Here is a 57671-nt window from a genome sequence, read left to right as displayed (position 1 = left end):
GCAGCCGCTCCAGCCAAGGGTCGACCCGGGTCATCCTGCAGTTCGACCTCGACCGCGACATCAACGGCGCGGCGCGGGAAGTGCAGGCGGCGATCAACGCCTCGCGCAACCTGCTGCCCAGCGGCATGCGCAGCATGCCGACCTACAAGAAGGTCAACCCGTCCCAGGCGCCGATCATGGTGCTGTCGCTGACCTCCGACGTGCTGGAGAAGGGGCAGCTCTACGACCTGGCCTCGACCATCCTGTCCCAGAGCCTGTCCCAGGTGCAGGGCGTGGGCGAGGTGCAGATCGGCGGCAGTTCCCTGCCGGCGGTGCGCGTCGAGCTGGAGCCCCAGGCCCTGAACCAGTACGGCGTGTCCCTGGACGACGTGCGCAAGACCATCGACGGGGCCAACGTGCGCCGGCCCAAGGGCTCGGTCGAAGACGGCCAGCGCCTGTGGCAGATCCAGGCCAACGATCAGTTGGAGAAGGCCAAGGACTACGAGTCGCTGATCATCCACTACGCCGACGGCGCGGCCCTGCGCCTCAAGGACGTGGCCAAGGTCAGCGACGGCGTCGAGGACCGCTACAACAGCGGGTTCTTCAACGATGACGCGGCGGTGCTGCTGGTGATCAACCGCCAGGCCGGGGCCAACATCATCGAGACGGTCAACGAGATCAAGGCCCAACTGCCGGCGTTGCAGGCGGTGCTGCCGGCCAGCGTCAAACTCAACCTGGCGATGGACCGCTCGCCGGTGATCAAGGCGACCCTGCACGAGGCCGAGATGACCCTGCTGATCGCCGTGGCGCTGGTGATCCTGGTGGTGTTCCTGTTCCTGGGCAATTTCCGCGCCTCGCTGATCCCGACCCTGGCAGTCCCGGTGTCGCTGGTGGGCACCTTCGCGGTGATGTACCTGTACGGCTTCTCGCTGAACAACCTGTCGCTGATGGCGCTGATCCTCGCCACCGGGCTGGTGGTGGACGATGCCATCGTGGTGCTGGAGAACATTTCCCGGCACATCGACGAAGGCATCAAGCCGATGCGGGCGGCGTACCTGGGGGCCAAGGAAGTCGGCTTCACCCTGCTGTCGATGAACGTGTCGCTGGTCGCGGTGTTCCTGTCGATCCTGTTCATGGGCGGGATCATCGAAAGCCTGTTCCGTGAGTTCTCCATCACGTTGGCGGCGGCCATCGTCGTTTCCCTGGTGGTGTCCCTGACCCTCACGCCGATGCTCTGCGCCCGCTGGCTCAAGCCCCATGTGCCGGGGCAGGAGAACCGCCTGCAGCGCTGGAGCCGGCGCACCAACGACTGGATGGTCGGCAAGTACGCCACCAGCCTCGACTGGGTGCTGCGCCACCGGCGCCTGACGCTGTTGAGCCTGATCGTCACCGTCGGCGTCAACGTCGCGCTGTACGTGGTGGTGCCCAAGACCTTCATGCCGCAGCAGGACACCGGCCAACTGATCGGTTTCGTGCGCGGCGACGACGGCCTGTCGTTCAGCGTGATGCAGCCCAAGATGGAGATCTTCCGTCGGGCGGTGCTCAAGGACGAGGCGGTGGAGAGCGTCGCCGGCTTCATCGGCGGCAGCAACGGCACCAACAACGCGTTCATGCTCGTGCGCCTGAAGCCGATCAAGGAGCGCAACCTGTCGGCGCAGAAGGTCATCGAGCGCCTGCGCAAGGAAATGCCCAAGGTCGCCGGTGCGCAACTGATGCTGATGGCCGACCAGGACCTGCAGTTCGGCGGCGGCCGCGAACAGACCACCTCGCAGTATTCCTACATCCTGCAGAGCGGCGATCTGGGTGCGCTGCGCGAGTGGTATCCGAAAGTGGTCACGGCGCTGCGGGCCTTGCCGGAACTGACCGCCATCGACGCCCGCGAGGGCCGCGGGGCGCAGCAGGTGACGCTGATCGTCGACCGCGACCAGGCCAAGCGCCTGGGCATCGACATGGACATGGTCACCGCCGTGCTCAACAACGCCTACAGCCAGCGGCAGATCTCCACCATCTACGACAGCCTCAACCAGTACCGGGTGGTGATGGAAGTCAATCCGAAGTACGCCCAGGATCCGGTGACGCTCAACCAGGTGCAGGTCATCACCGCCGACGGCGCACGGGTGCCGCTGTCGACCATCGCCCACTACGAAAGCAGCCTGGAAGACGACCGGGTCAGTCATGAAGGCCAGTTCGCCTCCGAAAGCATTTCCTTCGACATGGCCGAAGGCGTGACGGTGGAGCAGGGCACCGCCGCCATCGAGCGGGCCATCGCCAAGGTCGGCCTGCCGGAAGACGTGATCGTGAAGGTGGCCGGCACTGCCGACGCCTTTGCCGCCACCCAGAAGAGCCAGCCGTTCATGATCCTCGGTGCGCTGCTGGCGGTGTACCTGGTGCTGGGCGTGCTGTACGAAAGCTACATCCACCCGCTGACCATCCTGTCCACGCTGCCGTCGGCCGGGGTCGGCGCGTTGCTGTCGATCTACGCGCTGGGCGGCGAGTTCAGCCTGATTTCGCTGCTCGGGCTGTTCCTGCTGATCGGCGTGGTGAAGAAGAACGCGATCCTGATGATCGACCTGGCGCTGCAACTGGAGCGCCATGACGGCCTGTCGCCGCTGGAATCGATCCGCAGCGCCTGCCTGCAACGCCTGCGGCCGATCCTGATGACCACGCTGGCGGCGATCCTCGGCGCCTTGCCGCTGCTGCTCAGCCGGGCCGAAGGCGCCGAAATGCGCCAGCCGCTGGGCCTGACGATCATCGGCGGGCTGGTCTTCAGCCAGGTGCTGACCCTTTACACCACCCCGGTGGTCTACCTCTATCTCGACAAGCTGCGCCACCGCTTCAATAAATGGCGTGGCGTGCGCACCGATGCCGCTCTGGAAACTCCGCTATGACTGACCGTTCGCTTATCCAACTGGCCACCGTCCGCGGCTCGCGTCTGCTGAGCCTGTCGCTGTGCGTGGCGATGCTCAGCGCCTGCGCCGTCGGCCCGGACTACCAGCGCCCGCAGACCGCCGAGATCGCCCAGTACAAGGAAGCCGAGGGCTGGCGCCAGGCCAGCCCCAGCGACTCGCTGGCCCGCGGCGCCTGGTGGGAGCTGTACGGCGACCGCCAGCTCAACGAACTGATCGAGAAGCTCAACAGCGCCAACCAGACCGTCGCCCAGTCCGAAGCCCAGTACCGCCAGGCCCAGGCCCTGGTGCGTGACGCGCGCGGCGCGTTCTACCCGAGCATCGACCTCAGCGCCGGCAAGACCCGCTCCAGCCAAGGCACCGGGAGCAGCAGTTCAAGCCTGAGCAGTTCCTCCAGCGGCATCCGCGATACCTACAACACCCAATTGGGCGTGAGCTGGGAGGCCGACATCTGGGGCAAGCTGCGCCGTGGGCTGGAGGCCGACGAGGCCAGCGCCCAAGCCAGCTTTGCGGACCTTGCGGCGATGCGCCTGAGCCAGCAGTCGGAACTGGTGCAGAACTACCTGCAACTGCGGGTGATCGATCAGCAGAAGCGTTTGCTGGAGTCGACCGTGGCGGCCTACGAGCGCTCGCTCAAGATGACCATGAACCAGTACAACGCCGGCGTCTCCGGGCGTGACGCGGTGGCCCAGGCCCAGACGCAGCTGAAGACCACCCAGGCCGATCTGGTGGATCTGATCTGGCAGCGGGCGCAGTTCGAGAACGCCATCGCGGTGCTGACCGGCCAGCCGCCGGCGCAGTTTAAGCTGGCCGAGACCCAGGACATCCCGAAACTGCCGCAGATTCCGTTGAGCCTGCCGTCGCAACTGCTGGAGCGGCGCCCGGACATCGCCTCGGCCGAACGCTCGGTGATGGCCGCCAACGCCAACATCGGCGTGGCGAAGGCCGCCTATTACCCGGACCTGACCCTGAGCCTGAGCGGCGGCTACAGCAGCAGTACGTCCAGGGACCTGATCAGCCTGCCGAACCGCTTCTGGTCGGTGGGCCCCAAGCTCAACCTGCCGCTCTTCGACGGCGGCCGCCGCTCGGCGGAGGTCGACCGCACTGAGGCCGTATACGACCAGACTGTGGCCAAGTACCGGCAGACGGTGCTGGACGCCTTCCGCGAGGTGGAGAACTACCTGGTGCAGCTCAAGGTGTACGAGAACGAGGCGGGCGTGCGCCAGGAAGCCCTCGACGCGGCGCGGGACTCCCTGCGCCTGACCGAGAACCAGTACAAGGCCGGCCTCATCGCCTACATCGACGTGGTGGTGGTCCAGGCCACCGCGCTGAGCAACGAGCGCAGCGTGCTGAACGTGCTGCAGAGCCGCCTGATCGCCAGCGTGCAACTGATCGCGGCGCTCGGGGGCGGTTGGGACGGTCAATTGGAGATGAGCGACAGCCGCTGAGGGCGCTTGTGGATCGCCAAGGCGTTCACAGACTTTCGGGGGCTGCTGCGGGAGCAAACTGCCTCGCCGCGGTCAGCCCCCAAACGTCGTTCCAGAGCCGTTCACACTCATCAAACAAGCGTTTCATCGGCTTGATGGCCAATTGATTACTTAGTCAGTGCGTTCTTCCGCGCAATCAGTACAATCGGCGCATTTGCCCCGCCCCTAATGGACTGACCGCGGCGGGGTGGCCACGAGAATCGTCATGCTCATCGGTAGCTATTCCTTCACCCTGGTTTTCATTTCGCTGTGTGTCGCGATCCTGGCGTCCTACACCGCCCTCGACCTCACCGGGCGCATCGCCACCGCCAAGGGGCGGGCCGTGCATCTGTGGACCGCAGGCGGTGCGTTCGCCATGGGCATCGGCGTCTGGTCGATGCATTTCATCGGCATGCTCGCCTTCAAGCTGCCGATCAGCCTGGGCTACGACATTGCGATCACGGCGCTGTCGCTGCTGATCGCGGTGCTGTCCAGCGGCTTTGCCCTGTGGCTGGTCAGCCAGCCGAAGCTCCCGGCCTGGCAGTTGGGCGTCGGCGCCTTGGTCATGGGCGCCGGCATCAGCGCCATGCACTACACCGGCATGGCGGCCATGCGCATGACGCCGGGGATCGACTACGACCCGACGCTGTTCGGCGCCTCCCTGATGATCGCCGTCGGCGCCTCGGCGGCGGCGCTGTGGATCGCCTTCCGCCTGCGCCAGCATTCGCCCTACGTGCGGCTGTTCCGCGCCGGGGCGGCGATCATCATGGGCATCGCGATCGTCGGCATGCACTACACCGGCATGGCGGCGGCGCGGTTTCCCGAAGGCAGCTTCTGCGGCGCCGCGCTCGACGGCCTGAACGGCAACGGCCTGGACAACCTGGTGCTGATCACCACCCTGGCGGTGCTGGCCATCGCCTTGCTGACCTCGATCCTCGACGCCCGCCTTGAGGCGCGCACCGCCGACCTGGCCCATTCCCTGACCGTGGCCAACCGCGAACTCACCCAACTGGCCCTGCACGACACCCTGACCGGCCTGCCTAACCGCATGCTGCTGGACGACCGGATCAATCAGGCCATGAAAAAAGTGCAGGAGCAGGGCGCCTGCTTCGCCCTGATGTTCATTGACCTGGACGGCTTCAAGCCGGTCAACGACGCCTTCGGCCACCACATGGGCGACCAGTTGCTGCGCGAAGTGGCCGCGCGCCTGCGCCAGGACCTGCGCAGCATGGACACCCTGGCGCGCATCGGCGGCGACGAATTCGTCCTGCTGGTGCGCCTGAACGAGCCCGACGATGCCTTGGGCCTGGCGGCCCGTCAGGTGGGGCTGATCGCGCAGTCGTTCCGGGTGGCCGACCACGAGCTGCAGATTTCCGCCAGCGTCGGCATCGCCCTGTACCCAGGCAACGGCCAGAGCGCCCAGGAACTGCTGATGAACGCCGACGCGGCGATGTATCACGCCAAGGGCGGCGGCAAGAACGGCTACAGCTTCTTTGACGCCTCGATGAACAGCAACGCCCGCAAGCAATTGCAGCTGTTGCAGGATCTGCGCGCGGCCCTGGAGCACCACCAGTTCAGCCTGCATTACCAGCCCAAGTTCGACGCCGCCGACGGCCGCCCGGTCGGCGCCGAGGCGCTGTTGCGTTGGCAGCACCCCACCGACGGCATGCTGATGCCGGACAAGTTCATCGACCTGGCCGAGAAGACCGGTCTGATCATTCCCATCGGCGAGTGGGTGCTCAACGAAGCCTGCCGGCAGATGCGCGAATGGTATGTGCTGGGCTACACCGACTGGCGGATCGCGGTGAATCTCTCGGCGCTGCAGTTCTGCCACTCGGGCCTGGTGCAGAGCGTGGCCAAGGCTCTGGCCACCCATCATCTGCCGGCCAACAGCCTGACCCTGGAAATCACCGAGACCACGGCCATGAACGATGCCGACGCCAGCATGACGGTGCTGCAGGAGCTGTCGGACATGGGCGTCGACCTGTCCATCGACGACTTCGGCACCGGCTATTCGAGCCTGATGTACCTCAAGCGCCTGCCGGCCAACGAGCTGAAGATCGATCGCGGTTTCGTGCGTGACCTGGAGCACGACAGCGATGACGCCGCCATCGTCTCGGCGATCGTCGCGCTGGGGCAGGCGCTGGGGCTGCGGATCGTCGCCGAAGGGGTCGAGACCGGTGTGCAGCAGGACTTCCTCACCCAACTGGGTTGCGATTCGCTGCAGGGCTACCTGCTGGGGCACCCGATGCCGGCGGAGCACTTCCTGCAAGGCGTGCACCAGCGCAGCGAGCGTCAAGCGACGGGCTGACCCGGCGCGAGCAAGCGCCGTCGCCACGGCGATCGCCCGTGGGGCAATGTGCAGCCATGCAAAACCCGCCGATGACGGTTATTCTTGCCTCGACTGTCACGTGTGCATCGGGGGATAGCCAGCATGGATAAAGTCATTGTGATCACCGGCGGGGGGCGCGGGATCGGAGCCGCCACGGCGCTGTTGGCCGCCGCGCAGGGCTACCGGATCTGCATCAACTACCAGGCCGACGAGCAGGCTGCCCACCAGGTGCTCGACCAGGTGCGGGCCATGGGGGCGCAGGCCATCGCGGTGCGGGCCGATGTCAGCATCGAGGACGAAGTGGTCGCCCTGTTCCACCGGGTCGACACGGAGCTGGGCCGGGTCACGGCGCTGGTGAACAATGCCGGCACGGTCGGCCACAAGTCGCGGGTCGACGAAATGTCCGAGTTCCGCATCCTCAAGATCATGAAAACCAACGTGCTGGCGCCGATCCTCTGCGCCAAGCACGCGATCCTGCGCATGTCGCCCAAGCACGGCGGGCAGGGCGGCAGCATCGTCAACGTCTCGTCGGTGGCCGCCCGCCTGGGCTCGCCCAACGAATACGTCGACTACGCGGCCTCCAAGGGCGCGCTGGACACCTTCACCATCGGTCTGTCCAAGGAAGTGGCGGGCGAGGGCATCCGGGTCAACGCGGTGCGGCCGGGCTACATCTACACCGATTTTCATGCCCTGAGCGGCGATCCGGACCGGGTCAGCAAGTTGGAGTCGGCGATTCCGATGGCGCGGGGCGGGCGGCCGGACGAGGTGGCGGAGGCGATTGTCTGGCTGCTGTCGGACAAGGCGTCCTACGCCACCGGTACCTTTGTCGATTTGGGCGGCGGGCGCTAGGTTCACCGACGCTTGACCGGCGGCCTTGCTGGCGAAGAGGCCGGCAACGGCACCCCGTGCGGCCGGTCGTGCAGATTCTCGATCAGCCGTGAAAGGTGTAGCGGTCCTTCCCGGTGTGCTTGGATTCGTACAGCGCTTCGTCGGCCTTGATCAGCGCCTGGTTCAGGGTGTCGCCGTCCTCCACCCGGGTGACGCCGATGCTGATGGTCACCGGGTGCCGGGTCGGCCGTTCGCGCACGGTGCGGCACAGTTCGCCGGCCAGCGCCTCGACGTCTGCGTGGCGCACCCCGGCCAGGTAGATCGCGAACTCCTCGCCGCCCAGGCGCGCATATTCATACGGCGCCATGACCGACTTGATGTCCGCCGCGATTCCCTTGAGCACTTCGTCGCCGATGTCGTGGCCGTACACGTCGTTCACTTTCTTGAAGTTGTCGATGTCGATCATCGCCAGGAAGTGGTCCTGTTCGCGGGGGACGGCCATCAGGCGTTTTTCGGCGCGGGCCATGAACGAACGGCGGTTGGGGATTTCCGTGAGGGTGTCGTTGTAGGCCTGGTCCAGCAGCAGCCGGGACATGATGTAGTTGTACAGCTTGGCCTCGCGCAGCTTGAGGAAGGTGTATATGGTCAGTCCGCAGAGGAACACGCTGTAGCACGCCGTCAGCACGCCCCGCAGCTCGAACAGCCCGATGTCGGTGAACAGGAAGGGATTGAGCACCAGCCAGATCGTCGCCTGCGCGGCATAGAACGACCAGCGGCTGATCGGCAGCACCGACGTGCTGTAGAGGATGCTGGAGGCGCCGAGCACCAGCCACGCCGGCTGGAAGCTGGACGGCAGACCGTCGATCAGCAGGCGCACGCCGAGGGTCATGGTCAGCACGAACAGCAGGTTGAGCACGTCGAAGTGCCGGGCCCGGCGGGTGAACAGCAGGATCACCGTCAGCACCGCAAACACCGCCAGGAACGCCATCGAGCGCCAGGTGAGGCCCTGGCCGCCGAGAAAGCTCACGATCAGGTCGAAGATGACCCACACGCTGATGCTGGCGACGAAGATCAGCAGGCAGAACGAGCGCAGGCGCTCGAACTCATGCTGGATGAACTCGGCCCACAGCTCGGCGGGCGCGGTTCGCTTCAGGACTTCATCTTCAATGGTTTTGTACATCGCGCTCCTGATGTTCGCGCTGGTTGTCGAGGATCACCCGGCCCCACGGCCGATACCGCAGGGAAAACACTGCGTCCGGGTGACAGCCGGCGGCGCTGGCGTCCGGCGCGGCGGGGTCGGCGCGGAACGGCTGGCCTTCGGCGCTGGTCTGGCGGAACGCCTCGCGCACGATGCCCACGGAGCAGGGCAGGGCCTGGGCGTAACCGTTGCGCACCAGCGGCGGCAAGCGTGCGGTGCCGGCGCCGTCCTGCCACCACACCTGAATGCCCGCCGCGCTCATCTCGCCCAACCATTGGCCGTTGACCGCCGGCGCCAGCTTGCCGGCGCTGAACGCGCTGACATGCAGCGGCGCATCCAGCTGGCCGGCGAAGTCCTTGAGCTGGCGTTGCAGGGTCGCCCGCCGGTCCGCCGCCAGGAAGTGCAGGTCGTCCAGCTCCAGCGGCAGATACCAGCCGGCGACCGGCAGTTGCCAGTCCTGGCGCAACGTCCGTTGCTGGGCCAGCGAGCGTCCCAGCTGCGCTTGCCAGTAGGTGCCGAGGCCGGCGCTGTCCAGCTCGTCGATGCGCCGGTAGTAGGCCGGATCCATCGCCAGCCCGAGCACCAGTTCCAGGCCCTGGCGCTGCGCCAGCCGGAGGCTTCGGGCCAGCCAGCCGTCGGCGCCGCCGAAGTCCGAATCGCCATAACTCGTCCACTGCACGATCAGCGTGCGGGTGCCCTGGCGGGCGGTGTCCTGCCAGATCTTTTGCCATTGCGCCTGGGTCAGCCGCGCATCGACATTCAGCGGCTGATAGAACACCCGGGCGTCGGCCTGAGCCACTGTCGCGCCCAGCACCAGGCAGAAAAACACTAACCATCGCGCCATCAGAAATTCCACTCCACACCCAGCAGCACACCGTTGCCGCCTTCATACAGATTGCCGCCCAGCGATTGCTGGTATTCGGTGCGCACCGTCAGTTTCGAGCGGTAGGCGTTGTAGCGGTCATCGTCGTACCACCATTGCCAGCGCAAGCCGACGCCGGTGCGCAGGTCCTGGCGCCAGTCGTTGCCGGGATCCTGGCTGGCGAACTCAAGGAAGCCGTACGGCATGAGGGTCTGGGCGCCGTTGAACGGCAGTTTCCAGGCATGGCCCTGCTGGAAGCGCGACAGCCACTGGTGGTCGCCGGCCTTGGTCCACCACGCGGCGTCCAAGTAGAGGAAACGTTCGTCCCAGTCGCTCTCGTCGACGCGCCAGTCGTTGCGGTACCGGCCTTGATCGAGGAACGACGCCGTGGCGCGCAGCAGGTAGTCGGTGCTGGTGTGGCCGTCCTGACGGTGGTCGCCGATCTGGTCCAGCAGCTTTTCCGGCACCAGCATCTGGCCCAGGTTCAGGCTGTGGCTGTCATCGTCGTCGAACTGGCTCTGTTTGTAGATCTCGCCGTAGAAGTTGATGTTCTGCGTGCCCCACGGCTTGTAGCGCAGGCCGACGCCGGCGGCGAGGGATTCGGCGTAGCGCGAGCGGCCCTGGCCGCCGAGCAGCACCCGGCCATACACCGACAGCGTGCTGCCGGCGCGGCTCGGCTCTTCGCCCAACGCATGGTCCCACATCGCCAGTTGCACGTTCTGCGAGTCGGCGCGGCGGTTCGTGCCTTTGCTGTCGTCGGGGCGCACGAAGTCGTTGGTCGACACCCCGGCCGGCGACCAGGTGCTGGCCAGCGTTCGGCTGTCGCGGCGCGACAGGGTTTCGTGGGCGCGGCGCTGGCGGTAGCGGCGGGCTTCCATGCTGCCGTCCTCGTCGTCGGCGGCCACCGGGTTCTGCTCCAGGTCGATCACCCGGCGCAGTTCCCGGCGGGCCGACGCACTGTCCTCGGCCTCGTCGTAGCGCCAGGCGAGGGTCTCGCCGAGGCGATAGTCCTCGGGAAAATCGCGGGTGGCCTGTTGCAGGTACGGGATGGCGGCGGCGCGCTCTTCGCGGGTTTGGGCACCGGCCAGACGCATGCCGTAGTCGGCGCGGTAGCGCGGATTGGTCGGGTCGCGGCGCACGGCTTCGGCCAGCCAGGCGGTGCTTTGCGGCAGGTCGCCGGCCTTCTGCGCCGTGACCGAGGCGGCGTAGAAGTGCCCGGCGTCCGGTTGCTGCCGCAAGGCCTGGCGCTGGCGCTCCAGGGCCTGGGTACGGTCGCTCCGAGCGTCGGCGATCGCCGCGCCGAGGGCCCATTCGTTGGCGCCGCGTGTGGTGCTTTGTTGCCAATAGTGTTCGGCGGTCTGGCTGTCGCCCACGTTGAGCGCGCTGCGGCTGGCGGTGAGGCGGGCGTTGTCGCTCAGTTCAGAGGCCGGCAGGCTGCGCCACAGGGCCAGGGCCCCGGCGGAATCTCCGGCTGCCTCCAGCGCATAGGCCAACGGCAGGCGGCTGCCGCGGTCGCCGAGCTTCTCGGCCTGCCGGTAATACACCACGGCTTCCCCCGGTCGGTCCGGCATCGCGCAACGGCCGAGGGCCCGGAAGTCGCCGGCGGCCAGCGGCTGGCTGCCGATGGCTTGCCGCACGACGTCGCACTGGCCGCTTTCCGCCAGTTGCGCCAGCAGTTGGCCCCGGGTGGCAGCGTCGACGCGGCCCAGCAGCGATGCCATGCGCCGTCGCTGGGCCGGCGTCGTGCTGGGCGACGAAGCGTAGAGCCCGGCCAGCCGCTGCAACGCCGTGGCGGACAAGCGGCCGCCATGTCGGTCATACGCGTCTTCCAGCAGCGTCTGCGCGCGCTCGCGCTGCCCGGCGTTCAAGGCGATGTAGCTGGCCTGATCCAGCGACGCGAGGTTGCCGGTCTGCCGGTAATGGCGTTCCCACAGCCCGGCGGCTTCCTGGCTGCGACCCTGTTTCTGCAACAGCTCGGCCCGGCGCTTGATCACCTCGGCGGTCTGCGGCTGCGCGGCGAGCCAGGCCATGACCTTGTCGCTTTGGCCCTCGGCCTGCCAGACATCGAGCAGTTGCGCCTGCCGGCGGCTGTCCCAGGGCTGGGGCAGGCGGGTGGACTGCAACAGGTCGGTGGCTTGCAGGCGCTGGGCGAGCACCAGCCAGGCCTGCGGATCGTCCGTGGGGTTGCAGCGGCGCAATTGGGCGCTGGCGGCCTCCGGGTCATGGCGGGACAGCCACTCGACGGTCTCCAGGCACGGGCGCTGCAAGTCGTTGCTCAGGCGCTGGACACTGGCGCTGTCGCCGGTCTGCCGGGCCAGTTCCCACAGGCGCTGGCGCTGGGCCGGGTCGGCCAGGTCGCTGGCCGGCAACGACTGCATCCAGCGTTCGGCCTGCTGCTCGTGGCCCATGGCGATGGCGCGGTCGACCATCGCCAGACGGATCTTGCGCGCCGCTTCGGGGCTGGGCGCCTGCTGCAACAGGTCTTGCAGCGGCTTTTCGTCCAGCCGCTGCACGTAGGCGTTGGCCAGGCGTTGCCAGCCCTCGGCGTCGAGCTGCTTGCGCGCGGCCAGCGGCGCCAGTTGTTCAATGGTGCCGTTCCAGTCGCGCAGTTGCTCGGACCAGTTGGCCCGGGCCAGGCGCAGGATGTTGTCGTCGCCCTTGGGCGCCAGTTGCGCCAGCCAGTCGTGGGCCCGCGCCGCGCCGCCGAACTTGGCCAGGCTCAGGCTGTAGGCCTGCCACAGGCGGACGCGGTCGTTCAGGCTGCTGTTGGCCATCCAGTTTTCCACCTGGGTGCTGGTCGGCGGATCCTGCTCGATCCAGGTCAGGCGCAGGTCGAGCAGACCGTCGCTGTCGTTGCCCAGCACCTGCAAGGCGTCCTTGTAGCGGCGCTGCTTGGCCAGGGCTTCCACCAGCAGGGCGCGGGCCTCGTCGTTTTTCGGCACTTTTTCCAGCAGGTGGCGCATCAGCCGTTCGACTTCCTTCCAGTTGCCTTTCTTGGCTTCCCGGTAGCTGCGGTCCATGTAGGGGTAACTGCGGAACTGCTCGAAATCGCTCAGCGGCGCCGCCAGCGACGGCTGTGCGCTCAGGCCGAGCAACAGGCTGCCCATCAGCAGGGTGCGGCGGTTGACCACAGGCTTCATGCGACCTCCCGGACGATGCGGTAGGCGGCTTGCTGTTCGCTGGCCTGGTCGGCCAGAGCCTGCTCAAGGATCTCCTGGGTGATCATGCCCCGAGAGATAAGGTGTTCGCCGAGGGACATCTGTTCGGCGTCGAAGTCGATCAGGGCCTGATTGAACAGGGTCGGCGGCACCATGCCGCGCACCTGCAGCAGGTTGCCCAGCAGCACCTGGTGATGGCTGACCCGCTCAAGCAGGGCTTCGTCGTCCTGATGACGTTCCAGCACTTGCAGCATATGACGCACTTCTTCGGTCTGGCGGGGGCTGGCGTACCAGTAACGGATCCCCAGGGTGACGCGGCCCTGGGGCGCCAGGCGGCAGCGCACCGGGCGTTTGAGTTGGCGGCCGATCGCGCCGAGCGAGACCTGGCTGACCGGGCCTTCGGAGGCCAGCACCAGGGTGTCGCCGTCCTCGGCCACCGGCAGCACGCCGTAGTGGGAGGCTACGCGGCGCGGCACGGCGTCGATCAGGCGTTTGTCCAGCTTGAACGGATTGAGCGGCGCCCATTCCAGGTCCAGCTGTTCGGCCAGGGTCTGCACCAATTGCGTGCTGTCGATGTGTTCGCGCAGCAGCAGTTCGCGGCCGAGCCGGCGGCGCACGGGGCTGGTGATCGCGGCTTCGAGCTGTTCTTCGCTGAGCAGGCCTTTCTCCACCAGCCGGTGGCCGAGCGGGGTGCGCTGGGCCTTGGTCAGGGCAGGGAATTCGTGGGTGGTCTTGTCCCACGCCACGCGCCGCGAATCGCCCATTTCCATGACCTGGCGCAGGGCGCGCAGGTTGGCGAAGAAGTTGACGAAGTTGCTCCACATCATGCGCGGCGCCGACAGCAGGCCTTCGACGATGCCGTAGTAGCGGGTGACGAACCAGCCGCGCTGGAACAGGCGGTTGAGCAGCATCAGGCCGTTGAGCCACAGCAGCGCCGAGAGCAGCGCGCTGTCGGCCAGGATCGACGGATAGCGCCAGGCCTCCGGGGCGATCACGGTGATCAGCCACATCGCCAGCAGCACCAGGAACAGCAGGTTGACCATGAAGCTCAGCAGGTAGGCGATCAGCCCGCGCCGGTCGCGCCACAGGAAATAGTTGAGCAGGCCCTTGCGGCTCCAGCCCAGGTTCTTGGTGCCCTGGAACACGATGCCGACGATCCAGCGCGACTTCTGCCGGATGGCGTGCTGCAAGTCACGGGGGAAATGCTCGCGTACGCAGATCACCTGGGCGAACTCGCGGTTCATGCCGAACACCCAAGGCTGTTCCAGCGCCAGTTTCGGATCGGTCACCGAGTAGCGGGCGAAGATGCACTTCATGCCTTTCTGCTTGAGGCGGAAACCGATGTCGTAGTCCTCGGTCAGGCTCTGCACGTCGAAGGCGATGCCGTCGCCGTCCTCTAGCAGCGCGCTGATCGCCTTGCGGCTGAAGCAGGTGCCGACCCCGGCGCTCGGCACCTGACCGGTCAGGGCCTCGCGCACGATGACGTCCTTGCCGTGGTTCTCGGCGAACTCGTCCACGTAATGGCCGGCGGTGAAGCCTTTCCATTCCGGCGCGTAGGGGTAGACCGGGATCTGGATCAGATCCTTGTTCGGCAGCAGGTAGTTGTAGAGGCGCAGCTCCATCGGCGAGATCACGTCTTCGGCGTCGTGGAGGATGAAGCCGGCGAACTGGATCTTCGCTTCGCTCTCGAACCGGAAGATCGCGTCGATGATGTTGTTCAGGCAGTCGGCCTTGCTGGTCGGCCCAGGTCGCGCGCACACCACTTTGTGCACGTTGGGGTAGTGCAGGCAGACCGCGTCGACGTCGGCCTGGGTCTCGGCGTCGTTGGGGTAGGTGCCGACGAAGATCTGGTAGTTCTCGTAATCGAGGGTCGAGGCGGCCAGGCGCGCCATCTCCCCGACCACGCCGACCTCGTTCCAGGCCGGCACCATGATCGCCAGCGGCTTTTCCGGAATGGCGTACAGGCGCTCCTCGTCGGCGCGCTTGAATTTCTCGTAGATGCGCCAGCGCCGTATGAGCTTGCGGCCCCAGTACACCAGGTCGATGAACAGATCGTCGAGGCCGAGGATGAACATCAGCAGGGCGAGAAGGATCGCCACATACTTAAGACCGAACAGCACATACGCAAAGAAATCGATCCAACCCAGGCTCATACCCCGTTACCCGCCGCCGAGCGTGCGCTCAGCCAGGCGTGGAGGCGGGTGGCGATCAGTTCGCTGGCGTGGCCGTCGCCGTAGGGGAAGTGCACGCGGCTCATGCGGGTGTAGGTCGCTTCGTCGTCGAGCAACTGGCTGGCCTCCTGGACGATGCGCGCCTTGTCGGTGCCCACCAGCACCATGGTGCCGCTTTCCAGCACGGACGGCCGCTCGGTCACGTCGCGCAGCACCAGCAACGGTTTGCCGATGGCGGGCGCTTCCTCCTGCACGCCGCCGGAGTCGGTGAGGATGAAATGCGCGCGGCCCATGAGCCAGACGAAGTGGGGGTAGTCCTGCGGGGCGATCAGGTAGAGGTTGGGCTTGCCCGCCAGCATGCCGTACACCACTTGCTGCACCTGGGGGTTGAGATGCACCGGGTAGACGAACTGCACGTCCGGGTAGCGTTCGGCCAGTTCCGCCAGCGCCTCGCAGATGTTGTTGAACCCGCCGCCGAGGTTTTCCCGGCGGTGGCTGGTGATCAGCACCATCCGGCGGCTGTCGTCGAGCGCCGCCAGGGGCGAGTCGGCGGCCGGGTGCCAGCCGGTCTCGCGCTGGTGCTCGCGCATCCACAGCAAGGCGTCGATCACAGTGTTGCCGGTGATTTCCAGGTTGTCCTGGGGCACGCCTTCGCGCAGCAGGTTGGCGGCGGACTTGGAGGTCGGCGGGAAGTGCAGGTCGGCGATCACGCCGGTCAGGCGCCGGTTGGCTTCTTCCGGCCACGGCGCGCGCAGGTTGCCGGTGCGCAGCCCGGCCTCGACATGGCCGATGGGCAGTTGTCGGTTGAATGCGGCGAGGGCGGCGATGAAGCTGGTGGTGGTGTCGCCGTGCACCAGGACGATGTCCGGTTTGACCCGGTCGTAGGCCTGGTCGAGTTGTGTGAGCAGATGTTGCGAGAGGCCGTTCAGGGTCTGGCCCTGGGTCATCACTTGCAGGTCTTCATCGACGGTGAGTTCGAAGGCGTCGAGCACCTGGTTGAGCATTTCCCGGTGCTGGCCGGTGGAGCAGATGTTCAGTCGGATGTCGGGCCACTGACGCAGAACCCGGGCCAATGGGGCCATTTTGATGGCCTCCGGTCGGGTGCCGAAAACCATCATGACGTTAAAGGACATGGACCCCTCCTGGGACGTGAGCGCGCTGACGGCCGTGGGCCGGCGCGCTGAATCTCGTTTTGAGAAATGAAAGAAAAGCAGCCGGATCGGAGCTTGTCCAATCCGGCCCGGAGCGCGATTGATGTCTATCAGTTGGAACGAAAGTACCAGTGATGATGGCTCTTAGGTGGCACTTTCAGGAAAAGTTCCGTCGGCGTGCATCGGGGATGGTGCGCAGGGTGCGCAAGGTGACGTGGAGCCAGGTCAGGTCATGGCGGCACTGGTGCCGACGGTGCCGGGCGGGCGGCTTGACCCGGCCGATGTGCAGCGCGAAGTCTTGCCTGAGGGTGTCCTCGGTGCCGATGCCCTTGAGTTTCTTCATCAGCTTGCCGTCCCGGTAAAACAGCACCGTCGGCGTCCCGGTGACGTTCGGGTGCCGGGGCGCTTCGCGGGTGTTGAGCATGTAGATGTCCGCGCGCAGTCGATAGGGCTCGGCGACATGCCGGAAGATCGGCCCGGCCATTTCGCAGGCGGGGCAGTGTTCGTTGGTGAAATAGAGGATCACCGGACGCCAGGTCTTCAGGGCTTTGCGGTAGGTGGGGGGCAGCGTTTCAAGAGGTAGGATCGCCTTCATCAGAGACTCCTCCAGACGACCGTTAAAGGTTTCCTGACGTTAAGGCAGGGAAGGAGGCGGGTCTACTGTCAGAAATTACAGGTGGGCTCGGAAAACGCGCACTTTTCCCACACAAATGCAGGAGCGCCCCGACATTCGATGCCGAAACGCACACCGGCTGACCGTGATACTGTTTTTTGCATCAGATTTGAGCGTGTGAAAGGGATTCCCGATGGACAGCATCATTTTTCCGCAAGCGGTTTCAGAGACAAAAGGGTTGAGGTCAGATGTGTCCTGGAGTGCTATTTTTGGCGCTTCAAAGAGCACCCTAGGGAGTCCCTTCATGACACACATCGTGCTTTCACAAGTCGTAGCGAGCATCTCCGAGCTGAAAAAGAACCCGATGGGCACTGTCGCCGCAGGCGGCGGTGAACCCGTTGCGATCCTCAACCGCAATGAGCCGGCGTTCTACTGCGTGCCAGCCAAAGCGTACGAAGCAATGATTGAGCGCCTTGAGGATCTGGAACTGATTGAACTGTGCAAGGAGCGGGAAAACGATCCGACCATAAAGGTCTCGATCGATGACCTATGAGCTGGAGTTCTCGGAGAAGGCTTGGAAAGAGTGGAACAGACTGGGAGGCAATCTGAAGGAGCAGTTTGCACGCAAGCTTCGAGAACGGCTCAGTAATCCGCCTGTTCCGGCGGATCGGCTGAGAGGCCTTGGACTGGCCTACAAGATCAAGCTTAGAAGCGCCGGCTATCGTTTGGTTTATCGCGTCATCGATGAAGTGCTGGTCGTTACCGTCATCGCGGTGGGGAAACGTGACGGAGCAGATGTGTACAACGCAGCAGCGCAGCGCTGACTTCCCAGTCTTTTTCAGCGCCTGACGAATTTCTTCCTGATCCCCCTGTTATTGCCTCGCACAATCCCGCTCCATCTGCACTCATTGAGTACCTGTTACCCGTCCCCTGTGGCCATTGGTAGCGCTCCACGCCATCGGGGTGAATTGCGCCACTTTCCCTCGTTCGACGTATCTCATTGATTCCCTGAAATTTTCAATCCGGTACAGATTCCCCCCGAATCCTGTGGCACACTTTCTGCTGTCTATTCCGTTGTTACATACCTAGTTCCGGTATAGCGGAATAAACTTCCTCAGGAGTCCTTGCCATGCATCGCCGTCCTTCGTTGTTCAAAGCGTGTGTTTTCGTTCTCGCGGCTTCGTCCGCCGTTGCGGGCATGGCCCAGGCGGCCGACAGCAAGCTCGACAGTGTCCTGGCCCGGGGCAAGCTGATCGTGGGCACCGGCAGCACCAACGCGCCATGGCACTTCCAAGGGGCGGACGGCAAGTTGCAGGGTTTCGATATCGACATCGCCCGAATGGTGGCCAAAGGGCTGTTCAACGACCCGAGCAAGGTCGAGTTCGTGGTGCAGTCGTCCGATGCGCGGATTCCCAACCTGTTGACCGACAAGGTCGACATGAGCTGCCAGTTCATCACCGTCACCGCCAGCCGCGCGCAGCAGGTGGCGTTCACCCTGCCGTACTACCGCGAAGGCGTGGGCCTGCTGCTGCCGGCCAACAGCAAGTACAAGGAGATCGAGGACCTGCAGGCCGCCGGCGACGGCGTGACCGTGGCCGTGCTGCAGAACGTGTACGCCGAGGAACTGGTGCACCAGGCGCTGCCCAAGGCCAAGGTCGATCAGTACGACAGCGTCGACCTGATGTACCAAGCGGTGAACTCCGGCCGCGCCGATGCCGCCGCCACCGACCAGTCTTCGGTCAAGTACCTGATGGTGCAGAACCCCGGCCGCTACCGCAGCCCGACCTATGCCTGGAGCCCGCAGACCTACGCCTGCGCGGTCAAGCGCGGCGACCAGGACTGGCTGAACTTCGTCAACACCACCCTGCATGAAGCCATGACCGGCGTGGAGTTCCCGACGTACGCGGCCTCGTTCAAGCAGTGGTTCGGCGTCGACCTGCCGACCCCGGCCATCGGTTTCCCCGTCGAATTCAAATGATCCCGTGAGAGCGGGGCGATGCGCGTCGCCCCGCTCAAGGTACTGCCAACCATGAACTATCAGTTGAACTTTGCCGCCGTGTGGCGCGATTTCGACACCTTGCTGGCGGGGCTCGGCCTGGGCCTGGAGCTGGCGTTGGTGTCGATCGCCATCGGCTGCGTGATCGGCCTGCTGATGGCCTTCGCCTTGCTGTCCAAGCATCGCGCCCTGCGGGTGCTGGCCTCGGTGTACGTGACGGTGATCCGCAACACGCCGATCCTGGTGTTGATCCTGTTGATCTATTTCGCGTTGCCGAGCCTGGGGATCCGGCTGGACAAGATCCCGTCCTTCATCATCACGCTGTCGCTGTACGCCGGGGCCTACCTGACCGAGGTGTTCCGCGGCGGGCTGCTGAGCATCCCGAAAGGGCAGCGCGAGGCCGGTCTGGCCATCGGCCTGGGCGAGTGGCAGGTGAAGGCCTACGTCACCGTGCCGGTGATGCTGCGCAATGTGCTGCCGGCGCTGTCGAACAACTTCATTTCGCTGTTCAAGGACACCTCGCTGGCCGCCGCCATCGCGGTGCCGGAACTGACCTATTACGCACGCAAGATCAACGTCGAGAGCTACCGGGTGATCGAAACCTGGCTGGTGACCACGGCGTTGTACGTTGCGGCCTGTTACCTCATCGCCATGCTGCTGCGTTACCTGGAGCAGCGTCTGGCGATCCGCCGATAGGAGGCTGCGATGTACGAATCCCAAGGTTGGTTGCATGAGTTGTGGGTGGCGCGCGAGCCGCTCTGGCAGGGCTTTGTCACCAGCGTGCAGGTGTCGGCGCTGGCGATCCTGCTCGGGACGCTGGTCGGCGTGGTCGCCGGTCTGATCCTGACCTACGGCCGCTTCTGGATGCGCGCTCCATTCCGTTTCTACGTCGACCTGATCCGCGGCACCCCGGTGTTCGTGCTGGTGCTGGCGTGCTTCTACATGGCGCCGGCGCTGGGCTGGCAGATCAGCGCGTTTCAGGCCGGTGCCCTGGGCCTGACGCTGTTCTGCGGCTCCCATGTCGCCGAAATCGTGCGCGGTGCGCTGCAGGCGTTGCCCCGCGGGCAGATGGAGGCGAGCAAGGCCATCGGCCTGACGTTCTACCAGGCGCTCGGCTATGTGCTGTTGCCCCAGGCGCTGCGCCAGATCCTGCCGACGTGGGTCAACTCGTCCACTGAGATCGTCAAGGCCTCGACCCTGCTGTCGGTGATCGGCGTGGCGGAGCTGCTGCTCAGCACCCAGCAGATCATCGCCCGCACGTTCATGACCCTGGAGTTCTACCTGTTCGCCGGATTTCTGTTCTTCGTCATCAACTACGGCATCGAATTGTTCGGCCGGTTCATTGAAAAGCGGGTGGCCTTGCCATGACTCAAGCTCAAGTTTCTTCACAGCCCCAGACCCAGACCCAACCTCTGCTGGACATCCGTGGCCTGCACAAGCAGTACGGCGCGGTGGAGGTGCTCAAGGGCGTCGACCTGAGCATGCAGCGCGGCAACGTGGTCACGCTGATCGGCTCCAGCGGCTCGGGCAAGACCACGCTGCTGCGCTGCGTGAACATGCTCGAAGAGTTCCAGGGCGGGCAGATCCTGCTCGACGGCGAGTCCATCGGCTACGACGAAGTCAACGGCAAGCGCGTGCGTCATGCGGAGAAGGTCATCGCCCGCCATCGTGCGATGACCGGCATGGCGTTCCAGCAGTTCAACCTGTTCCCGCACCTGACCGCGTTGCAGAACGTCACCCTCGGCTTGCTGAAGGTGAAGAAGATGCACAAGGACGAAGCCGTGGCGCTGGCCGAGAAATGGCTGGAGCGGGTCGGCCTGCTGCAGCGCCGCGACCACTTTCCCGGCCAGCTGTCCGGCGGCCAGCAGCAGCGCGTGGCGATCGCCCGGGCCATTGCGATGAACCCGAGCCTGATGCTGTTCGACGAAGTCACCTCGGCCCTCGACCCCGAACTGGTGGGCGAAGTGCTCAACGTGATCAAGGGCCTGGCCGAAGACGGCATGACCATGTTGCTGGTGACCCACGAAATGCGCTTTGCATTCGAGGTGTCGGACAAGATCGTTTTCATGAATCAGGGACGCATCGAAGAGCAGGGGCCGCCCAAGGAACTGTTCGAGCGTCCGCAGTCGCCGCGCTTGGCGGAATTCCTCAAGAGCACGCGGTTCTGACCTTTCACTTTTCAATCAGGAGACACACCCATGAGCATCACCCGATACGGCACCGGCAGCACCGCGGCCGGCGGCCAGCCCCGTCCTTTCGCCCGCGCCGTTGAGGCCGACGGCTGGCTGCACGTGTCCGGCCAGGTGCCGGCGGTGGACGGCGAGATCATCGTCGGCGGCATCGTCGAGCAGACCCACCAGACCATGAAGAACCTGATCGCGATCCTCGAAGAAGCCGGTTACGGCCTGGAGGACGTGGTGCGTGCCGGCGTGTGGCTGGACGATCCGCGGGACTTCACCAGTTTCAACAAGGTGTTCGGCGAGTACTTCAAGCCCGAGCACGCCCCGGCGCGTGCGTGCGTGCAGGCGAGCATGATGGTCGACTGCAAGGTCGAGATCGATTGCATCGCCTACAAGAAGAAGGCCTGAAGCGGGGTGGCTCTATCGCCAGTGGCATGCGTTCTCCTGTGGGAGCCAGCCTGCTGGCGATGGCGGCCTACCGGTCAGCCTGGCACTCTCGGTACACTCCCGGCACTGTGAATGGGAACCTGAAGACATGACCGAAGACACCATCAAACGCCGGGCCCGGGGTCTGGACCGGGCGTTCGACATTCTCGATTTCCTCAAGGAGATCGGCCAGCCGCTGCGCCCCAACGATATCGCCAACGGCATCGGCAGCCCGAAATCCACGGTCTACGAACTGGTGGCGTCGCTGCTGGAGCGGCGGATCCTGGAGCCGGTGGGCAAGGACGGTCACGTCTATCTGGGCCGTCAGCTGTACTTCCTCGGCCAGGCGCACCTGCGGCATTTCGACCTCAGCCGCGAGGCCGACCACGCCTTGCAGGAAATCGTCAGCCAGACCCGGGAAACCGCGCAGATGTGCCTGCTCAACGGGCGCAAGTACACGGTGGCGCTGATGAAGGAGGGCGAGCGGCACTTTCGCATTTCCTCCGATATCGGCGAAAACGCGCCGATCCCGTGGACCGCGTCCGGGCGCCTGCTGCTGGCGCACCTGAGCGACCAGCAAATCATTGATCTGATCGACCCCGACGACTTCATCCTGCCGGACGGCAAACGCCTGCCGCTGGAGACGTTCCTGGGGGAAATTCGTCAGGCCGGCATCGACGGGTTCTTTTCCTTCGACAGTGTCGCCGACACGTTCACCCACTGCTTCGCCGCGCCGGTCAAAGACCCCGCTGGCGTGGCCATCTGCACCTTGTGCATCGTCGCCCCGCGCGCCGACGCCAAGAACAACTACAACGACTATCGCCGGGTCTTGATCGAGAGCGCCAACAGCCTCGCCCGGCGCATCAACGACTGACCGCGCCCGCCGGCGGGCGCGACTGTGAGGAGTTCGACCATGACGACCGTGAACACTACCGCTGCCGTGGAGAAGGGCGATGCCGCCGTCGGCGCCCACCTGGTGCGCGATGTCAGCCTGCCGGCGCTGGTGCTGCACCGCGCGGCGCTGGAGCACAACATCCGCTGGATGCAGACGTTCGTCAGCGACAGCGGCGCGGAACTGGCGCCCCACGGCAAGACCAGCATGACGCCTGCGCTGTTCCGCCGTCAGCTCGACGCCGGCGCCTGGGGCATCACCCTGGCCAGCGCCACCCAGACCCGCGCCGCCTACGCCCACGGCGTGCGCCGGGTGCTGATGGCCAACCAATTGGTCGGCACGCCGAACATGGCGCTGATCGCCGATCTGCTGGCCGATCCTGGCTTTGACTTCTACTGCATGGTCGATCACCCGGACAACGTCGCCGATCTTGGCGCGTACTTCGCCTCCCGGGGCGTTCGGCTGAACGTGATGATCGAGTACGGCGTGGTCGGCGGCCGCTGCGGTTGCCGCAGCGAGCAGGAGGTCATCGCGCTGGCCGAAGCCATCGCCGCGCAACCGGCCCTGGCCCTGACCGGCATCGAGGGTTATGAGGGCGTGATCCACGGCGACCACGCCGTCAGCGGTATCCGCGAATTCGCCGCGTCGCTGGTGCGCCTGGCGGTGCAGTTGCAGGACAGCGGCGCGTTCGCCGTCGCCAAGCCGATCATCACGGCGTCGGGGTCGGCGTGGTACGACCTGATCGCCGAGTCCTTCGAGGCGCAGAACGCCGCCGGGCGCTTCCTCAGCGTGTTGCGTCCGGGCAGCTACGTGGCCCACGACCACGGCATCTACAAGGAAGCGCAGTGCTGCGTGCTCGACCGGCGCAGCGACCTGCACGAAGGGCTGCGCCCGGCCCTGGAGGTCTGGGCCCATGTGCAGTCGTTGCCGGAGCCGGGGTTCGCGGTGGTCGCCCTGGGCAAGCGCGACGTGGCCTTCGACGCCGGCCTGCCGGTGCCGCTGCTGCGCTACAAGGCCGGGGTGCTGCCGGCGGTGGGGGATGACGTCGGCGCGTGCAAAGTGACGGCGGTGATGGACCAACATGCGTTCATGACCGTGGCGCCGGGGGTGGAACTGCGGGTCGGCGACATCATTTCGTTCGGCACCTCGCACCCGTGCCTGACCTTCGACAAATGGCGGGTGGGGTTGCTGGTGGATGAGCGGCTGACGGTGATCGAGACGATGGGCACCTGCTTCTGAGACCTCAGCCGGCACCGCGCCCGGTGGCGTTTGCACCGACGCCATCGCCGGCAGGCCGGCTTCCACAGGGACATGTGTTCGACACAGTTCCAATGTGGGAGCCAGCCTGCTGGCGATGGCGGCCGACAGAACACCCTTGAACTGCCAGGACTCCATTCAGATGACCACTCTCAGCCCCCTGGGCCCCCACCTCCCGCGCATCGCCCTGATCGGCGAATGCATGATCGAACTTCAGCAGCGCGCCGACGGCAGCCTGCAGCAAAGCTTCGGCGGCGACACCCTCAACACCGCCGTCTACCTGTCGCGGGCCATGGGCGACCGGGCCCGGGTCGATTACGTCACGGCCCTGGGCGATGACAGCTTCAGCGACGAGATGTGCCGCCGCTGGGCCGACGAAGGCATCGGCCTGGACTGGGTGCAGCGCTTGCCCGGTCGGCTGCCGGGCCTGTACTGCATCCAGACCGACGCCGCCGGCGAGCGGCGCTTCCTGTACTGGCGCAACGAAGCGGCCGTGCGCGACTGCTTCACCCTGCCGAACGGCGCCGCGACGCTGGCGGCCTTGCCGGACTACGACGTGCTGTATTTCAGCGGCATTACCCTGGCGGTGCTGGGCGCGCAAGGGCGGGAGCGGCTGATCGAGGTGTTGGCCGAAGCCCGCCAGCGCGACACCCGCGTCGTCTTCGACAACAACTACCGGCCCCGTCTGTGGGCCTCGCGGGAAGCGGCGCAGGCGGCCTACCGCGGCGTGTTGCCTCATGTGGATCTGGCGTTGCTGACGGTGGAGGACGAGCAGGCGCTGTTTGGGTTCGCCGATTGCGACGCGGTGTTCGAGGCCTACGCGCAGATCGGCACGCCGGAAGTGGTGCTCAAGCGCGGCGCCGAGGCGTGCCTGATCCGCTGCGACGGGGAAGCGTTCGAAGTGCCGGCGCAGAAAGTCGAGAAGGTGATCGACACCACGGCGGCGGGGGACTCGTTCAGCGCGGCGTACCTGGCCAGCCGCCTGTCAGGCGCCAGCCCGGCGGACGCCGCCGAGGCAGGGCACCGGCTGGCGAGCCAGGTGATCCAGGTGCCGGGTGCGCTGATTCCGAGGTGAAACCGGCCGTCCGCAAACCCAGCGAACACCTGAGAACCCTGTGGGAGCTGGCTCGCCAGCGATGAGGCCGGCACATCCAGATTCGGTGTCGCCTGACCGGGCGCCATCGCGGGCAAGCCCGCTCCCACAGGTATTGTGGCTGTCCGCAAGGCCTGGGAACGACTGAGAACCCTGTGGGAGCTGGCTTGCCAGCGATGAGGCCGGCACATCTAGCCTCGGTGTCGCCTGACCGGACGCCATCGCGGGCAAGCCCGCTCCCACAGGTATTGTGGTTGTTCGCAAGGTCGGCGAACGCCGGAGATTCTTGTGGGAGCTGGCTTGCCAGCGATGAGGCCGGCACATCCAGATTCGGTGTCGCCTGACCGGACGCATCGCCAGCAGGCTGGCTCCCACAGGTATTGTGGTTGTCCGCAGGGCCTGGGAACGACTGAGAACCCTGTGAGAGCCAGCCTGCTGGCGATGGCGGCGGCCGGGGCGCCGCGGGGCAGGGTTCAGTCGCGGAAGAACACCTGCACCAGGTGATAGCCGAACTTGCTCTTGATCGGCCCGTGCACGGTGCGCAGCGGCTTCTTGAAGATCACCGCATCGATGGCGCCGACCATCTGCCCCGGCCGCACTTCGCCCAGATCGCCGCCGCGCTTGCCGGACGGGCAGGTCGAGTATTTCTTGGCCAGCACGTCGAAGGCTTCGCCCTTGGCGATGCGTTGCTTGAGCTGTTCGGCCTCTTCGGCGGTCTTCACCAGAATGTGGCGGGCTTGGGCTTTCATGATGCGGTACCTGATTGCGGGGCGCGGATTATGCCTCAACTCACGGGGTTTGGCTGAGCATCGTGCGGATCTTGGCCGCCAGCGCCTCGATGGAAAACGGCTTGGCCACCATGTCCATGCCGTCTTCCAGGAATCCTTGGCGTTCGGCGGCGTTCTGCGCATAACCGGTCATGAACAGCACCTTGAGCCCCGGCCGGTGCTGGCGGGCGATTTCCGCCAGTTGCCGGCCGTTCATGCCCGGCAGGCCGACGTCGGTCACCAACAGGTCCACCCGCTGGCCGGACTCGAACAGCGGCAGGGCGCTTTTCGCGTCTTCGGCCTCGAAGGCGCGGTAGCCCAGTTCCCTGAGCAGATCGAGCACCAGCATGCGCACCGCCGGATCGTCCTCGACCACCACCACGCTTTCGCCGGTCGCCGCGGCGGGGGGCTGGTTGACCGGTTCGGCCGCCGGCCGCTCGGGCTCCAGCGCATGCAGGCGCGGCAGGTAAAGCCGCACGCAGGTGCCGCGGCCCGGCAGGCTGTCGAGGCTGACGTGCCCGCCGGACTGCTGGGCGAAGCCGTAGATCATCGACAGCCCCAGGCCGGTGCCTTGGCCGATGGGTTTGGTGGTGAAGAACGGGTCGAAGGCCTTGGAGCGCACCGACGGCGTCATGCCGGTGCCGTTGTCGCTGACGGCGAGCATCACGTAGTCGCCGGCCCTGACCGGTTCCAGGGTGGTGATGTCGCTGCCGTCGAGGTAGACGTTGGCGGTCTCGATCAGCAGTTCGCCGCCCTCGGGCATGGCGTCGCGGGCGTTGATCACCAGGTTGAGCACGGCGTTTTCCAGCTGGCTGACGTCGGTGCTGACTAGCCACACGCCGGCTCCCAGGCGCAGGGTGAGTTCGATCGGGTCGCCCTTGGTGCGGCGGATCAGGTCCTCCAGCGAGTGGATCAGCTCGTTGACGTCCAGGGTCTTGCGGTCCAGCGACTGGCGCCGGGAAAACGCCAGCAGCCGGTGGGTGAGGGCGGCGGCGCGGTTGGCCGACGACACGGCGGCCTCGGTGAACCGGCCGATCTCGTCGGTGCGGCCGCTGGCGATGTAGCGCTGCATCAGGTCGAGGCTGCCGATGATGCCGGTGAGCATGTTGTTGAAGTCGTGGGCGATGCCGCCGGTCAACTGGCCGACGGCCTCCATTTTCTGGGCGTGGCGCAGGGCGTCTTCAGCGCGTTCGCGTTCGAACATCTCGTTCTGCAGGCGCTGGTTGGCCTGGGCCAGTTGCTTGGTGCGGGCCGCGACGCGTTCCTCCAGCGTTTCGTTGAGGTCGCGCAGAGCCTCTTCGGTCTTTTTGCGTTCGGTCTCGTCGATCACGAAGATGTAGAAGCCGTTGACCGCGCCGTCCGGCCCGTGGCGCGGCAAGTAGTTCATCAGCGCATGGCGCAGGCTGCCGTCGCGGTGCGGCGAGTACAGGCTGAAGGAACAGGGGCGCCCGGCCAGCGCTTCGGCGATGTAGGGCTTGCGCGGAAAGTAGCCCTCGTCGCCGAGCACGTCGCGGATGGTGCGGCCGTACAGCTCCTGGGGCGTGAGGCCGTACCAGTCCAGGTACGCGGCGTTGTTCAGGCGAAAGCGCTCTTCGCGGTCCACATAGCTGATCAGGATCGGCATCGCGTTGATGATCAGCTGCAGCTCGGTCTGGCTCTGGCGCAGCGCCTGTTCGGTGAGCTTGCGCTCGGTCAGGTCCAGCGCCGCGCCGAGGAAGCGCACGGGCCGGCCGTGGTGATCCTTGTAGCAGCGCCCCCGGGCGAACACCCAGCGCACCTCGCCGTTGGCTTGCTGCAGGCGGTATTCCTCGGCGTATTCGGTGCCGTGGGTGATGCAGTGCTTGATGCTGCGGGCGATCAGCGCGCGGTCTTCGGGGTGCACGCCGTGCAGGTATTCGCTGATCGGCAGGCGGTTGGCCAGCGCCGGATCGACGCCGTGCAACTGGGCGAAATGCGCGTCGGCGATGAAGCGGTCCTCACCGATGTCCCAGTCCCAGGTGCCGACCGCGTCGGTGGCGGCCAGCGCCAGTTGCAGGCGTTCTTCGGTTTCGCGCTGGGCCTTGAGGCTGTCTTCGGAACGCTGCTTGAGCTCCTGGGCCATGCGCCGGCGCTCGTTGGTCTCGATGGCCGTGACCAGAATCCCGGCGACCTGGGCGCTTTCGTCGCGGATCGGGCTGTAGGTCAGGTCCAGCCAGAAGTCGGATTCCCGACCGTCCCGCTGCGGCAGGGTGAAACGCTGCTCGTGGTAGGTGCGCACCTGGCCCTGTAGGACGGCGCTGTAGATCGGGTCAGTGAAGTCGCGAAATTCCGGCCATATGTCGTGCGTCGGCTGTCCGAAAGCGCGCGGGTGGTTGCTGCCGGCCAGCAGGGCGAAGCCGTTGTTGTAGATCTGCGTCAGGTGCGGCCCCCACAGCAACAGCATCGGCATCGGCGAGTGGATCACGATGTCCACCGCCGTGCGCAGGCTCTGCGGCCAGGTGCCGGCGGCGCCCAGCGGCGTGCGGCTCCAGTCGGTGCAGGCGATCAGCGCCTGGGCGTCATCGGTGGCGGGTACAGCGTTCATCGGTCGGGTCCTGATCATCGGTCAGCGGGCCGGCGTCGACTATCCTGATGCGGTAGTCGCCTGCCTCTGCGGGTTCATTGAAAACTTTGCGGGTGCTTTTTGCCATGGAAATCGACGCACTGTTGAAACAACTGGCCAGCCGCCACGGTTCGGATCTGTTCCTCTCCACGGGCGCGCCGCCCTGCGCACGGTTCGACGGGGTGCTGACGGCACTGGACGCCGGGCCGTTCAAGCCCGGCGAGGTGGCCGCCATCGCCGCTTCACTGATGGACGCCGAACAGCGCCGGGAGTTCGACCGCGAGCTGGAAATGAACCTGGCTATTTCCCGCACGGGCATCGGGCGTTTCCGGGTGAACATCTTCAAGCAGCGCAACGATGTATCGGTGGTGATCCGCAACGTCAAGCTCGACATCCCGCGCTTCGAGGACCTGAAGCTGCCGCCGGTGCTGCTCGACTTGGTGATGCTCAAGCAGGGGCTGATCCTGGTCGTCGGCGCCACGGACTCGGGCAAGTCCACGTCGCTGGCGGCGCTGGTCGACCACCGCAACCGCCACAGCAGCGGGCACATCGTCACCATCGAGGATCCGGTGGAGTACATCCACCGGCACAAGCGTTCGATCATCAATCAGCGTGAGGTCGGGGTCGACACCCGCAGTTTCCATGCGGCGCTGAAGAACACCCTGCGCCAGGCCCCGGACGTGGTGCTGATCGGCGAGATCCGCGACCGCGAGACCATGGAGCATGCGCTGGCCTTCGCCGAGACCGGGCATCTGGTGCTGTCGACGCTGCACGCCAACAACGCCAACCAGGCGCTGGAGCGGATCATCAATTTCTTCCCCGAAGAGCGGCGTCCGCAATTGCTGCACGCCTTGGGCAATCACCTCAAGGCGTTCGTGTCCCAGCGCCTGGTGCGCACCCGCGACGGCCAGCGGCGGGCGGCGGTGGAGGTGATGCTGGGCACGCCGACCGTCGGCGACCTGATCCGCCGCGGCGAGTTCGTGGAATTGAAGGCGATCATGGAAAAGTCCACGGAACTGGGCATGCAGACCTTCGACGGCGCACTGTTCGACCTGGTGGCCGAAGGCGTGATCGACGAAGAACAGGCGCTGAAGAACGCCGATTCGGTGAACAACCTGCGCCTGCGCCTGAAGCTGCATGCCGACACCTTGCCGCCGCCGGCGGGCGCGGCCGGGGATTGGGGGCTGATGGACTGATCCTCGCTGGGCGCGACTGTCCTGAACCTGCGGTGCCTTGACTGACGCCATCGCCAGCAGGCTGGCTCCCACAGAAAATTTGGGTGGATGCAGAATCTGCGGCCACCGCAAAGACCTGTGGGAGTGAGCCTGCTCGCGATAGCGGTGCATCAGTCATATCCAGGCAGACCGACAGGACGCCATCGCCAGCAGGCTCGTTCCCGCAGGGGAGCGGGCTCAGGCCTGAAGCTCAGGCCGGTCGCGAAACTGCTCCAGCGCCTCGGGGTTGGCCAGGGCATCGGTGTTCTTCACCGGCTCCCCGTGCACCACGTTGCGCACGGCCAGTTCCACCACCTTGCCGCTGAGGGTGCGCGGGATGTCGGTGACCGCGACGATCCTGGCCGGCACATGGCGCGGCGTGGTGTTGGCGCGGATCACCTGGCGGATCTGCTGCTGCAGCGCTTCGTCGAGTTCGATACCGTCCTGGAGGCGCACGAACAGCACCACCCGCACATCGTCCTGCCAGTGCTGGCCGATGGCGACGCTGTCCAGTACTTGAGGCACTTTTTCCACCTGTCGGTAGATTTCGGCGGTGCCGATGCGCACGCCGCCGGGGTTGAGCACCGCGTCGGAGCGGCCATGGATCAGCATGCCGCCGTGGGGCCGCTCCTCGGCGTAGTCACCCTGGGCCCAGACGCCCGGGAACAAACTGAAATACGACTTGCGCAGCTTTTCGCCGTCCGGGTCGTTCCACAGCCCGATGGGCATGGCGGGGAAGTGCCGAGTGCACACCAGCTCGCCCTTTTCGCCGATCACCGGTTGGCCGGCGTCGTTCCAGACCTCCACGGCCATGCCCAGGCTCTTGCCCATGATCTCGCCCCGGCGCACCGCCGACAGCGGGTTGGCGTTGACGAAGCAGGAGACGATGTCGGTGCCGCCGGACATCGAGGCCAGGCACACGTCCGTCTTGAAGTCGCGGTAGACGTAATCGTAGCTCTGCGGCGACAGCGCAGACCCTGTGCACAGCAAGGTCTTGAGGCTGCCCAGGTCGTGGCTTTGGCGAGGTTTGACGCCGCTGCTTTCCAGGGTCGCGAGGAACTTGGGGCTGGTGCCGAACACGCTGATGCGCTCGGCGTCGATCAGGTCCAGCAGCCGTTCGTTGGCCGGATGGAACGGCGAGCCGTCGTACAGCACCACGGCGCTGCCGACCGCCAGGGCCGACACCAGCCAGTTCCACATCATCCAGCCGCAGGTGGTGTAGTAGAACAAGCGGTCGGCAGGGCCGAGGCCAACGTGCAGGCCATGCTCCTTGACGTGTTGCAGCAGCACGCCGCCGGTGCTGTGGATGATGCATTTCGGCACGCCGGTGGTGCCGCTGGAATACAGCACGTACAGCGGATGGTTGAACGGCACCGGCACGAACTGCGGTTCGCCGCCGGGACGGTAGAAGTCGCCCCACAGCGCCACGTCGGCCTCGGTGCGGTACACCCCGGTGTCGCTCTGGGCTTCGGGGCCGGGCACGATGATCAGCTGTTGCAGCGACGGCAGCTGCGCCAGGATCTCGTTGATCTTGACGGTCTGGTCGACGGTCTTGCCGGCGTAGCGGTAACCGGCGCAGATGATCAACGCTTTCGGTTCGATCTGGCCGAAGCGGTCGATCACCCCGTGGGTGCCGAAGTCCGGCGAGGAGCACGACCAGATGGCGCCGAGGCCGGTGGTCGCGAGCATCGCCACCAAGGTCTGCCAAGTATTGGGCATGCACGCGGCCACGCGGTCGCCGAAGCCGATGCCGGCGGCTTGCAGGCCGGCCTGGAAACCGGCGACCTGGCGGGCCAGTTCCGCCCAGCTCAATTGTTCGCGCCGACCGTCTTCAGCCACGGCCACCACCGCCACGGCCTCGTCGCGGCGGCGCAGCAGGTGTTCGGCGAAGTTCAGGGTGGCGCCGGGAAACCATTCGGCGCTGGGCATCTGCGGGCCTTCGCGCAGAACCGCCTCGGGCGGCGTGCGGAAGCGGATGTCGAAGAAATCGACGATGGCTTGCCAGAACGCCTCGCGCTGCCGGACGCTCCAGGCATGCAAGGCCGGGTAGTCGGCCAGGGTCAGGTGATGGCGTTGCTCGACGAAGCGCCGGAAGGCGTCCATGGGCGAATCGGCGATGCGCCGGGCGTCGGGTTGCCAGAGGATGTCGGACATGGGTTGCCTCTTCTTATCGTATGCACACAAAACTGAGTGGACTCACCGCTCCACCGGTGGGAGCGAATGTCTTGCCCCGGCCCTGCGGCGCCATCACTGACGCCATCGCCAGCAGGCTGGCTCCCACCCTTTGAGCGGCGCCCTCAAACCAGGGTGGGAGCGGGGCCGTGGCGGCTACTGCGCCAACCACCCGCCATCGATGTTCCACGCCGCGCCGCGCACCTGGCTGCCGGCCTCACTGCACAGGAACAGCACCAGCTCACCCAGGTGTTCCGGCGTCACGAACGCCAGCGACGGCTGCTTCTCGGCCAGCAAGTCGTGCTGCGCCTGCTGCGGATCGACGCCTTTGGCCGCCCGGTCGTCGATCTGCTTCTGCACCAGCGGCGTCAGCACCCAGCCGGGGCAGATCGCGTTGCAGGTGACGTTGCTGGCGGCGGTCTCCAGGCCGACCACCTTGGTCAGGCCGATGACCCCGTGCTTGGCCGCCACATACGCCGCCTTGCCGGTGGAGCCCACCAGGCCGTGCACCGAAGCGATGTTGATGATGCGGCCCCAGCCCTTGCCGCGCATGCCCGGCAGGCTCAGGCGGGTGCTGTGAAACACCGAGGACAGGTTGATGGCGATGATCGAGTCCCAGCGCTCCACCGGGAAATCTTCGACGGCGGACACGTGCTGGATCCCGGCGTTGTTCACCAGGATGTCCACGCCGCCGAACTCGCGCTCGGCGTAGGCGACCATGTCGGCGATCTGCGCCGGGTCGCTGACGTCGGCCGGGTGATGGCCGACCTTGCCGCCGTGCCGCCCGATTTCCGCGACCGCCGCCTGGGCGTCGCCGAAGCCGTTGAGGATCAGGTCGGCGCCTGCCTTGGCCAGCACGTGGGCGATGCCCAGGCCGATGCCGCTGGTGGAACCGGTGACCAGAGCGGTCTTGCCCGAAAGAGTCGTCATGAATACCTCACACAATGCCGGTGGCGTAGAAAGTGCCGATCACCACGAAGATCGCCAGGGTCTTGATCAGCGTAATACAGAAAATGTCCTTGTAGGCTTCGCGGTGGGTCAGCCCGGTGACCGCCAGCAGGGTGATGACGGCGCCGTTGTGCGGCAGGGTGTCCATGCCGCCGCTGGCCATGGCGGCCACCCGGTGCAGCACCTCCAGCGGAATGTTCGCCGCGTGGGCGGCGTTGATGAACTGCTCGGACATCGCCGCCAGCGCGATGCTCATGCCGCCCGATGCGGAGCCGGTGATGCCGGCCAGCAAGGTGACGGTGATGGCCTCGTTGACCAGCGGGTTGGGAATGCCCTTGAGCCAGTCGGCCAGCACCAGGAACCCCGGCAGCGACGCGATCACCGCACCGAAACCGTATTCCGACGCCGTGTTCATCGCCGCCAGCAAGGCGCCGCTGACCGCGCTCTTGCTGCCTTCGGCAAGCTTGCTGCGGATCGCCCCGAAGCCGAACGCCAACACCATCAGGATGCCCACCAGCAACGCCGCCTGCACCGCCCAGATGGCTGTGAGCTTGGCGATGTCTGTGGTCACCGGCGCAGCCATGCCCGGCAGCGCCAGGCTGTGGGTCTTGCCGTACCACTGGGGGATCCACTGGGTGAACAGCAGGTTCATCACGCCCACCGCCAGCAGCGGCGACAGCGCCAGCCACGGGTTCGGCAGCGTGAGGTCGTCGGCGGTGTCCGGCTCGTTGCGCAGTTCGCTGCCGTAGCCTTCGCCGGCCTTTTGCGCCTTGTGGCGCTGGCGCTGGAGGAACAGCATGCCGGCGCAGAACACGAACACCGTGCCGATCACACCGAGCCAAGGCGCGGCCCACGCGGTGGTGTTGAAGAAGGTGCTGGGGATGATGTTCTGGATCTGCGGCGTGCCGGGCAGGGCGTCCATGGTGAAGGAGAACGCACCCAGGGCGATGGTCGCCGGGATCAGGCGCTTGGGGATGTCGCTCTGGCGGAACATCTCGGCCGCGAACGGATACACCGCGAACACCACCACGAACAGCGACACGCCGCCGTAGGTGAGCAGGGCGCACACCAGCACGATCACCAGCATCGCCTGGCGGGTGCCGAGCAGACGGATCGCCGCCGCGACGATGGAGCGCGAGAACCCGGACAGCTCGATCAGCTTGCCGAACACGGCGCCGAGCAGGAACACGGGAAAGTAGAGTTTGATGAAGCCGACCATCTTCTCCATGAACACGCCGGTGAAGGCGGGCGCGACGGCGGACGGATCGGTGAGCAGGACAGCGCCGAGGGCGGCGATGGGGGCGAACAGGATGACGCTGTAGCCTCGGTAAGCGGCCAGCATCAGCAGCGCAAGCGCCGCCAGGGCAATGATCACACTCATGGTGTGTCTCCAGGGATTGTTATTTTTGTGGGTGGTGCGGGTACGCAGAGGCTGTTAGCGAGTTCTGTGCCAACACGTTAAGTCATTGAAATATAAGGAATTGATTCTGGCTTTATGGGGATGTGAGGTTTTTTGTCTCTGTTTGGAGATTTCTGGTGATTGGAAGGGCCCCATCGCCAGCAGGCTGGCTCCCACAGAGGACTCGGTTGAATGCAGAACCTGTGTTCACCCCGGAACCCTGTGGAGCCAGCCAATAGCCCCAGTCAAATCACCAAAGAATCCTGTGGGAGCCAGCCTGCTGGCGATAGCGCCAGTCAATTCACCACAGAACCAGGGCAAGCCCCGTGTCCCTGGGCCTGACAAAAATCCCTGTGGGAGTTGCGGTGCGACGACTCGACTTGCCTGCGATACTTCTGCACTTCTCTATCAGGAGACACAAGTCTCTCTAGTGAGACTCGGCAATCCCCAACGCCACCATTTTCTTGTACAGCGTCGACCGCCCCAGCCCCAGCCGCTGCGCCGCCTCGACCACCTTGCCCCCGCATTGCGCGAGGGTGGCCTGGATCAGCTGCCGGTCAAACCGCTCGCGGGCCTGGCTGAAGGTCTCGTGGGTCAGCGGCTCAGGCACCGGAGACGGCCCGCGCTCGACCGGCACAAACGTGCCGATCGCCGCCCGGATGTCATCGGCCGTGAGCACCAGGGCGTCGCTGAGCAGCGCCGCCCGTTCCAGCACGTTGCGCAGTTCGCGGATGTTGCCCGGCCAGGCGTGCTGCCCCAGCAGCTCCAGCGCCTGGCGGTCGAGTTCGTGCTGGCTGCGCAGGTCTTCCAGGATCGCCTCGCTGAGCGCCGGCAAGTCGTCGAGGCGCTCGCGCAACGGCGGGACATGGATCGGCAGCACGTTGAGGCGGTAATACAGGTCGGCCCGGAACTCGCCGCGCTTGATCGCCGCCTCCAGGTCGGTGGACGTGGCGGCGATCACCCGCACATCGCTCTGGATCACGTCGTTGGAGCCGACCGGCTCGAACTCCTTTTCCTGCAGCACCCGCAGCAGCTTGCTTTGCAGCGGCAGCGGCATGTCGCCGATCTCGTCGAGGAACAGCGTGCCGCCCTGGGCGATCTGCAATTTGCCGGTGCGGCCCTTGCGGTCGGCGCCGGTGAACGCGCCGGGGGCGGTGCCGAAGAACTCCGCCTCCAGCAGCGCCTCCGGGATCGCCGCGCTGTTGATGCTGACGAACGCCTTGTGCGCCCGGGGCGAGGCGCTGTGGATCGCCTGGGCCAGCAGCTCCTTGCCGGAGCCGGTTTCGCCCAGCAGCAGGACGGGCGATTCGGCGCTGGCGCTGCGCCGGGCCCGCCGTTTGACTTCCAGGCTGGCGGCGCTGGTGCCGATGAAGTGGGCGAAGTTGTATTTGGTCTGGCGTGCCCGCAGCAGCGAGCGGGTCGAGGCCAACTCCTCCTGCAGGCTCAGGTAGCGCTTGAGCATCGGCGACAGGCTGCGCAACTCGTCGAACAGGGCGAAGCCGATGGCGCCGATCACCGCGCCGGCGTTGTCGTGGATCGGCAGGCGCATCACCACCAGGGGCTCCTTGGGCGTGTCCTGCATGTCCAGCAGGATCGGCCGCCCGGTGCGCACCACCTCGCGCAGCAGGCTGCCGGGGATCACGCTCTCGCAGGGCTTGCCGATGGCGCCGGCGGCGGACGCCAGGCCGAAGCGGCGGGCATAGCGCTCGTTCATCCAGACGATGTTGGCGTCGCGGTCGACGATCACCGTGCCTTCGCTGGACTGCTCGATGATCTCGAACAGCGAGCGGATCGCCAGGGAGCGCACCCGTTGGTAGTCCTTGAGGTTTTCGCTGGTGTTCATGGGGCGGATCCTGAATGTGTGTGGCCGCAGCGGCCCCGCACCCCCAGGCGCAGTGAAGCACTCTGTGGGAGCGAGCCTGCTCGCGATGAATGCGACACGGTGCACCTGATCACTGAGGATGTGCCGCCGCCAGCAACTCCTTGGTGTACGGATGCTGCGGCGACTCGAACACCTCATGGCTGGCGCCGCGCTCGACCACCTTGCCGTCCTTGATCACGATCATGTCGTGGGCCAGGGCCTTGACCACCGCCAGGTCGTGGCTGATGAACAGGTAGGTGAGGCCGTGCTTTTCCTGAAGCTGGCGGAGCAGGGCGACCACTTGTTTCTGCACGGTGCGGTCGAGGGCCGAGGTCGGCTCGTCGAGCAGGATCAGTGCCGGCTTGAGCACCAGCGCCCGAGCGATGGCGATGCGCTGGCGCTGGCCGCCGGAGAACTCGTGGGGGTAGCGGTGGCGGCTCTCGGGATCCAGGCCCACCTCCTTGAGCACGCGGATCACCTGTTCGTCGCACTCCAGGGCGCTGGACTCGCAGTGCACTTCCAGGCCTTCGCTGATGATCTGCGCCACGGACATCCTCGGGCTCAGGCTGCCGAACGGATCCTGGAACACCACCTGCATCTGCCGGCGCCAGGGCCGCAACTGTTTCTGGTTGAGGCCATCGAGCGGTTCGCCCTGAAAGCGGATGGCACCTTCGGAGTCGAGCAGGCGCAGGATCGCCTGGCCGAGGGTGGACTTGCCGGAGCCCGACTCGCCGACGATGCCCAGGGTCTTGCCGCGCTGGATGTTGAGGCTGATGCCATCCACCGCGCGCAGGTATCTCTTGCGTTGGAACAAACCGCCGCCCACCGCAAAGTCCACCCGCAGGTTGTCCACTTCCAGCACATTCTCACGCTCATCCCGAGGCAAAGCCTCGCCTTCGGGTTCGGCGTTGAGCAACACGCAGCTGTAGGGATGCTGCGGCGCGGTGAACAGGGTTTCGCACGGTGCCTGCTCGACGATCTGCCCGGCCTTCATCACGCACACGCGCTGGGCGATGCTGCGCACCAGGTTGAGGTCGTGGCTGATCAGCAGCAGCGACATGCCCAGGCGCTGCTGCAGGGATTTGAGCAGCAGCAGGATCTTGCGCTGCACGGTCACGTCGAGGGCGGTGGTGGGCTCGTCGGCGATCAGCAGCTCCGGCTCGCAGGCCAGGGCCATGGCGATCATCACCCGTTGCCGTTGGCCGCCGGACAACTGGTGAGGATAGGCCTTGAGCCGTTCCTCGGGTTTCTGGATGCCCACCAGCTCCAGCAGTTCGAGAATGCGCGCCCGGGCCGCCTTGCCGCCCAGGCCCCGGTGCAGCAGCAGGGTTTCGCCGATCTGCTTCTCGATCGTGTGCAAAGGGTTGAGCGAGGTCATTGGCTCCTGAAAGATCATGGCGATGCGGTTGCCCCGCAGATCGCGCAGGGCAGCGGGCTCGGCGCCGACCAGCTCGCGGCCGCGGTAGCGGATGCTGCCGGTGGTGAGGGCTTCGCCTTCGGGGAGCAGCTGCAGGATCGAGTGGGCGGTCACCGACTTGCCCGAGCCCGACTCGCCCACCAGGGCCAGGCACTCGCCGGGGCGGATGTCCAGGCACAGGTCGCGCACCACGGTCTGGCCGCCGAAGGCGACATTGAGGTCACGGATTTCGATCAGGTTGTCAGTCATTTCAGGATCCGCCTCAGGCGCGTGGGTCGAAGGCATCACGCAGTGCCTCGCCGATGAACACCAGCAGTGAAAGGATCAGCGCCAGGGTGAAGAACGCCGTCAGGCCGAGCCACGGCGCTTGCAGGTTCTGCTTGCCTTGGCCGATCAATTCGCCCAGCGAGGCGCTGCCGGCGGGCATGCCGAAACCCAGGAAATCCAGCGCCGTGAGGGTCGAGATCGCCCCGGTCAGGATGAACGGCAGGTAGCTCAAGGTCGCGTTCATCGCGTTGGGCAGGATGTGCCGGAAGATCACCTTGCGGTCGCTCAGGCCCAGTGCCCGTGCGGCCTTGACGTATTCCAGGTTGCGCCCGCGCAGGAACTCGGCGCGCACCACATCCACCAGCGCCAGCCACGAGAACAGCGCCATGATCCCCAGCAGCCACCAGAAGTTCGGCTCGACGAAGCCCGACAGGATGATCAGCAGGTACAGCACCGGAAGCCCCGACCAGACCTCCAGCAGCCGCTGCCCGAGCAAGTCGACCCAGCCGCCGTAGTAACCCTGCAAGGCACCGGCGGCGATGCCGATCAGTGCGCTGACGAAAGTCAGCATCAAGGCGAACAGGATCGACACCCGCGCGCCGAAGATCACCCGGGCCAGCACGTCCCGCGCCTGGTCGTCGGTGCCCAGCCAGTTGACCGTCGTCGGCGGGCTGGGGGCCGGTTTGTTGAGGTCGTAGTTGGGCGTGTCGTCGCTGAACGGGATCGGCGGGAACAGCAGCCAGCCGCCGTCCTTGCGGATGAGTTGCTGCACATAGTCGCTGCGGTAGTCGGCCTGGAACGGCAGTTGGCCGCCGAACTCCTGTTCGGTGTGGCGCTTGAACACCGGGAAGTACCATTGGCCCTGATAGCTGACGACCAGCGGCTTGTCGTTGGCGATCAGTTCGCCGCCCAGGCTCAAGACGAACAGGCCGACGAACAGCCACAGCGACCACCAGCCCCGGCGGTTTTTCTTGAACCGTTGGAAACGGCGGCGCCCCAGAGGCGAGAGCTCGAACATCAGGCGTTCCTCGCGGCGAAGTCGATGCGCGGATCGACGAGGGTGTAGCACAGGTCGCCGACCAGTTTTATCAGCAGGCCGAACAGGGTGAAGATGAACAGCGAGCCGAACACCACCGGGTAGTCCCGCGACACCGCCGCCTCATAACTCATGCGGCCCAGGCCGTCGAGGGAGAAGATCACCTCGATCAGCAGGGAGCCGGCGAAGAACACACTGATGAACGCCTGGGGGATCCCCGACACCACCAGCAGCATCGCGTTGCGGAACACGTGCCCGTACAGCACCCGGCGCTCGCTCAGGCCCTTGGCCCGTGCGGTGACCACGTACTGGCGGGTGATTTCGTTGAGGAACGAGTTCTTGGTCAGAATCGTCAGGGTGGCGAACCCGCCGATCACCAGCGCCGTCACCGGCAGCACCAGGTGCCAGAAGTAGTCGGCGACCTTGCCCAAGGTGGACAGCGACTCGAAATTGTCCGAGACCAGCCCGCGCACCGGGAACCAGTTCAGCGACGTGCCGCCGGCGAACACCACGATCAGGAACATCGCGAACAGGAACGCCGGCATCGCATAGCCGATGATGATCGCGGTGCTGCTCCAGATGTCGAAATGGCTGCCGTGGTGCACCGCCTTGCGGATGCCCAGCGGAATCGACACAAGGTAAGTGATCAGCGTCGCCCACAGGCCGAGGGAAATGGTCACCGGCATCTTCTGCAGGATCAGGTCGGTGACCGTGGCGCCGCGGAAGAAGCTCTTGCCGAAATCCAGCTGCGCGTAGTTCTTGAGCATCAGCCACAGGCGCTCATGGGCCGGCTTGTCGAAGCCGTACTGTTTTTCGATGTCCTTGATCAGTTGCGGATCCAGGCCGCGGCTGGCCCGGGACGTGCCGCTCATGGTTTCGCCGGAGCCGCCGCCGACCGCGGCGCCGCCGATGCCCTGCAAGTGGGCGATGGCTTGTTCCACCGGGCCGCCGGGGGCGGCCTGGATGATCACGAAATTCACCAGCAGGATGATCACCAGGGTCGGGATGATCAGCAGCAGGCGCCGCAGTATGTAAGCCCACATCAGTGCGGCCCTCCGGGTCTGCCACGGCTGATCTTCTCAGCGGTCATCTCTTGGTTGGTCAACGGCGTGCGGCTGATTTCCCACCAGCTCTCGATGGCCTCGTCGTTGCTGGCCTGCACGGTGGGAATGCCGAAACGGTTCCACCACACCGTGGAGGTGCCGGGCGGGTAATAGTTGGGTATCCAGTAGTAGTTCCATTGCAGCACCCGATCCAGCGCATGGGCGTAGCGCAGCATGTCGGCCTGGGTCGAGGCGCGGATCAGGCCGTTGATCAGGGTGTCCACCGCCGGGTTCTTCAGTGCCATGTAGTTGTTCGCGCCGGGGTCGTTGGCCGACGCCGAGCCGAAATAGTTGAGCAGCTCGCCGCCCGGCGACGTGGTGACCGGGTAACCGGTGACGATCATGTCGTAGTCACGGCTCATCAGGCGGTTGACGTACTGCGAAGAGTCGATGCGGCGGATGCTGAGGTCGATGCCGATCTGCTTCAGCGTGCGCTTGTACGGCAGCAGCAGGCGGTCCATGCCGTTCTGGCTGACCAGGAAGGTGAACGCCAGCGGTTCGCCCTGGGCGTTGACCAACTGGTCGCCGTCCGGTTTCCAGCCGGCCTGCTCCAGCAGTTCCAGCGCCTGGAGCTGCTTGTCGCGGATCAGGCCGCTGCCGTCGGTCTTCGGCGCTTCGAAGACCTGGGTGAACACCTCGTCGGGAATCTGCCCGCGCAGCGGTTCGAGGATCTTCAGCTCGGCGGCGTCCGGCAGTTCGCGGGCGGCCAGGTCGGTGTTGGAGAAGTAGCTCTGCTGGCGGATGTACAGGTTGCGCATCATCTGCCGGTTGCTCCACTCGAAGTCCCAGAGCATGGCCAGCGCCTGACGCACGCGGCGGTCCTGGAACACCGGCTTCTGCAGGTTGAACACGAAGCCTTGGGCCGATTGCGGCGCCTCGGTGGCCAGGTGGGCCTTTTGCAGGCGGCCGTCGCTCAGGGCCGGGCTGTCGTAGCCGATGGAATAGCCAGTGGCGGAGAACTCGCGGTTGTAGTCGTAGGCGCCGCCGCGCAGCACTTGGCGGGCGACGTCGGTGTCGCCGAAGTATTCGATGCTGAAGTGATCGAAGTTGTAGAGCCCGCGACTCACGGGCAAGTCCTTGCCCCACCAGTCGGGATTGCGCTCGAAGGTGATGCTGCGCCCGGAATCGACCTTGCCGACCCGGTACGGGCCGCTGCCCAGCGGCGGCTCGTATCCGCCGCCGCCGGCGAAGTCGCGGCTCTTCCACCAATGCTGCGGAAACACCGGCAGGGTGGCGATGTCCAGCGGCAGGGTGCGGTTTTCGTTGCTCTTGAAATCGAAACGCACGGTCAGCGGCGCTTCGACCTCGACGCCTTTGACGTCGGCGAACTGGGTGCGGTAGCGCAGGCTGCCCTGGGTCATCAGCAGGTCGTAGGTGTAGCGCACGTCTTCGGCGGTGATCGCCTGGCCGTCGGCGAAGCGCGCCTTGGGGTTGATGAAGAAGCGCAGGGACAGGCCGTCCTCCGAGCGTTCCATCTGTTGCGCGACCAGTCCGTAGACGGTGTAGGGCTCGTCCAGCGAGCGCTGGGCCAGCGGCGAATAGAGCAGACCGTCGATCTGGGTGACGCCGATGCCTTTGTCGATGTACGGCAGGACATGGTCGAAGTGGCCGATCTCGATGGCCGAGCGGCGCATCGTCCCGCCCTTGGGCGCCTGCGGGTTGGCGTAGTCGAAGTGACTGAAGCCGGCGGGGTACTTGGCCGGTTCGCCATAGACGGTGAGCGCGTGTTGCGGTGCGGCGTCCACACCGGCGGCACCCAGCAGCAGGGCCACGGCAGTGAACATCAAAGTGGGGAAAGCCAGTCGCATTGTCAGCCTTAGAGCCGGGTGATCGATAAGCGCCAGTTGTACGCGAGCGACGGGCCAGTCGCCAGCCGTATCGCACAACCGAAACGCAACGGCCCACCGAAGGGCGGGCCGTTGCACTGCAGACCGGACGGTGGATCAGTCCTGACGGCTGGTGACTTCCAGCAGGTGGTAGCCGAACTGGGTCTTCACCGGGCCTTGCACGGTGTTGACCGGTGCGCTGAACACCACGGTGTCGAATTCCTTGACCATCTGGCCCGGGCCGAACGAGCCCAGGTTGCCGCCGTCGCGGCTGGACGGGCAGGTGGAGTTCTTCTTGGCCACTTCGGCGAAATCGGCGCCGTTTTCGATCTCGGCCTTGAGTTCGTTGCACTTGGCTTCGGTGGAAACCAGGATGTGGCGGGCGGTGGCTCGGGCCATGGGTAACTCTCCAATCAAATCGATAAAGGGTGGAGCCTACCGGATTCGACGGGCGATTTCTCGGCAATGTTCCATCCGGCTGTCCGGTGCCTGGGTGTCAAAGGTTAGCCGGTTGCGGACCGATTGCCTGTCGGGCAGGCGGCGGGAGCGGAATCGGCGCGACCTGAGTGGGATGAGAGCGCGTAGGAGGGTTCATCCCTTCTTGAGGCTTGAGTCGGAACAATTGGAAATCTTTTGCCCGGTTTGCTCGATCTCGCCAGCGGATGCCTACCGTGCGTGGCGGCAGTTTCCGGACGCCGTATCGAAAAGCCCCGACATCTCTTTTGTTCCGGACAGCGTTCAATAGGCGGTACACGACGCTTTATCGCAAAGCGGTCAATCCAAGGAGTGGATCGGTAAATGAACATGAATGAATCAACCCTCACGTGTGGCGCGGCCCCGACCTTGCCGGCGCCCTCGGTCGCCCACCTGAATGACGGCATGCTCGATCCGGCCTGGAACAAGGCCGTCGTCACGGTGGCGGCTTACCCCGGCATGGCCAACGGCGACAGGCTGGTGCTGCACTGGAGCGGCCTGGACGCCGAAGGCGTTCCCGAGGGGCACTCCCAGATCCGCCATGTCAGCCGGCAACAGGTGGGGTGCGACGTGGTGTTCGTCATCAAGGGGGACTGCATCGCCGCGCTGGAGGGCGGCAGCGCGCAGGTGCACTGGACGCTTCACCGCGCCCGGCACGGTGAGACGGTCTCGTCCGAGCGGCTGCCGTTGCTCATCGGCGAGCCGCAAGGCGGGCTGCTTGCGCCGATCGTCGAGGAAGCCGTCGGTGGTGCCCTCGATCCTGATCGGGTGCCCGAGGGAACCCCCGTCACGATTCGCCCATACCCCGCCATGGCCGAAGGCGACTGCATTCAGCTGTCCTGGCAAGGTGAAACGGGGCAGGTGGAGGACACCTTGACCGTAGCGCCGGCTTCAGTGGGGGCACCGCTTTCTCTGTGGATCGCCCATGACAGGATCGCAGCGTCCTTGGGCGAGGAGGTCACCGTCAGTTACCGGGTAGAACAGAAGCAGGGAAAGGTTAGACAGTCGGAGACGACCCGGATCAAGGTCGCGCCGTTGGTGCGGGAACCGCTGGCCGCTCCACAGGTGGTGGGCGCCGAAGGCGGTGTGCTTGACGTGGACCAGACCCTTGACGGCATCACTGTGGTGATCGGCAACGCACAGGCCGAAAACGGTGAGCTGGTGTACCTGCGATGCGACGGTGAACGCTTCAACCATCGCGACTATCGGGAAATCACCCCGGAAACGGCCTGGCAGTCCTTGGACTTCATCGTGCCGTACCGGTTCTGGAGAGAACATCGAGGCACCGTGGTGCGTGTTTCCTACTCGGTCGAACGGCTGGACGATGTCAGTCAAGAGTCTGAGGTGGCGTGGGTGCAGATCAGCGCGTAGCCGGGCGTGGGCACAGGCCTTCCGGTTCATGGCGATCCGGAAGGCTGTCGTTGCCGGTCTACGCCTGATTGCGCAAACGTTCTGCGGCCTGCAGCAGAAGCTGTTCCGTTGGGATGAAGCCCAAGCAACCGTCAGTGATCGAAACGCCGTAACGCAAGGTTCCGCTCAAGGGTTGGCAGCCGTCGAACAAATGGGACTCCAGCATCATGCCGATCAATGCGCGGTTGCCTTGCAGGCGCTGTTCGAGCACGTCGTTGAACACGGCGGGTTGACGCAGGGGATCCTTGCCGCTGTTGGCGTGGCTGCAATCGACCATGATCCGGCCCGAAACCGGCTGGCGGGCCAGGGCAGTCTGGATGTCGGCAACGCTGTCGCGGTCGAAGTTCGGCCCTTTGTGGCCTCCGCGAAGCACCAGGTGGGTGTCGGGATTGCCTGGGGTCTGGACGACGGCCGGGTGGCCCTGGCTGTCGATGCCGAAATGCCGGTGACCATGGGCGGCGGAACGCATGGCATCCACGGCGATGGCGACGCCGCCGTCCGTGCCGTTCTTGAAGCCGACCGGCATGGGCAGGCCGCTGACCATCTCCCGGTGGATCTGCGATTCGGTGGTGCGTGCGCCGATGGCGGCCCAGCTGAGCAGGTCGTCGAAGTAGCCGGCGGCCATGGGCTGCAGCAATTCGGTGGCGATGGGCAGGCCCAGGCGGATCATCTCCAGCATCAGTTCGCGCGAGAGCGTCAGGCCGCCGGCCATGTCGTCGCTGCCGTCCAGGCGCGGATCGTAGGCCAGGCCTTTCCAGCCGACCGTGGTACGGGGCTTTTCGACGTAGGCGCGCATCACCAGCAGCATCTGGTCGCTGACATCGTGGCTCAAACGGGCGAGCTTTTCGGCGTATTCGAGGGCGGAGCGGGGATCGTGAATCGAGCAGGGCCCGACAATGACCAGCAAACGGTGGTCTTCACCGTCGAGAATGGCACGGATCGCCTGGCGGTGGGCGGCGACTTGTTGGCTCAGGACATTGCCGAGGGGCAACTGCTGCTTGAGCTGCAACGAGGTGGGCAGGCGCAGGGTCAGCGATTCGTTGGCGGAATCGAGGGTGGACAGCGGCAACGCAGAAACGGACGAGTTCATATTCAAGCTTCCTGGGCGAGTGGCGGGTGCTTCCCGCGCTCTCGTCCCTACTGGGGTGTTCGACAAGGGGCCGTATTGGCTTCGAGTGTGTGCTTGCCACCTTGGGGTGACCGATCGGAGGCGGCAGGCTGTCCCGAGCGGAGGCTGGTAAATCGCCAGGCGGTAAAACTGTCGTAGCGGTAATAGGTGGCGTAGTTCATGTCGTGATTCCTCAAAAGTGTCTGGTGTGTCGCGGAAAAAGGTTTGGGCCTGAAAAACAAAACCCCCGGTCGGGAGGCCGACCGGGGGTTGAGAATTCTCTGGTGGGCGACCCGTTCATATGGGCGCCATGTGGGTATCAGGCGCGCCAGTGGCTAAACCAATACCCAAAATAAAAACCGGCCGGAGCGCAGACGTCAGCCGACCGGGCAGCGGCAACCGAGCGCAGGGCGCTGGCGGTGTCGAGCTGGGAAGGGACGTTGAACATGGTGTGTCTCCGTTAGGTTGGGGCCGAGCTTACTAGAGGCCTGTGCGGCTCAGCAATCAGAAATTGCTATCGCAGGTTCCGTCAGTCTCTATCGCTTGAGTGCAGTCGATGTTGTGACACACTCTGGCATCGAGCCAATCCCCAAGGACAAACCATGTCAGATCTGACGATCGCCGCCGCCCAGTCCGTTTCCGTGAAAGGCGATCTGTGCGCCAACATTGCGCGCCACTGCGGCTTCATCCGGCAGGCCGCCGATCAGGGCGTGGAGTTGCTGGTCTTTCCGGAGCTGTCGCTCACCGGGTACGAGGGCGCGCTGGCCGCCGGGCTGGCCGTCGATCCCCAGGACGCCGTGCTGCAACCGTTGCGCGATCTCGCCCGCGAGCTGAGGGTGACCGCGGTGGTCGGCATGCCGATTCGGCTGCAGCCGCACGGTCCGGTGCTGATCGGCGCCTTGGTGCTGGGTGCTGACGGTTCGCTGGGCATCTACGGCAAGCAGCACCTGCATACGGGCGAGGATCGCTATTTCGCGCCGGGCCAGGGCGGTGCGGCATTGACGATCGGCGGCGAGACCGTCGCGCTGGCCGTCTGCGCCGACTTCACCCATGCCAGCCATGCTGCAACGGCCCGACGGCTGGGCGCGCAGTGTTATGCCGCCGGGGTGCTGATCAGCGAAAAGGGCTATGGGCCCGACAGTGCCATGTTGCAAAGCTACGCCCGTGAGCATGGGATGACGGTGCTGATGGCCAACCATGGCGGCGAGACCGGCGGATGGCAGTCGGCCGGGCGCAGCGCCATCTGGGCCGAAGATGGCGCCCTGGTCGTTGCGGCGCCCGGTGCCGGAAGCTGCCTGGTCGTCGCCCGGCGCCGGGCCGGCGTATGGCAAGGGCAGGTCACCGCTGTGCCGGAGGTCTGAATGGCGTTTGAGCGACGGCCGGCAAGCCCCGCCGATCTGGCGTTCGCCCGGGAACTCACCTGCCGGAACATGCTGCGTTACTACATTCAGTACGATCTGCTGTGGCAGGACGAAGGGTTCGACGCGGGCTGGGCGGGGCGTGAGAGCTGGCTGATCGTGCATGACGGGGTGACATCCGGCTTTTTCAGCCTGAGCCGCGATGCGCGGGCGATCTATATTCGTGAGTTGCAGGTTGCCGAAGCCCACCGCCGCCAGGGCGCCGGCGCCTGGGCAATCGGTCAGGTTGCTGCGATGGCGCGTCAGGAACGGCGCCCGGCCGTGCGCCTGACCGTGTTCAAGAGCAATCCGGCCCGGAACTTGTATGAAAGACAGGGATTTGCCGTGCAGGGCGAGGACGAGTGTTTCCTGCGGATGGAATTGGATCCGAGTACGCTTGTGCTCTGAAACGCAGGCCCGGCAAGGGCTGGATGAAAAATTGAAACTTTTTATCTTCGGCTTTTCGCTAGGTCTGTCCGGTACTTTTTTGCTAAGGTGTCCGGCAACTCAATAAGACCGTTTCGCGAGGTGTCTGCTTGATTAGGGTGCTAGTGGTCGATGACCATGATCTCGTTCGTACAGGCATTACACGGATGCTGGCCGATATCGATGGCCTGCAGGTGGTTGGCCAGGCCGAGTCCGGGGAAGAGTCCCTGATCAAGGCCCGGGAACTGAAGCCCGATGTGGTGCTGATGGACGTCAAGATGCCCGGCATCGGCGGCCTGGAAGCCACGCGCAAGCTGCTGCGCAGCCATCCGGACATCAAGGTGGTCGCGGTGACCGTGTGCGAGGAAGACCCGTTTCCGACGCGGTTGCTCCAGGCAGGGGCCGCCGGTTACCTGACCAAGGGCGCGGGCCTTGCGGAAATGGTGCAGGCCATTCGCCTGGTGTTCGCCGGTCAGCGCTACATCAGCCCGCAGATTGCCCAGCAACTGGCGATCAAGTCCTTTCAGCCCACCAACGACTCGCCGTTCGACGCCCTGTCCGAGCGTGAGATCCAGATCGCGTTGATGATCGTCGGTTGTCAGAAGGTTCAGATCATTTCCGACAAACTGTGCCTGTCGCCCAAAACCGTCAACACCTACCGTTACCGCATCTTCGAGAAGCTTTCGATCAGCAGCGATGTCGAGCTGACGCTGCTGGCGGTTCGTCACGGCATGGTGGACGCCAGCCTCTGACCATGGCCGACCCATTCGATTCCGGCGCCTTCCTGTCGACCGTCAGCGGGCGCCCCGGCGTGTACCGCATGTTCGACAGCGACGCGCGCCTGCTGTACGTCGGCAAGGCCAAGAACCTGAAAAAGCGCTTGGCCAGCTATTTCCGCAAGACCGGCCTCGCACCGAAGACCGCTGCGCTGGTGGGCCGCATCGCCCAGGTCGAGACGACCATCACCGCCAACGAAACCGAGGCGCTGCTGCTTGAGCAGACGCTGATCAAGGAATGGCGGCCGCCGTACAACATCCTGTTGCGCGACGACAAGTCCTATCCCTACGTGTTCCTGTCGGACGGCCCGTTTCCGCGGCTGAGCATCCATCGCGGCGCCAAGAAGGCCAAGGGCAAGTACTTCGGCCCCTATCCCAGCGCCGGCGCGATCCGCGAAAGCCTCAGCCTGCTGCAGAAGACGTTCTTCGTCCGTCAGTGCGAGGACAGCTACTACAAAAACCGCACCCGTCCGTGCCTGCAGTACCAGATCAAACGTTGCAAGGCACCTTGCGTCGGGCTGGTCGAGCCGCAGGTGTACGCCGAAGACGTGCGCCACTCGGTGATGTTCCTTGAAGGGCGCAGCCATGCGTTGACCAATGAGCTGTCCACGGCGATGGAAGAGGCGGCGATCAATCTGGAGTTCGAACATGCGGCCGAGCTGCGTGACCAGATAGCGCTGCTGCGCCGGGTTCAGGACCAGCAGAGCATGGAGGGCGGCACCGGCGACATCGATGTCATCGCCGCCTTCGTCAACCCGGGCGGCGCATGCGTGCACCTGATCAGCGTGCGGGGCGGGCGGGTGCTGGGCAGCAAGAACTTCTTTCCCCAGGTCGGGATCGAGGAGGATGTCTCCGAGGTCATGTCGGCGTTCCTGGGCCAGTATTTCATCAGCAGCCCGGAGCGCGACCTGCCGAGCGAGCTGATCGTCAATGTGATGCACGACGACTTCCCGGCGCTGATCGAGGCGATCCACACGCTGCGCGGCCGGGAGCTGACCATCAGCCACCGTGTGCGCGGCACGCGGGCGCGCTGGCAGCAACTGGCGGTGACCAACGCGGAGCAGGCCCTGGGCGCGAGGCTGGCCAACCGGCAGCATGTCGCCGCACGCTTCGAGGCCTTGGCCGACGTGCTGAACCTAGACGAACCGCCGCAGCGCCTGGAGTGCTACGACATCAGCCATTCCAGCGGCGAGGCCACCGTCGCCTCCTGCGTGGTGTTCGGCCCCGAGGGGGCGATCAAGTCGGACTACCGGCGCTACAACATCGAAGGCGTGACGGCCGGTGACGACTATGCCGCCATGCACCAGGCCCTGACCCGGCGCTTCAGCAAGCTGAAGGACGGGGAGGGCAAGCTGCCGGACATCCTGCTGGTGGACGGCGGCAAGGGGCAGCTGTCGATGGCCCGCGATGTGCTCAACGAACTGGCTGTGCCGGACCTGATCCTGCTCGGGGTGGCCAAGGGTGCGACCCGCAAGGCGGGTTTCGAGACTTTGTATCTGAATGATGCCGCGCATGAGTTCACCTTGCGCGGCGACTCGCCGGCGCTGCACCTGATCCAGCAGATCCGCGACGAGGCCCACCGGTTCGCGATCACCGGCCACCGGGCCCGGCGCGGCAAGGCCCGGCGCACCTCGACGCTGGAAGGCGTCGTCGGGGTGGGGCCGACCCGCCGCCGCGACTTGCTGAAACATTTTGGTGGATTGCAGGAGCTGTCTCGTGCAAGCATCGAAGAAATCGCCAAAGCACCGGGCATCAGCAAAAAGCTTGCAGAGTCGATTTATGCGAACCTGCATAGTGAGTAATATGCCCATTCACCTCGTAGCCAGTTGTGTCGATGAATATCCCGAACCTGATCACCGTACTCCGCGTCCTGCTCATCCCGATCTTCATTCTGCTGTTCTATTTGCCTTACCAGTGGAGCTACCTGGCCTCGAGCTCGGTGTTCGCCTTCGCTGCGGCAACCGACTGGCTTGACGGGTACCTGGCTCGCCGCCTGAAGCAAAGCACACCGTTCGGGGCGTTCCTCGATCCGGTGGCCGACAAGCTCATGGTGGCGGTAGCCCTGGTGCTGCTGGTGCAGGAACACGGCAACTTCTGGCTGACGCTGCCGGCCGCCGTCATCATCGGCCGCGAAATCGTCGTCTCGGCACTGCGCGAGTGGATGGCGGAACTGGGCGCCCGCGCCCATGTCGCCGTCTCGAACCTGGGCAAATGGAAAACCGCCGCGCAGATGCTCGCGCTGGTGATCCTGCTGGCCAACCCGAAGGACTTCAGCTTCTGGGTCCTGCTGGGCTATGCGTTGCTGATGGTCTCCGCCGGCCTGACGCTGTGGTCGATGGTTCAGTACCTGCGGGCTGCCTGGCCGCACCTGAAGACCGATGTGGAAAAAAAATAAAACTTTTTTGAATCAAAGGGTTGACGGCGCTTCTTAAATCTATAGAATGCGCCACACCAAGCGGGAATAGCTCAGTTGGTAGAGCACGACCTTGCCAAGGTCGGGGTCGCGAGTTCGAGTCTCGTTTCCCGCTCCAATTTGTACACGTTTGTTGTTGTGCTACTAGACAGCAAATGTTTTGAGGCCGAGTAGCAAAATGGTTATGCAGTGGATTGCAAATCCACCTACGCCGGTTCGATTCCGACCTCGGCCTCCACTTTAAATAAGCTCCGTAGATCCATGATTTACGGAGCTTTTTTATTTTCAGCCCTGGCAACATTCAGACCTGAAAACGGCTTATGCCAACTTGCTTCACAGGGAAGTGATGTATATATTTCCCCGTCTGCTGTGCAACCGCTCTTTCTGCCGAACCGGGAGAAGGGCAAAGACGCAGAGCGACACAGCGCTACCGCCCGAATGGCGAAACTGGTAGACGCATGGGACTTAAAATCCCCCGCTCGTAAGGGCGTGCCGGTTCGATTCCGGCTTCGGGCACCACACAAATCAAAGGCTTGCGTGAGATTTCTCACGCAAGCCTTTTTGTTTTTGTTCCGCAAAAAAGAACGTGTTTCCACAATTCACTTCGTAAGCCTGACTTTTTCCGGCTGCCAGGCTGTGGACATCATTCGCCAACGATCGCTTCAAAAATACCCATGTGGTCGCACTCCGCCGACGTAGCCGATGCGCATTGGGTATGAATGTACCAGACTACCTTGCCCGTTAAAGCGTAAGTATTTGATTCCCATCCTCTGCATCGATCCGTTGAGATCTGGCACATCGCTTGCTTTTTATCATCTGACTTGGTCGGTTGATCATGTTCGGCAACTCCGTAACCACAGAGCATGCATAGACAAAGGGGACAATATCGTGCGCGACAATGGCAACTCTCAATCCGGCTTTGATGTGTCCGTCCTGGGCCTTGGGGCTATGGGGAGGATTATGGTGCGGGCGTTTCTCAAGCAAGGGAAACGCGTGGCGGTCTGGAATCGTTCGCCAGGCAAGGCTGAGACGCTCGTCGCCGCCGGCGCCCACCTCTGTGAGTCTGCAGAAGCCGCCCTGGCGGCGAGCCCTGTTGCAGTGCTCGTGCTTTTGGACGACGCCGCAGTACACGAGCTTCTTGGGGCGGATGGCATGAGTCGTGCGCTCGACAACCGTACGATCGTCAACTTCTCAACGGGCTCGAGAGAGGACGGCCTGTCGCTTCAGGCACTCGTCAATCGCGCGGGCGGCCGTTACGTCAAAGGCATGATCGTGGCGTATCCGCGCAATGTCGGGAATCCCGAAAGCTATTGCATCTACACCGGCGAGCATGATGCTTTCGAGCAACACCGAGAGTTACTGAAAGCGCTCAGCGGAAACGCGGTGTTTCTTCCCTGGGACGAAGCGCTGGCGTTTGCGACCATGCTCCACGCGTACTCATTTGCCGCGATGGTCGCCTTTTACGAAGCCGTAGGCGCGAGCCGGCCTTTTGGAATGTCCGCCGCGAAGACGGCTCGGCTTCTGTCCGATGCTTCGCGGTTTTTCGTCTCCGATGCGCTTTCAGACGCAGTGCGCCGGATCGAGGAGCAAGATTTCGCGGGCGATCAGGCGACGCTCGATGTGCACGTAGGCGCGTTCGGGTACATTGCCGAGTCTATGCACGCGTGCGGTGCCCGTACCCCGGTCTTCGACGCTGTGTGTCAACTGGCCCAGCGCGCGCAATCCATGGGGCATGGCGACCAGGACGTATCGGCCATCACCCTATCATTCATGGCCGAGGCTGTCGACTGAGCCCCTGGTGGCTCGGCAGGAGGCTTGAGTCGGAGAAGGGTACATGGCCATGACGGGATGACCGGGAAATGGCCATGTCTCCATCATTTGCCGGCGCCTATCCAACCGGAGGGAAACGATCATGCACAGGGTCATCAGGCAAGCGTTACCGGGCGATCTGGAGAGCCTCTACCGCCTCGATCCGCTGGCGGCAAGCGATGCCGGCCGCCGCGCATTGATCGAAACGGCCGTGGGCTCGTCCGAGTGCTGGGTTGCCCTCGGATCCCATGATGCGAGCGCTCCGGTTGGCTATGGCTGCCTGAACCGGGGCTTCTTCGGGCAATGGTTCATTTCGCTGGTGATGGTTTCCGGCGCCCACCGGCGCTCCGGGGTTGGGCGGCAGATCGTGGCCCATTTGGAGCGCATCACAGGCGCTGAGAAGATCTTCACGTCAACCAATGCGTCGAACGGCCCCATGCGCCAGTTGTTGGCGCAGTCCGGGTTTCAGGCGAGCGGCGTCGTCGAGAATCTCGATCCGGGCGACCCGGAACTGATTTTTGTGAAGCTCCTGAGCCGCTGATCGCTCATCTATTCCATCGCCTGCGCCAACCCTTGGTCTTCACCCAGGAACCCACCGCTCTGATGCTGCCAAAGCCGGGCATAGATGCCGTTCCGCTCGAGCAGTTCGGCGTGGGTGCCTTGTTCGACGATACGTCCCTCGTCCATGACAATCAGGCGATCCATGGCCGCGATGGTGGACAGCCGGTGGGCGATGGCGATGACGGTCTTGCCCTGCATCATCTCGTCGAGGCTTTCCTGGATGGCGACTTCGACTTCCGAATCCAGGGCGCTCGTGGCCTCGTCGAGCAACAGGATCGGGGCGTTCTTCAGCATCACGCGGGCAATTGCGATGCGCTGGCGCTGGCCGCCGGACAGCTTGATGCCGCGCTCGCCCACCAGTGTGTCGTAGCCGGTGTGGCCTTGCCGGTCGCTCAGCTGGCGGATGAAACCATCGGCCTGGGCGTTGGCGGCGGCCAGGCGGATTTGCTCATCGGTCGCGTCCGGGCGGCCGTAGGCGATGTTGTCGCGGATGGAGCGATGGAGCAGGGAGGTGTCTTGCGTGACCATGCCGATGGCGCTGCGCAGGCTGTCCTGGGTGACCTTGGCGATGTTCTGCCCGTCGATGCGGATTTCGCCGCTGTCGACGTCATGGAAACGCAGCAGCAGATTGATCAGCGTGGACTTGCCGGCGCCGGAGCGGCCCACCAGGCCGATCTTTTCGCCGGGACGGATGCTCAGGCTCAATCCGTCGAACACCTGGCGCTCGCCGTTGTAGGTGAAACGCACCTTGTCGAAGGTCACCGCGCCGCCGAAGGGCACCAGCACGCCGGCGTTCGGCGCATCTTGCACCTTAGGTCCGCGGGTCAGGGTGGCCATGCCGTCTTGAACGGTGCCGATGTTTTCGAACAGCGACGTCATTTGCCACATGATCCAATGCGACATGCCATTGATGCGCAACGCCATGGCGGTGATGGCGGCGACCGCCCCGGTGCCGACCTCGCCGTGGTGCCACAGCCACAGCGAATAACCGCCGGCGCCGAGTATCAGCGCCACCACCAACGCCTGGTTGACGATCTCGAACTGGCTGACCAGGCGCATTTGGCGAAACCCGGTCTGCTTGAAGTCCTCCATCGCCGCGCGGGCGAAATGGGCCTCCCGTTTGGAGTGGGAGAACAGCTTGACGGTGGTGATGTTGCTGTAGGCGTCCGAAACCCGTCCTGTCATCGAAGACCGGGCATGGGCCTGCTCCTGTCCGACTTGCCCCAGGCGCGGCACGAAATACAGCATGGCCAGCCCGAACAGGGCCACCCACGCGATGAACGGCAGCATGAGCTTGAGATCGAAGCCGCCGGCCAGGGCGATGATCGCAATGAAGTAGACCCCGATGCCGGGGGCGATTTCGATGACGGTGAACAAGACTTCCCGCACGGACAACGCCGTCTGCATCACCTTGGTCGTGACACGGCCGGCGAACTCATCGGCGAAGAATGAAAGGCTCTGGCGCAGCATCAGCCGGTGGAAGTCCCAGCGCAGTCTCAGCGGCAGATTGATCGCCAGTATCTGGTGCTGCACCATCGTGCGCAGGGCCACCAGCCCGACGCTGGTGAGCAGCACGATGCCGATGCCCCACAGCACTTGCGTTTCCTGGTCGCTCACCGCGCCGCCGGCCTGCCAGGTGGCGAGCAGATCCACCACTTGCCCGAGGAAGGCAAACAGCCAAGCCTCGTACACCGACACGCCGGCGCTCAGCAGGGCGAGCGCAAGGACATAACCCCGGGCGCCGCGCGTGCAGGCCCACAGGAAACGGGCCAGCCCTACCGGCGGAGGCGGTGCCTCATCGGGCGGAAAAGGATCCAGCATTCGTTCAAACACGCGAAGCATTGTGGCCTCCGAAGGCGTCAAGATGAGGGGATTGTGCCACTGCGCGGTGGTCTTGAGGGTAGACGGTCAAGAACGGATGCCAAGGGATCGGCGTTGCGCCGATGCAGGGCCCTGGCCTCATGAGAGCATGGAATCGTCGTCCGGCAACCTGCCGGGCGTGACGGACAACTGACCGGCCAGGTCGAGCATCTGCAGCAGCCGGTAGGCGTCATAGGGGGCCCGCACCTTGATGTCATTGTCGAAATAGCAGAAGACATCCCGCGACCTGCGCCGCCTGCCTGCCTTGTGCTGCACCAGCCGGGCATCGTCGGGCTGCTTTCCCTGACGCCAGAGATCGATTCGTTCACTCCAGCGCTTCAGGGCCTTTTCCGAATACCCGCTGCTGTAAAGCTTCTTGTCGCCATGCAGTCGCAGATACACGAAGTCGCCGGTCAGGTCTTCGATGCAGGGCCACTTGCCGGCGGTGTCGGCCACCACCAGCGCAACGCCATGCCGGCGTAACAGGTCAATGAAGGCCGGGGACAGGAAACTGTCGTTGCGGATTTCCACCGCGTGGCGCATGGCCAATCCGGCGGTGCTCTCCAGGTAGCCTTCTTTGTGCAGGCGTTCCTGGCTGTGTTTCGCCAGGCGCTTGGCGGCGTTGCTGGTGTGGGGCAATTGCCGGAGAAATTCGTCGAACAGGGTTTCGTCGAACTTGAAGCTGGGCGGAAACTGCCACAAGATCGGCCCCAGCTTACGGCGCAGCGCGAGCACACCTGACGCAAAGAAGTTGGCCAAAGGCTCTTCGATGTCCCGCAGGCGTTTGACGTGGGTGATGAAGCGGGGCGCCTTGACGCTGAACACGAAGCCGTCCGGGGTCTGCTGCGCCCATTGCGCGTACCGCTCGGGCGTTTGCAGGGCATAGAACGAGCCGTTGATTTCGATGCTGTTGACGGCCCGCGAAGCGTAGGCGAGTTCTTTCCTTTGAATAAGGCCTTCGGGATAGAAATCGCCTCGCCAAGGGGCATAGCGCCAGTCTGATAGGCCGATGCGCACATCACTGCCCATCCTCAGCCCCCTTTGCTGCCGGATCGTCCTGGACGATGACGGAGCGTTCGCGACTTAGGCTCATGCCGCAACGTGCTCGGTGGCCATCTCTTTCTTGAGCTTGCCTTTCAGGGTTTCCATCTCCACGCCCAGCTCATCCAGCGCGGCTTTGCCCAGAAGTTTTCTGGCCTGGGGAAACATTTCCTTTTCCTCTTCTTCGATGTGATGCTCCAGCAGCTCGCGCACCACCTTCACTCGGCCGGCGAATTCGGGCGTTCCTGGGTCGGTGGCTTTGAGGTCGGGCAACACCAGGCTATCGACGGTGCGGTGTTCCTCCTTGGCTTCGAAATACATCACGTCCTGTTCTTTGCTGCCGGCCTGCTTGAAGGCCGGATAGAGGATGTCCTCTTCCAGGCGCGTATGGATGGAGATTTCCGTCTCCAGTTTGCTCAGCAGTTCGGTGCGTTTTTTCAAGGCCCGCTCCGTCGATTCGCTCAAGCGAGCGAGGATGTCCTTGACGCGTTCGTGGTCGGCTTTAAGGAGGTCGATGGCGTTCATGGCGCTTACCCTATGGTGGTGGATGGATCACAGGCGTGATTGCTGATTCATCGCACAGGGCGTGCCAAACCGGCGCTGAGGAAAGCGGCAAGCGAATCAGTGGGTTGCAGGCTCCAGTCGCAAAGGGCCTTCATGCAGCCTGCATGAAACGCGGCGAACGGGCATTGCAGATTACGGACGCTGAGCGGCCGCCCGCTTCATTTGAACGAAGGCAGCGTACGCACATGCCCGCCGGCATCGGCAGAGGCCACGGCTGGATAGGCAATCAGCGAACCGGGCGTTGCGGTTTCCGCGATGAACCGCCTGCAAGGGCCGAAGAGCGCGGAACGTTCCTCCGGCAGGCAGGTGGGCAAGTACGTGCGCAGCACCCTCGGATCGTAAAAGCGGAACACCAGCGGGTTGCCTGTGAAATCCTCGACCTTGAGCAAGGTTCGAAAGTGGCGTCGTAGCTGGCGAAGGGATATGTCTGCCGGCGCAACGACAAAATAGCCCCAACTGGCTCCCCAGCCGGCATCCAGCAGTGCGCCGGTGAACGGCTGGTGCGGATCGAGATGAACCAGGTAGGGGGCGACGGCGGACAGCGCCGGTTCGAGCTTGCCGGCATACAGGCAGGTGAATTCCGCCCCGCTTGAACGGACCATGGGTTCGATCCGTTCGTCTCGGCCACCGTCGAGCAAGGCGTAGACCTGCGGTGCGCCGGGGTGAACGCCCTCGTGCCACAACTCGCCCATCAGCCATGTCATCAGACCCAGATCCAACTCAGGCAGGGCGTTGGTCATGAGCAGACCTCACAGAAAGGCGTGCCGTTTTCGGCCGCACGCTTGAGGGTCAGGGCCTGGCTGTTCTGGCGTTGAAGGCGGGCCTGCTTGCGTTCGGCGATCGTGGGGGCAGGTACAGACGCCTCGGGCGGCCCGGCAACCGTGGCGGGCTTCAACAGTTGCCCGTTTTTATCCCGGTCCGCGGCCCACGGGATGACGGGCGCCAGGATCGCAATCCCGCTCCCCACCCCCGGCGCCCCGCCGGTATTGGCCTTCACCTCGGCCCCGCTGATGGTCACCCCACCCGCATCCACCTTCACGAAACTGCCGCCGGCCTTGGCCGTCAGCTCCATGCCGCCCTCGACCACGACCTTCTCGCCGGCGTGGTAGTGGATCTCGCTACCGGCCTCGACGAACTGCCCGGTGCCGACCTTCACGTGTTGGGTCACTGCGACGGTGAGGTGGTCGTCGGCGCGCATTTCACTGATGCGATTCAGATGAGTGATGCGGTGCTCCTCGACCTTGAATTCGCTGTAGGCGTTGGCCTCGACGGTGTCGTGCCGTTCGTTGCCGATGCGGATCCGTTGGTCGTGCTCGATGTTCTCGTCCCAGTCGCGCTGGGCGTGCAGGTAGATCTGCTCGGCGCCCTTGCGGTCCTCGATGCGCAGCTCGTTGTAGCCCTTGCCGCCGGGGGAGCTGAGGGTCTTGAAGGTGCTGCGGGTCTTGTTCGCGGGCAGGTCGTAGGGGACGACGTTTTCCTTGTGGTACAGGCAACCGGTGACCAGCGGCTGGTCGGGGTCGCCCTCAAGGAAAGTGACCAGCACCTCCATGCCCACGCGCGGGATGGCGATGCCGCCGTAGGCCGCGCCGGCCCAGCCGCTGGCCACGCGCAGCCAGCAGGTGGTCTTGTCGTCGGCCTGGCCGTCGCGGTCCCAGTGGAACTGCACCTTGATCCGCCCGTAGGGGTCGCAGTGGATCTCCTCGCCGGCGGGGCCGGTGACGACGGCGGTCTGGCTGCCGAGCACGCGGGGCTTGGGGTGTTCGAGGGCCGGGCGGTAGTGGGCGTCCCACGGGGTGGCGAGGAAGGTGTTGCGGTAGCCCTGGTGGAAGTCGTCCTTGCCGTCGGTGACGTCGCTGGTGACGTTCTCGCCCAGCACCTGCGGCTGCTTGCCCTCGTGGATGACCTCCAGCAGCAGCCAGAGGTCGTTCCACTCGGCGCGCGGGTGCTCGGCCAGGGTGAGGAAGTGGCCGCAGGCCAGGGTCGGCTCGTCGCCCTTGCCCTCGGCCAGGGCGTAGTCGCTGCGGTGGCGTTCCAGGGCACGGGTGGCCAACTGCTTGCCGCGCTCGCGGGCGGTGAAGCGGCCGGGGTAGTCGTAGTCCTCAAGGTCCGGCATGAACGCCGACTTGGCGGCGGCCTCGGGCAGGATCTTGGGCTTCTCGAAGTCGTAGTCGCGGCGGGCGACGCGGCTGGTGCGGGTCTCCAGGCGCAGGTTGAAGCGCTTGATGACCGGCTTGTCGGCGGCCATGCCGGAGTCCTGCTGGTAGCTGACCGGCTTGAGCTTGCGGAACACGGTCTGGTCGTCGCCGAACACCAGCTTGTGGCCGCTTGCGCTGTGCTGGAAATGGAAGTGGATGCCTTCCTCCTCGCACAGGCGCTGGATGAAGTGCAGGTCGGACTCGTCGTACTGCACGCAGTAGTCGCGCTCGGGGTACTCGGCGCCGAGCTGGAAGCTGTAGGCGTCGGCGAGGATGCCGCGGTCCTCCAGGACGCGTGCGATGATCTTGGGCACGGAAAGCTGCTGGAAGATCTGCTGGTCGTGGTTGTGGCGCAGGTAGGCGAGCTGCGGCACCAAGCTCAGGCTGTAGCGGGTAAGGGTGCGGCCGGAGTCGCCCTGCTCGATGCGGTACACCAGGCCGTGGATCTTGCCCTCGCCGGTGGCGCCGAAGGTGAGGACGCCGGGCTTGTGCAGCAGCTCTTCGAGGGCGAGGTCGGGGCGGGCGCTGACCAGTTCGA

General features: G+C 65.1%; 46 protein-coding genes and 3 tRNA genes (1 of these 49 running past the window's edge). 26 read left to right on the top strand and 23 right to left on the bottom strand.

All coding sequences use genetic code 11. From position 1 onward, the window contains the following. From CAG33_RS18890 to CAG33_RS18875, 4 genes are all read left to right on the top strand, one after another. Nucleotides 1-2867, top strand: partial view of an efflux RND transporter permease subunit gene (locus CAG33_RS18890; protein ID WP_085582496.1) — the 3' portion only. It extends 241 nt beyond the left edge of the window; 2867 of the gene's 3108 nt are visible here — the last part of the coding sequence; its start codon lies beyond the left edge, outside the window; its stop codon occupies nucleotides 2865-2867. Next, nucleotides 2864-4333: an efflux transporter outer membrane subunit gene (locus CAG33_RS18885; protein ID WP_085582498.1), complete on the top strand. Its 1470-nt coding sequence runs from the start codon at nucleotides 2864-2866 to the stop codon at nucleotides 4331-4333. The genes CAG33_RS18890 and CAG33_RS18885 overlap by 4 nt, the downstream gene beginning before the upstream one ends. 244 nt (nucleotides 4334-4577) lie before the next feature. Then, complete coding sequence (locus tag CAG33_RS18880; protein WP_085582500.1) at nucleotides 4578-6662, top strand: bifunctional diguanylate cyclase/phosphodiesterase; 2085 nt, start codon at nucleotides 4578-4580, stop codon at nucleotides 6660-6662. Nucleotides 6663-6785: 123 nt separating this feature from the next. Further along, a complete protein-coding gene (locus CAG33_RS18875) occupies nucleotides 6786-7532 on the top strand; it encodes an SDR family oxidoreductase (protein ID WP_085582502.1) in 747 nt (248 codons plus the stop codon). Nucleotides 7533-7614: 82 nt separating this feature from the next. On the opposite strand, the gene CAG33_RS18870 is transcribed toward CAG33_RS18875, so the two are convergent. The 6 genes from CAG33_RS18870 to CAG33_RS18845 form a co-directional block, all read right to left on the bottom strand. Beyond that, nucleotides 7615-8691, bottom strand: a complete 1077-nt coding sequence (locus CAG33_RS18870) for a diguanylate cyclase (protein ID WP_085640021.1) — start codon at nucleotides 8689-8691, stop codon at nucleotides 7615-7617. Further along, nucleotides 8675-9553, bottom strand: coding sequence for a DUF4434 family protein (locus CAG33_RS18865; RefSeq protein ID WP_085582506.1), 879 nt, complete (start codon nucleotides 9551-9553; stop codon nucleotides 8675-8677). The genes CAG33_RS18870 and CAG33_RS18865 overlap by 17 nt, the downstream gene beginning before the upstream one ends. Continuing rightward, complete coding sequence (locus tag CAG33_RS18860) at nucleotides 9553-12711, bottom strand: phage receptor (protein WP_085640018.1); 3159 nt, start codon at nucleotides 12709-12711, stop codon at nucleotides 9553-9555. The genes CAG33_RS18865 and CAG33_RS18860 overlap by 1 nt, the downstream gene beginning before the upstream one ends. Next, a complete protein-coding gene (gene nrfB / locus CAG33_RS18855; protein ID WP_085582510.1) occupies nucleotides 12708-14882 on the bottom strand; it encodes a cyclic di-3',5'-guanylate-activated glycosyltransferase NrfB in 2175 nt (724 codons plus the stop codon). Before nrfB ends, CAG33_RS18860 begins: the two co-directional genes overlap by 4 nt. Next, a complete protein-coding gene (wecB, locus tag CAG33_RS18850) occupies nucleotides 14879-16033 on the bottom strand; it encodes a non-hydrolyzing UDP-N-acetylglucosamine 2-epimerase (RefSeq protein WP_085582512.1) in 1155 nt (384 codons plus the stop codon). The genes nrfB and wecB overlap by 4 nt, the downstream gene beginning before the upstream one ends. A gap of 175 nt (nucleotides 16034-16208) precedes the next feature. Further along, nucleotides 16209-16646 carry a co-chaperone YbbN gene (locus tag CAG33_RS18845; RefSeq protein ID WP_085640015.1) on the bottom strand — a complete coding sequence of 146 codons (438 nt, stop codon included), beginning with the start codon at nucleotides 16644-16646 and terminating at the stop codon, nucleotides 16209-16211. Nucleotides 16647-16968: 322 nt separating this feature from the next. Between CAG33_RS18845 and CAG33_RS18840 the strand changes: the two genes are divergently transcribed. From CAG33_RS18840 to CAG33_RS18795, 10 genes are all read left to right on the top strand, one after another. After that, nucleotides 16969-17217 carry a type II toxin-antitoxin system Phd/YefM family antitoxin gene (locus tag CAG33_RS18840; protein ID WP_085582516.1) on the top strand — a complete coding sequence of 83 codons (249 nt, stop codon included), beginning with the start codon at nucleotides 16969-16971 and terminating at the stop codon, nucleotides 17215-17217. Next, nucleotides 17207-17488: a type II toxin-antitoxin system RelE/ParE family toxin gene (locus CAG33_RS18835; RefSeq protein WP_085582518.1), complete on the top strand. Its 282-nt coding sequence runs from the start codon at nucleotides 17207-17209 to the stop codon at nucleotides 17486-17488. The genes CAG33_RS18840 and CAG33_RS18835 overlap by 11 nt, the downstream gene beginning before the upstream one ends. A gap of 305 nt (nucleotides 17489-17793) precedes the next feature. Further along, on the top strand, nucleotides 17794-18642 hold the full coding sequence (locus tag CAG33_RS18830) for a transporter substrate-binding domain-containing protein (protein WP_085582520.1): 849 nt from the start codon (nucleotides 17794-17796) through the stop codon (nucleotides 18640-18642). A gap of 51 nt (nucleotides 18643-18693) precedes the next feature. Continuing rightward, nucleotides 18694-19356: an amino acid ABC transporter permease gene (locus CAG33_RS18825; RefSeq protein WP_059405928.1), complete on the top strand. Its 663-nt coding sequence runs from the start codon at nucleotides 18694-18696 to the stop codon at nucleotides 19354-19356. A 9-nt stretch (nucleotides 19357-19365) separates the two neighbouring features. Further along, nucleotides 19366-20028, top strand: a complete 663-nt coding sequence (locus CAG33_RS18820; protein ID WP_085632731.1) for an amino acid ABC transporter permease — start codon at nucleotides 19366-19368, stop codon at nucleotides 20026-20028. Continuing rightward, nucleotides 20025-20828: an amino acid ABC transporter ATP-binding protein gene (locus CAG33_RS18815; protein ID WP_085640012.1), complete on the top strand. Its 804-nt coding sequence runs from the start codon at nucleotides 20025-20027 to the stop codon at nucleotides 20826-20828. Before CAG33_RS18820 ends, CAG33_RS18815 begins: the two co-directional genes overlap by 4 nt. A 30-nt stretch (nucleotides 20829-20858) precedes the next feature. Further along, nucleotides 20859-21248, top strand: coding sequence for a RidA family protein (locus CAG33_RS18810; RefSeq protein WP_039768794.1), 390 nt, complete (start codon nucleotides 20859-20861; stop codon nucleotides 21246-21248). Nucleotides 21249-21375: 127 nt separating this feature from the next. After that, on the top strand, nucleotides 21376-22140 hold the full coding sequence (locus CAG33_RS18805; RefSeq protein ID WP_085582526.1) for an IclR family transcriptional regulator: 765 nt from the start codon (nucleotides 21376-21378) through the stop codon (nucleotides 22138-22140). A 39-nt stretch (nucleotides 22141-22179) separates the two neighbouring features. Further along, nucleotides 22180-23397, top strand: a complete 1218-nt coding sequence (locus tag CAG33_RS18800; protein WP_085640009.1) for an amino acid deaminase — start codon at nucleotides 22180-22182, stop codon at nucleotides 23395-23397. A 160-nt stretch (nucleotides 23398-23557) separates the two neighbouring features. After that, the gene (locus tag CAG33_RS18795) at nucleotides 23558-24490 is read left to right on the top strand and encodes a sugar kinase (protein WP_085640006.1); all 933 of its coding nucleotides are present in this window, start codon (nucleotides 23558-23560) and stop codon (nucleotides 24488-24490) included. 491 nt (nucleotides 24491-24981) lie between these two features. Here the strand turns inward: CAG33_RS18795 and CAG33_RS18790 are convergent, their stop codons facing one another. After that, nucleotides 24982-25257: a peptidylprolyl isomerase gene (locus CAG33_RS18790; protein ID WP_003225447.1), complete on the bottom strand. Its 276-nt coding sequence runs from the start codon at nucleotides 25255-25257 to the stop codon at nucleotides 24982-24984. 40 nt (nucleotides 25258-25297) lie between these two features. Continuing rightward, nucleotides 25298-27838: a PAS domain-containing sensor histidine kinase gene (locus CAG33_RS18785; RefSeq protein ID WP_085640003.1), complete on the bottom strand. Its 2541-nt coding sequence runs from the start codon at nucleotides 27836-27838 to the stop codon at nucleotides 25298-25300. A gap of 104 nt (nucleotides 27839-27942) precedes the next feature. On the opposite strand from CAG33_RS18785, the gene CAG33_RS18780 reads away from it, so the two are divergent. After that, nucleotides 27943-29052 carry a PilT/PilU family type 4a pilus ATPase gene (locus CAG33_RS18780; protein WP_085632723.1) on the top strand — a complete coding sequence of 370 codons (1110 nt, stop codon included), beginning with the start codon at nucleotides 27943-27945 and terminating at the stop codon, nucleotides 29050-29052. A 216-nt stretch (nucleotides 29053-29268) separates the two neighbouring features. On the opposite strand, the gene CAG33_RS18775 is transcribed toward CAG33_RS18780, so the two are convergent. From CAG33_RS18775 to CAG33_RS18735, 9 genes are all read right to left on the bottom strand, one after another. Then, nucleotides 29269-31224: an acetoacetate--CoA ligase gene (locus CAG33_RS18775; RefSeq protein ID WP_085640000.1), complete on the bottom strand. Its 1956-nt coding sequence runs from the start codon at nucleotides 31222-31224 to the stop codon at nucleotides 29269-29271. Nucleotides 31225-31398: 174 nt separating this feature from the next. Further along, entirely contained in the window at nucleotides 31399-32172 is a 774-nt protein-coding gene (hbdH, locus tag CAG33_RS18770; RefSeq protein WP_085582538.1) for a 3-hydroxybutyrate dehydrogenase, read from the bottom strand. 7 nt (nucleotides 32173-32179) lie between these two features. Beyond that, complete coding sequence (locus CAG33_RS18765) at nucleotides 32180-33571, bottom strand: GntP family permease (RefSeq protein ID WP_085639996.1); 1392 nt, start codon at nucleotides 33569-33571, stop codon at nucleotides 32180-32182. 445 nt (nucleotides 33572-34016) lie between these two features. Then, entirely contained in the window at nucleotides 34017-35432 is a 1416-nt protein-coding gene (locus CAG33_RS18760) for a sigma-54-dependent Fis family transcriptional regulator (protein ID WP_085582542.1), read from the bottom strand. A gap of 109 nt (nucleotides 35433-35541) precedes the next feature. Then, a complete protein-coding gene (locus CAG33_RS18755; RefSeq protein ID WP_085582544.1) occupies nucleotides 35542-37116 on the bottom strand; it encodes an ABC transporter ATP-binding protein in 1575 nt (524 codons plus the stop codon). A gap of 13 nt (nucleotides 37117-37129) precedes the next feature. Beyond that, nucleotides 37130-38152 (bottom strand): ABC transporter permease, encoded by a 1023-nt coding sequence (locus CAG33_RS18750; RefSeq protein ID WP_085582547.1) that lies wholly within the window; start codon nucleotides 38150-38152, stop codon nucleotides 37130-37132. Next, the gene (locus CAG33_RS18745) at nucleotides 38152-39213 is read right to left on the bottom strand and encodes a microcin C ABC transporter permease YejB (protein ID WP_085582549.1); all 1062 of its coding nucleotides are present in this window, start codon (nucleotides 39211-39213) and stop codon (nucleotides 38152-38154) included. The genes CAG33_RS18750 and CAG33_RS18745 overlap by 1 nt, the downstream gene beginning before the upstream one ends. Continuing rightward, the gene (locus CAG33_RS18740) at nucleotides 39213-41081 is read right to left on the bottom strand and encodes an extracellular solute-binding protein (RefSeq protein WP_085639993.1); all 1869 of its coding nucleotides are present in this window, start codon (nucleotides 41079-41081) and stop codon (nucleotides 39213-39215) included. Before CAG33_RS18740 ends, CAG33_RS18745 begins: the two co-directional genes overlap by 1 nt. 135 nt (nucleotides 41082-41216) lie before the next feature. Then, a complete protein-coding gene (locus CAG33_RS18735) occupies nucleotides 41217-41498 on the bottom strand; it encodes a peptidylprolyl isomerase (RefSeq protein WP_085632715.1) in 282 nt (93 codons plus the stop codon). A 399-nt stretch (nucleotides 41499-41897) separates the two neighbouring features. Here CAG33_RS18735 and CAG33_RS18730 point away from each other — a divergent pair, with 399 nt between their 5' ends. Continuing rightward, complete coding sequence (locus CAG33_RS18730; RefSeq protein WP_085639990.1) at nucleotides 41898-42944, top strand: hypothetical protein; 1047 nt, start codon at nucleotides 41898-41900, stop codon at nucleotides 42942-42944. A gap of 58 nt (nucleotides 42945-43002) precedes the next feature. On the opposite strand, the gene CAG33_RS18725 is transcribed toward CAG33_RS18730, so the two are convergent. Continuing rightward, a complete protein-coding gene (locus tag CAG33_RS18725; RefSeq protein WP_085639987.1) occupies nucleotides 43003-44073 on the bottom strand; it encodes a 3-deoxy-7-phosphoheptulonate synthase in 1071 nt (356 codons plus the stop codon). Between the two features lie 620 nt (nucleotides 44074-44693). Between CAG33_RS18725 and CAG33_RS18715 the strand changes: the two genes are divergently transcribed. The 10 genes from CAG33_RS18715 (at nucleotide 44694) to CAG33_RS18670 (ending at nucleotide 51453) form a co-directional block, all read left to right on the top strand. Continuing rightward, on the top strand, nucleotides 44694-45452 hold the full coding sequence (locus CAG33_RS18715; RefSeq protein WP_085582560.1) for a carbon-nitrogen hydrolase family protein: 759 nt from the start codon (nucleotides 44694-44696) through the stop codon (nucleotides 45450-45452). Continuing rightward, nucleotides 45453-45896, top strand: a complete 444-nt coding sequence (locus tag CAG33_RS18710) for an N-acetyltransferase (RefSeq protein WP_085639984.1) — start codon at nucleotides 45453-45455, stop codon at nucleotides 45894-45896. Nucleotides 45897-46024: 128 nt separating this feature from the next. After that, entirely contained in the window at nucleotides 46025-46666 is a 642-nt protein-coding gene (uvrY, locus tag CAG33_RS18705; RefSeq protein WP_085582564.1) for a UvrY/SirA/GacA family response regulator transcription factor, read from the top strand. 2 nt (nucleotides 46667-46668) lie between these two features. Then, nucleotides 46669-48492 (top strand): excinuclease ABC subunit UvrC, encoded by a 1824-nt coding sequence (gene uvrC / locus CAG33_RS18700; protein WP_085639981.1) that lies wholly within the window; start codon nucleotides 46669-46671, stop codon nucleotides 48490-48492. A gap of 32 nt (nucleotides 48493-48524) precedes the next feature. Then, nucleotides 48525-49085: a CDP-diacylglycerol--glycerol-3-phosphate 3-phosphatidyltransferase gene (pgsA, locus tag CAG33_RS18695; protein WP_085582590.1), complete on the top strand. Its 561-nt coding sequence runs from the start codon at nucleotides 48525-48527 to the stop codon at nucleotides 49083-49085. 60 nt (nucleotides 49086-49145) lie between these two features. Continuing rightward, nucleotides 49146-49221, top strand: a tRNA-Gly gene (locus CAG33_RS18690). A gap of 46 nt (nucleotides 49222-49267) precedes the next feature. Next, nucleotides 49268-49341: transfer RNA gene (locus CAG33_RS18685), tRNA-Cys, on the top strand. A gap of 194 nt (nucleotides 49342-49535) precedes the next feature. Further along, a tRNA-Leu gene (locus tag CAG33_RS18680) sits at nucleotides 49536-49622 on the top strand. Between the two features lie 369 nt (nucleotides 49623-49991). Then, a complete protein-coding gene (locus tag CAG33_RS18675) occupies nucleotides 49992-50894 on the top strand; it encodes an NAD(P)-dependent oxidoreductase (RefSeq protein WP_256576746.1) in 903 nt (300 codons plus the stop codon). Nucleotides 50895-51015: 121 nt separating this feature from the next. Continuing rightward, on the top strand, nucleotides 51016-51453 hold the full coding sequence (locus CAG33_RS18670; RefSeq protein ID WP_085639978.1) for a GNAT family N-acetyltransferase: 438 nt from the start codon (nucleotides 51016-51018) through the stop codon (nucleotides 51451-51453). Nucleotides 51454-51461: 8 nt separating this feature from the next. On the opposite strand, the gene CAG33_RS18665 is transcribed toward CAG33_RS18670, so the two are convergent. From CAG33_RS18665 to CAG33_RS18645, 5 genes are all read right to left on the bottom strand, one after another. Then, entirely contained in the window at nucleotides 51462-53315 is a 1854-nt protein-coding gene (locus CAG33_RS18665) for an ABC transporter ATP-binding protein (RefSeq protein ID WP_085639974.1), read from the bottom strand. A gap of 117 nt (nucleotides 53316-53432) precedes the next feature. Then, nucleotides 53433-54362, bottom strand: a complete 930-nt coding sequence (locus tag CAG33_RS18660; protein ID WP_085639971.1) for a DUF72 domain-containing protein — start codon at nucleotides 54360-54362, stop codon at nucleotides 53433-53435. Nucleotides 54363-54422: 60 nt separating this feature from the next. Continuing rightward, nucleotides 54423-54899, bottom strand: a complete 477-nt coding sequence (locus CAG33_RS18655) for a hemerythrin domain-containing protein (RefSeq protein ID WP_085639967.1) — start codon at nucleotides 54897-54899, stop codon at nucleotides 54423-54425. A 197-nt stretch (nucleotides 54900-55096) separates the two neighbouring features. Continuing rightward, on the bottom strand, nucleotides 55097-55678 hold the full coding sequence (locus CAG33_RS18650) for a DUF4123 domain-containing protein (protein WP_085639964.1): 582 nt from the start codon (nucleotides 55676-55678) through the stop codon (nucleotides 55097-55099). Next, nucleotides 55675-57671: type VI secretion system tip protein VgrG (locus CAG33_RS18645; protein WP_085639961.1), on the bottom strand; the 1997-nt coding region annotated here is incomplete at its 5' end. The genes CAG33_RS18645 and CAG33_RS18650, both read right to left, overlap by 4 nt.

This window comes from Pseudomonas sp. B3(2017), from assembly GCF_002113595.1.
In the GTDB taxonomy this organism is placed as follows: Bacteria; Pseudomonadota; Gammaproteobacteria; order Pseudomonadales; family Pseudomonadaceae; genus Aquipseudomonas; species Aquipseudomonas ekonensis.
This window is presented reverse-complemented; position numbering and strand designations above follow the sequence as displayed.

Bases quoted from the DNA above. Each gene is read 5' to 3' on its own strand.
- CAG33_RS18750 (WP_085582547.1), bottom strand. From the start codon at position 38,152: ATGTTCGAGCTCTCGCCTCTGGGGCGCCGCCGTTTCCAACGGTTCAAG.
- CAG33_RS18790 (WP_003225447.1), bottom strand. From the start codon at position 25,257: ATGAAAGCCCAAGCCCGCCACATTCTGGTGAAGACCGCCGAAGAGGCC.
- CAG33_RS18715 (WP_085582560.1), top strand. From the start codon at position 44,694: ATGTCAGATCTGACGATCGCCGCCGCCCAGTCCGTTTCCGTGAAAGGC.
- CAG33_RS18745 (WP_085582549.1), bottom strand. From the start codon at position 39,213: ATGTGGGCTTACATACTGCGGCGCCTGCTGCTGATCATCCCGACCCTG.
- CAG33_RS18800 (WP_085640009.1), top strand. From the start codon at position 22,180: ATGACGACCGTGAACACTACCGCTGCCGTGGAGAAGGGCGATGCCGCC.
- CAG33_RS18840 (WP_085582516.1), top strand. From the start codon at position 16,969: ATGACACACATCGTGCTTTCACAAGTCGTAGCGAGCATCTCCGAGCTG.
- CAG33_RS18835 (WP_085582518.1), top strand. From the start codon at position 17,207: ATGACCTATGAGCTGGAGTTCTCGGAGAAGGCTTGGAAAGAGTGGAAC.
- CAG33_RS18730 (WP_085639990.1), top strand. From the start codon at position 41,898: ATGAACATGAATGAATCAACCCTCACGTGTGGCGCGGCCCCGACCTTG.
- CAG33_RS18760 (WP_085582542.1), bottom strand. From the start codon at position 35,432: ATGAACACCAGCGAAAACCTCAAGGACTACCAACGGGTGCGCTCCCTG.
- CAG33_RS18860 (WP_085640018.1), bottom strand. From the start codon at position 12,711: ATGAAGCCTGTGGTCAACCGCCGCACCCTGCTGATGGGCAGCCTGTTG.
- uvrC (WP_085639981.1), top strand. From the start codon at position 46,669: ATGGCCGACCCATTCGATTCCGGCGCCTTCCTGTCGACCGTCAGCGGG.
- nrfB (WP_085582510.1), bottom strand. From the start codon at position 14,882: ATGAGCCTGGGTTGGATCGATTTCTTTGCGTATGTGCTGTTCGGTCTT.
- CAG33_RS18875 (WP_085582502.1), top strand. From the start codon at position 6,786: ATGGATAAAGTCATTGTGATCACCGGCGGGGGGCGCGGGATCGGAGCC.
- CAG33_RS18805 (WP_085582526.1), top strand. From the start codon at position 21,376: ATGACCGAAGACACCATCAAACGCCGGGCCCGGGGTCTGGACCGGGCG.
- CAG33_RS18725 (WP_085639987.1), bottom strand. From the start codon at position 44,073: ATGAACTCGTCCGTTTCTGCGTTGCCGCTGTCCACCCTCGATTCCGCC.
- CAG33_RS18740 (WP_085639993.1), bottom strand. From the start codon at position 41,081: ATGCGACTGGCTTTCCCCACTTTGATGTTCACTGCCGTGGCCCTGCTG.
- CAG33_RS18660 (WP_085639971.1), bottom strand. From the start codon at position 54,362: ATGGGCAGTGATGTGCGCATCGGCCTATCAGACTGGCGCTATGCCCCT.
- CAG33_RS18830 (WP_085582520.1), top strand. From the start codon at position 17,794: ATGCATCGCCGTCCTTCGTTGTTCAAAGCGTGTGTTTTCGTTCTCGCG.
- CAG33_RS18670 (WP_085639978.1), top strand. From the start codon at position 51,016: ATGCACAGGGTCATCAGGCAAGCGTTACCGGGCGATCTGGAGAGCCTC.
- CAG33_RS18650 (WP_085639964.1), bottom strand. From the start codon at position 55,678: ATGACCAACGCCCTGCCTGAGTTGGATCTGGGTCTGATGACATGGCTG.
- CAG33_RS18815 (WP_085640012.1), top strand. From the start codon at position 20,025: ATGACTCAAGCTCAAGTTTCTTCACAGCCCCAGACCCAGACCCAACCT.
- wecB (WP_085582512.1), bottom strand. From the start codon at position 16,033: ATGTCCTTTAACGTCATGATGGTTTTCGGCACCCGACCGGAGGCCATC.
- CAG33_RS18865 (WP_085582506.1), bottom strand. From the start codon at position 9,553: ATGGCGCGATGGTTAGTGTTTTTCTGCCTGGTGCTGGGCGCGACAGTG.
- CAG33_RS18775 (WP_085640000.1), bottom strand. From the start codon at position 31,224: ATGTCCGACATCCTCTGGCAACCCGACGCCCGGCGCATCGCCGATTCG.
- CAG33_RS18825 (WP_059405928.1), top strand. From the start codon at position 18,694: ATGAACTATCAGTTGAACTTTGCCGCCGTGTGGCGCGATTTCGACACC.
- CAG33_RS18870 (WP_085640021.1), bottom strand. From the start codon at position 8,691: ATGTACAAAACCATTGAAGATGAAGTCCTGAAGCGAACCGCGCCCGCC.
- CAG33_RS18765 (WP_085639996.1), bottom strand. From the start codon at position 33,571: ATGAGTGTGATCATTGCCCTGGCGGCGCTTGCGCTGCTGATGCTGGCC.
- CAG33_RS18655 (WP_085639967.1), bottom strand. From the start codon at position 54,899: ATGAACGCCATCGACCTCCTTAAAGCCGACCACGAACGCGTCAAGGAC.
- CAG33_RS18885 (WP_085582498.1), top strand. From the start codon at position 2,864: ATGACTGACCGTTCGCTTATCCAACTGGCCACCGTCCGCGGCTCGCGT.
- CAG33_RS18795 (WP_085640006.1), top strand. From the start codon at position 23,558: ATGACCACTCTCAGCCCCCTGGGCCCCCACCTCCCGCGCATCGCCCTG.
- CAG33_RS18735 (WP_085632715.1), bottom strand. From the start codon at position 41,498: ATGGCCCGAGCCACCGCCCGCCACATCCTGGTTTCCACCGAAGCCAAG.
- hbdH (WP_085582538.1), bottom strand. From the start codon at position 32,172: ATGACGACTCTTTCGGGCAAGACCGCTCTGGTCACCGGTTCCACCAGC.
- CAG33_RS18755 (WP_085582544.1), bottom strand. From the start codon at position 37,116: ATGACTGACAACCTGATCGAAATCCGTGACCTCAATGTCGCCTTCGGC.
- pgsA (WP_085582590.1), top strand. From the start codon at position 48,525: ATGAATATCCCGAACCTGATCACCGTACTCCGCGTCCTGCTCATCCCG.
- CAG33_RS18665 (WP_085639974.1), bottom strand. From the start codon at position 53,315: ATGCTTCGCGTGTTTGAACGAATGCTGGATCCTTTTCCGCCCGATGAG.
- CAG33_RS18785 (WP_085640003.1), bottom strand. From the start codon at position 27,838: ATGAACGCTGTACCCGCCACCGATGACGCCCAGGCGCTGATCGCCTGC.
- CAG33_RS18880 (WP_085582500.1), top strand. From the start codon at position 4,578: ATGCTCATCGGTAGCTATTCCTTCACCCTGGTTTTCATTTCGCTGTGT.
- CAG33_RS18820 (WP_085632731.1), top strand. From the start codon at position 19,366: ATGTACGAATCCCAAGGTTGGTTGCATGAGTTGTGGGTGGCGCGCGAG.
- CAG33_RS18845 (WP_085640015.1), bottom strand. From the start codon at position 16,646: ATGAAGGCGATCCTACCTCTTGAAACGCTGCCCCCCACCTACCGCAAA.
- CAG33_RS18810 (WP_039768794.1), top strand. From the start codon at position 20,859: ATGAGCATCACCCGATACGGCACCGGCAGCACCGCGGCCGGCGGCCAG.
- CAG33_RS18780 (WP_085632723.1), top strand. From the start codon at position 27,943: ATGGAAATCGACGCACTGTTGAAACAACTGGCCAGCCGCCACGGTTCG.
- CAG33_RS18710 (WP_085639984.1), top strand. From the start codon at position 45,453: ATGGCGTTTGAGCGACGGCCGGCAAGCCCCGCCGATCTGGCGTTCGCC.